General features: G+C 65.3%; 46 protein-coding genes and 2 pseudogenes (1 of these 48 running past the window's edge). 12 read left to right on the top strand and 36 right to left on the bottom strand.

Annotation, left to right across the window (positions count from 1 at the left end; genetic code table 11):
- On the bottom strand, positions 1 to 620 hold the 5' portion of the coding sequence (locus ACLBXX_RS16365) for an alpha/beta fold hydrolase (protein WP_447658906.1). It extends 235 nt beyond the left edge of the window; the window shows 620 of its 855 coding nt (coding positions 1–620); the start codon lies at positions 618 to 620; the stop codon falls past the left edge of the window.
- 180 nt (positions 621 to 800) lie between these two features.
- Between ACLBXX_RS16365 and ACLBXX_RS16360 the strand changes: the two genes are divergently transcribed.
- Positions 801 to 1,649 carry an IclR family transcriptional regulator gene (locus ACLBXX_RS16360; protein ID WP_447658905.1) on the top strand — a complete coding sequence of 283 codons (849 nt, stop codon included), beginning with the start codon at positions 801 to 803 and terminating at the stop codon, positions 1,647 to 1,649.
- 362 nt (positions 1,650 to 2,011) lie between these two features.
- Here ACLBXX_RS16360 and ACLBXX_RS16355 read toward each other — a convergent pair whose 3' ends face one another.
- From ACLBXX_RS16355 to ACLBXX_RS16335, 5 genes are all read right to left on the bottom strand, one after another.
- Complete coding sequence (locus tag ACLBXX_RS16355) at positions 2,012 to 3,835, bottom strand: endo-1,4-beta-xylanase (RefSeq protein ID WP_447658904.1); 1,824 nt, start codon at positions 3,833 to 3,835, stop codon at positions 2,012 to 2,014.
- Positions 3,836 to 3,943: 108 nt separating this feature from the next.
- Positions 3,944 to 8,107, bottom strand: coding sequence for a beta-L-arabinofuranosidase domain-containing protein (locus tag ACLBXX_RS16350; RefSeq protein ID WP_447658903.1), 4,164 nt, complete (start codon positions 8,105 to 8,107; stop codon positions 3,944 to 3,946).
- Between the two features lie 93 nt (positions 8,108 to 8,200).
- Complete coding sequence (locus tag ACLBXX_RS16345; protein ID WP_447658902.1) at positions 8,201 to 11,137, bottom strand: beta-xylosidase family glycoside hydrolase; 2,937 nt, start codon at positions 11,135 to 11,137, stop codon at positions 8,201 to 8,203.
- A 129-nt stretch (positions 11,138 to 11,266) separates the two neighbouring features.
- Positions 11,267 to 13,660, bottom strand: a complete 2,394-nt coding sequence (locus ACLBXX_RS16340; protein ID WP_447658901.1) for a family 43 glycosylhydrolase — start codon at positions 13,658 to 13,660, stop codon at positions 11,267 to 11,269.
- A gap of 182 nt (positions 13,661 to 13,842) precedes the next feature.
- Positions 13,843 to 14,838, bottom strand: coding sequence for a LacI family DNA-binding transcriptional regulator (locus ACLBXX_RS16335; RefSeq protein WP_447658917.1), 996 nt, complete (start codon positions 14,836 to 14,838; stop codon positions 13,843 to 13,845).
- A 23-nt stretch (positions 14,839 to 14,861) separates the two neighbouring features.
- Between ACLBXX_RS16335 and ACLBXX_RS16330 the strand changes: the two genes are divergently transcribed.
- Complete coding sequence (locus ACLBXX_RS16330; RefSeq protein ID WP_447658900.1) at positions 14,862 to 16,049, top strand: LacI family DNA-binding transcriptional regulator; 1,188 nt, start codon at positions 14,862 to 14,864, stop codon at positions 16,047 to 16,049.
- A 40-nt stretch (positions 16,050 to 16,089) separates the two neighbouring features.
- Here the strand turns inward: ACLBXX_RS16330 and ACLBXX_RS16325 are convergent, their stop codons facing one another.
- From ACLBXX_RS16325 to ACLBXX_RS16295, 7 genes are all read right to left on the bottom strand, one after another.
- Positions 16,090 to 16,908, bottom strand: coding sequence for a carbohydrate ABC transporter permease (locus ACLBXX_RS16325; protein ID WP_447658899.1), 819 nt, complete (start codon positions 16,906 to 16,908; stop codon positions 16,090 to 16,092).
- Positions 16,905 to 17,825, bottom strand: coding sequence for a carbohydrate ABC transporter permease (locus ACLBXX_RS16320; protein WP_447658898.1), 921 nt, complete (start codon positions 17,823 to 17,825; stop codon positions 16,905 to 16,907). Before ACLBXX_RS16320 ends, ACLBXX_RS16325 begins: the two co-directional genes overlap by 4 nt.
- Positions 17,822 to 19,066, bottom strand: a complete 1,245-nt coding sequence (locus tag ACLBXX_RS16315; RefSeq protein ID WP_447658897.1) for an ABC transporter substrate-binding protein — start codon at positions 19,064 to 19,066, stop codon at positions 17,822 to 17,824. Before ACLBXX_RS16315 ends, ACLBXX_RS16320 begins: the two co-directional genes overlap by 4 nt.
- A 337-nt stretch (positions 19,067 to 19,403) precedes the next feature.
- On the bottom strand, positions 19,404 to 20,093 hold the full coding sequence (locus tag ACLBXX_RS16310) for an alpha/beta hydrolase fold domain-containing protein (protein ID WP_447658896.1): 690 nt from the start codon (positions 20,091 to 20,093) through the stop codon (positions 19,404 to 19,406).
- 501 nt (positions 20,094 to 20,594) lie between these two features.
- Positions 20,595 to 21,077, bottom strand: a complete 483-nt coding sequence (locus ACLBXX_RS16305) for a PaaI family thioesterase (protein ID WP_447658895.1) — start codon at positions 21,075 to 21,077, stop codon at positions 20,595 to 20,597.
- A gap of 27 nt (positions 21,078 to 21,104) precedes the next feature.
- Positions 21,105 to 21,941, bottom strand: coding sequence for an SDR family NAD(P)-dependent oxidoreductase (locus tag ACLBXX_RS16300; RefSeq protein WP_447658894.1), 837 nt, complete (start codon positions 21,939 to 21,941; stop codon positions 21,105 to 21,107).
- Positions 21,942 to 21,944: 3 nt separating this feature from the next.
- Positions 21,945 to 22,883, bottom strand: a complete 939-nt coding sequence (locus tag ACLBXX_RS16295; protein WP_447658893.1) for an alpha/beta hydrolase — start codon at positions 22,881 to 22,883, stop codon at positions 21,945 to 21,947.
- Positions 22,884 to 22,959: 76 nt separating this feature from the next.
- Here ACLBXX_RS16295 and ACLBXX_RS16290 point away from each other — a divergent pair, with 76 nt between their 5' ends.
- Positions 22,960 to 23,574, top strand: a complete 615-nt coding sequence (locus ACLBXX_RS16290; RefSeq protein ID WP_447658892.1) for a TetR/AcrR family transcriptional regulator — start codon at positions 22,960 to 22,962, stop codon at positions 23,572 to 23,574.
- Between the two features lie 299 nt (positions 23,575 to 23,873).
- Here ACLBXX_RS16290 and ACLBXX_RS16285 read toward each other — a convergent pair whose 3' ends face one another.
- From ACLBXX_RS16285 to ACLBXX_RS16270, 4 genes are read right to left on the bottom strand one after another with little or no spacing between them, the layout of a single operon-like run.
- Entirely contained in the window at positions 23,874 to 24,584 is a 711-nt protein-coding gene (locus ACLBXX_RS16285; protein WP_447658891.1) for a TetR/AcrR family transcriptional regulator, read from the bottom strand.
- Between the two features lie 15 nt (positions 24,585 to 24,599).
- Positions 24,600 to 25,613 (bottom strand): alcohol dehydrogenase catalytic domain-containing protein, encoded by a 1,014-nt coding sequence (locus tag ACLBXX_RS16280; RefSeq protein ID WP_447658890.1) that lies wholly within the window; start codon positions 25,611 to 25,613, stop codon positions 24,600 to 24,602.
- A gap of 44 nt (positions 25,614 to 25,657) precedes the next feature.
- Positions 25,658 to 26,293: an isochorismatase family cysteine hydrolase gene (locus ACLBXX_RS16275; RefSeq protein ID WP_447658889.1), complete on the bottom strand. Its 636-nt coding sequence runs from the start codon at positions 26,291 to 26,293 to the stop codon at positions 25,658 to 25,660.
- The gene (locus ACLBXX_RS16270) at positions 26,290 to 26,916 is read right to left on the bottom strand and encodes a TetR/AcrR family transcriptional regulator (RefSeq protein ID WP_447658888.1); all 627 of its coding nucleotides are present in this window, start codon (positions 26,914 to 26,916) and stop codon (positions 26,290 to 26,292) included. The genes ACLBXX_RS16275 and ACLBXX_RS16270 overlap by 4 nt, the downstream gene beginning before the upstream one ends.
- Before the next feature lie 122 nt (positions 26,917 to 27,038).
- Between ACLBXX_RS16270 and ACLBXX_RS16265 the strand changes: the two genes are divergently transcribed.
- Positions 27,039 to 28,019 (top strand): MDR family oxidoreductase, encoded by a 981-nt coding sequence (locus ACLBXX_RS16265; RefSeq protein ID WP_447658887.1) that lies wholly within the window; start codon positions 27,039 to 27,041, stop codon positions 28,017 to 28,019.
- A gap of 255 nt (positions 28,020 to 28,274) precedes the next feature.
- Here the strand turns inward: ACLBXX_RS16265 and ACLBXX_RS16260 are convergent, their stop codons facing one another.
- From ACLBXX_RS16260 to ACLBXX_RS16220, 9 genes and pseudogenes are all read right to left on the bottom strand, one after another.
- A complete protein-coding gene (locus tag ACLBXX_RS16260; protein ID WP_447658886.1) occupies positions 28,275 to 29,306 on the bottom strand; it encodes a LacI family DNA-binding transcriptional regulator in 1,032 nt (343 codons plus the stop codon).
- Positions 29,307 to 29,317: 11 nt separating this feature from the next.
- A complete protein-coding gene (locus ACLBXX_RS16255) occupies positions 29,318 to 30,517 on the bottom strand; it encodes a hypothetical protein (protein ID WP_447658885.1) in 1,200 nt (399 codons plus the stop codon).
- 30 nt (positions 30,518 to 30,547) lie between these two features.
- Positions 30,548 to 31,414, bottom strand: a complete 867-nt coding sequence (locus tag ACLBXX_RS16250) for a carbohydrate ABC transporter permease (protein WP_447658884.1) — start codon at positions 31,412 to 31,414, stop codon at positions 30,548 to 30,550.
- Complete coding sequence (locus ACLBXX_RS16245) at positions 31,411 to 32,412, bottom strand: carbohydrate ABC transporter permease (RefSeq protein ID WP_447658883.1); 1,002 nt, start codon at positions 32,410 to 32,412, stop codon at positions 31,411 to 31,413. Before ACLBXX_RS16245 ends, ACLBXX_RS16250 begins: the two co-directional genes overlap by 4 nt.
- Positions 32,393 to 33,649 (bottom strand): ABC transporter substrate-binding protein, encoded by a 1,257-nt coding sequence (locus ACLBXX_RS16240; RefSeq protein ID WP_447658882.1) that lies wholly within the window; start codon positions 33,647 to 33,649, stop codon positions 32,393 to 32,395. The genes ACLBXX_RS16245 and ACLBXX_RS16240 overlap by 20 nt, the downstream gene beginning before the upstream one ends.
- Before the next feature lie 569 nt (positions 33,650 to 34,218).
- Positions 34,219 to 34,646 (bottom strand): annotated as a pseudogene (locus ACLBXX_RS16235) (hypothetical protein); the annotation flags it as partial.
- Positions 34,647 to 35,626: 980 nt separating this feature from the next.
- Entirely contained in the window at positions 35,627 to 37,093 is a 1,467-nt protein-coding gene (locus ACLBXX_RS16230) for a mannitol dehydrogenase family protein (RefSeq protein WP_447658881.1), read from the bottom strand.
- A gap of 27 nt (positions 37,094 to 37,120) precedes the next feature.
- Positions 37,121 to 38,155, bottom strand: a complete 1,035-nt coding sequence (locus ACLBXX_RS16225) for a zinc-dependent alcohol dehydrogenase (protein WP_447658880.1) — start codon at positions 38,153 to 38,155, stop codon at positions 37,121 to 37,123.
- A 105-nt stretch (positions 38,156 to 38,260) separates the two neighbouring features.
- Entirely contained in the window at positions 38,261 to 39,262 is a 1,002-nt protein-coding gene (locus ACLBXX_RS16220; RefSeq protein ID WP_447658879.1) for an ABC transporter substrate-binding protein, read from the bottom strand.
- A 319-nt stretch (positions 39,263 to 39,581) separates the two neighbouring features.
- Here ACLBXX_RS16220 and ACLBXX_RS16215 point away from each other — a divergent pair, with 319 nt between their 5' ends.
- The gene (locus ACLBXX_RS16215; protein WP_447658916.1) at positions 39,582 to 40,571 is read left to right on the top strand and encodes a LacI family DNA-binding transcriptional regulator; all 990 of its coding nucleotides are present in this window, start codon (positions 39,582 to 39,584) and stop codon (positions 40,569 to 40,571) included.
- 20 nt (positions 40,572 to 40,591) lie between these two features.
- Here the strand turns inward: ACLBXX_RS16215 and ACLBXX_RS16210 are convergent, their stop codons facing one another.
- The 4 genes from ACLBXX_RS16210 to ACLBXX_RS16195 form a co-directional block, all read right to left on the bottom strand.
- Positions 40,592 to 41,470 (bottom strand): carbohydrate ABC transporter permease, encoded by an 879-nt coding sequence (locus ACLBXX_RS16210; RefSeq protein ID WP_447658878.1) that lies wholly within the window; start codon positions 41,468 to 41,470, stop codon positions 40,592 to 40,594.
- A complete protein-coding gene (locus ACLBXX_RS16205; RefSeq protein WP_447658877.1) occupies positions 41,467 to 42,411 on the bottom strand; it encodes a carbohydrate ABC transporter permease in 945 nt (314 codons plus the stop codon). The genes ACLBXX_RS16210 and ACLBXX_RS16205 overlap by 4 nt, the downstream gene beginning before the upstream one ends.
- Positions 42,412 to 42,472: 61 nt before the next feature.
- Entirely contained in the window at positions 42,473 to 43,825 is a 1,353-nt protein-coding gene (locus tag ACLBXX_RS16200) for an ABC transporter substrate-binding protein (RefSeq protein ID WP_447658876.1), read from the bottom strand.
- Positions 43,826 to 43,937: 112 nt separating this feature from the next.
- Complete coding sequence (locus tag ACLBXX_RS16195) at positions 43,938 to 45,128, bottom strand: HAD-IA family hydrolase (RefSeq protein WP_447658875.1); 1,191 nt, start codon at positions 45,126 to 45,128, stop codon at positions 43,938 to 43,940.
- Positions 45,129 to 45,247: 119 nt separating this feature from the next.
- Between ACLBXX_RS16195 and ACLBXX_RS16190 the strand changes: the two genes are divergently transcribed.
- From ACLBXX_RS16190 to ACLBXX_RS16175, 4 genes are all read left to right on the top strand, one after another.
- Entirely contained in the window at positions 45,248 to 46,642 is a 1,395-nt protein-coding gene (locus ACLBXX_RS16190) for an FGGY-family carbohydrate kinase (RefSeq protein ID WP_447658874.1), read from the top strand.
- Positions 46,643 to 46,661: 19 nt separating this feature from the next.
- The gene (locus tag ACLBXX_RS16185) at positions 46,662 to 47,549 is read left to right on the top strand and encodes a hypothetical protein (protein WP_447658873.1); all 888 of its coding nucleotides are present in this window, start codon (positions 46,662 to 46,664) and stop codon (positions 47,547 to 47,549) included.
- Between the two features lie 65 nt (positions 47,550 to 47,614).
- Positions 47,615 to 48,598, top strand: coding sequence for a LacI family DNA-binding transcriptional regulator (locus tag ACLBXX_RS16180; protein ID WP_447658872.1), 984 nt, complete (start codon positions 47,615 to 47,617; stop codon positions 48,596 to 48,598).
- Entirely contained in the window at positions 48,595 to 49,659 is a 1,065-nt protein-coding gene (locus ACLBXX_RS16175) for a class I mannose-6-phosphate isomerase (RefSeq protein ID WP_447658871.1), read from the top strand. Before ACLBXX_RS16180 ends, ACLBXX_RS16175 begins: the two co-directional genes overlap by 4 nt.
- Here the strand turns inward: ACLBXX_RS16175 and ACLBXX_RS16170 are convergent.
- From ACLBXX_RS16170 to ACLBXX_RS16145, 6 genes are all read right to left on the bottom strand, one after another.
- A complete protein-coding gene (locus ACLBXX_RS16170; protein WP_447658870.1) occupies positions 49,656 to 50,192 on the bottom strand; it encodes a LacI family DNA-binding transcriptional regulator in 537 nt (178 codons plus the stop codon). The genes ACLBXX_RS16175 and ACLBXX_RS16170 overlap by 4 nt on opposite strands.
- A gap of 11 nt (positions 50,193 to 50,203) precedes the next feature.
- Positions 50,204 to 51,679 (bottom strand): mannitol dehydrogenase family protein, encoded by a 1,476-nt coding sequence (locus ACLBXX_RS16165; protein ID WP_447658869.1) that lies wholly within the window; start codon positions 51,677 to 51,679, stop codon positions 50,204 to 50,206.
- Positions 51,680 to 51,742: 63 nt separating this feature from the next.
- The gene (locus tag ACLBXX_RS16160) at positions 51,743 to 52,741 is read right to left on the bottom strand and encodes an ABC transporter substrate-binding protein (protein ID WP_447658868.1); all 999 of its coding nucleotides are present in this window, start codon (positions 52,739 to 52,741) and stop codon (positions 51,743 to 51,745) included.
- Between the two features lie 43 nt (positions 52,742 to 52,784).
- Positions 52,785 to 53,834: an ABC transporter permease gene (locus ACLBXX_RS16155; RefSeq protein ID WP_447658867.1), complete on the bottom strand. Its 1,050-nt coding sequence runs from the start codon at positions 53,832 to 53,834 to the stop codon at positions 52,785 to 52,787.
- 26 nt (positions 53,835 to 53,860) lie between these two features.
- Positions 53,861 to 54,634: an ATP-binding cassette domain-containing protein gene (locus tag ACLBXX_RS16150; protein ID WP_447658866.1), complete on the bottom strand. Its 774-nt coding sequence runs from the start codon at positions 54,632 to 54,634 to the stop codon at positions 53,861 to 53,863.
- 31 nt (positions 54,635 to 54,665) lie between these two features.
- Complete coding sequence (locus ACLBXX_RS16145) at positions 54,666 to 55,346, bottom strand: nucleoside/nucleotide kinase family protein (RefSeq protein ID WP_447658865.1); 681 nt, start codon at positions 55,344 to 55,346, stop codon at positions 54,666 to 54,668.
- A gap of 259 nt (positions 55,347 to 55,605) precedes the next feature.
- Here ACLBXX_RS16145 and ACLBXX_RS16140 point away from each other — a divergent pair, with 259 nt between their 5' ends.
- From ACLBXX_RS16140 to ACLBXX_RS16130, 3 genes and pseudogenes are all read left to right on the top strand, one after another.
- On the top strand, positions 55,606 to 56,334 hold the full coding sequence (locus ACLBXX_RS16140; RefSeq protein WP_447658864.1) for an SDR family oxidoreductase: 729 nt from the start codon (positions 55,606 to 55,608) through the stop codon (positions 56,332 to 56,334).
- Between the two features lie 51 nt (positions 56,335 to 56,385).
- Positions 56,386 to 56,601: a hypothetical protein gene (locus tag ACLBXX_RS16135; RefSeq protein WP_447658863.1), complete on the top strand. Its 216-nt coding sequence runs from the start codon at positions 56,386 to 56,388 to the stop codon at positions 56,599 to 56,601.
- 192 nt (positions 56,602 to 56,793) lie between these two features.
- Positions 56,794 to 57,671 (top strand): annotated as a pseudogene (locus ACLBXX_RS16130) (transketolase); the annotation flags it as partial.

The following is a 57,671-nucleotide window of genomic DNA, read 5'->3' as shown; positions in this document are numbered from 1 at the left end:
AGCTGGTCTCGAATGTCGATGCGTCGATTCAGATCCATCTGCATGTCGAAGAACTCGTCGAGGTGGATGGACGCAGCCAGCTCGTCGATCTGGGATGCGGAGAGCTTGTTCACATGTCCCGGACCGTAGGCGGTGAAGACCGTGAAGCGCCGCGCAGACTCCTCGTCTCGGCCGCGCAGTTCGCGCCAGAGATCGTTACGCAGTCTCTGCTGCGCGTCCGTCCTCGCCCAGCCGGAAATGAGGACCAGCCGTGACACTGCGCCTGGGTGCGTCGCAGCAACGTGGGCCGCGATGACAGCACCCAGGGAATAACCCACCAGTGTCACATCATCGAGACCGAGTTCGTCGATGACGCTTGACACCTGCGAGCCGAGCTGCGCGACGTCGATGCGCTGAGCTCCTTCAGAAGCTGCGAACTCGACCGCCACCACCCGCTGATCGCGGGCAAGCATCGGGTACAGGAACGGAAAGTGCGCATCCGTGCTTCCACCCGTTCCGTGAATCAGCACAATCGTGGACCGTTCGCTCGGATTGGCCTCCGAGTCGAAGTAGCACACTCGTGCCCCGTTCACCACCAGGCTTAGCGCCCGATCCGCTGCACTGTGGACGATGGGGCTCATTTCGCTCCTCTGCGAGTTAGTCTGCTGTACGGACTATCGCGAACAACCTCAAATTGGTGAGATCAGACCTCTAGTTCGTTGATATTTAGGAGTGAATCATGAGAGATAGGGACTGTCAAGCGCAGGACGGGATCAACAAGCACCTGTCAGCCGCATCGGAAAGTCCGTATATTGGACTACATGATCAAGACGATACCTCGAGGGCTGACGAGTGGAGTACCGTCATCGGAGGAACTAGAGGGGAGGGCGATGAGTACGGACTCGTCGACGGTGGTCGCCAAAGTCGCGACGGTGCTGCGGTGCGTCGCCGACTACGGACACGTGGGCGCGCGGCTTGTCGACATCGCCAGAGAGAGCGAAATAGCTCGCCCGACGGTTCACCGACTTCTCCAGGACCTCGTGGCGGAAGGACTCGTGACTCAGAGGTCGGACCGGGCCTATCAGCTCGGACCGGCGGCGTTCAGCCTTGGTTTGAGCGCGCCTCTGCCAATCGGTGATGTCGAGCGCATTAATGCCGTGACCCGGGACCTCGCCGACTTCACCACGGTGACGTGCTACGTCGGTGTCCTGCTCCGGCGGCGCGTGCTGTACGTATCTCGCGCGCAGGGGTCATCGCCCATCCACATCTATTCCGTAGAGGTGGGCGAGACACGTCCGCTGACGACGACGCACGCCGGGATCGCACTACTCTCGACGCTCAGCGCTCCCGAGCAGGATGCAGTCCTGAGCGCCTCCGCGCTCGAGGTGACACGAAAGCAGTACTCGATTCCACTCGCCCTGGACTCGGCAAGCATCCGCCAGATGATGACGGAGGTGAACGACCGCGGGTACCTCTACGGACGCAACCTCACTTCTCCCGGCGTTGCCGGCATGGCCGCCCTAGTGCCGATGGCGACCGGCAAGCCATTCGTCGCGGTGACAATCGCGGCTGTCAATGACCACCTCGACCCGAAGACTGCGAGGCGCTTCGCGCCGCGGCTGCTCGCGGCTGCCGCTAGTCTCTCGGAGATCATCGGAACTGCGCCTTAGCCCCCTTCTCCTGTTCGCTCATGCGTTGGAGAGTTGCTGTGCTTCTCGCGCTCAAGTGCCGCCAAGTCACTCGGCTCCAGACACCCGGCTGCATACTCGTGACTCAGCAGTTCACGAGATTGGGTGGGAAAGTCGGCGTTTCGCGCCGCCGCAACGCCGCGGATGGAGCCGGACGTCGCGAGCCATGAAGATCTCGTGAAGCGGGAGTTCCGCGCCGACGCGCGGACCGCTTCTGGTCCTGCGACATCATCCAGCACGGACCCCGAGGTGTACTGCGCCGCCGTGATCGACTCGTAGTCTCGACGGATCGTGGGTTGGTGGATCAGCGACCGGATCTACGACGCCAAGTCAGGTCGACGCTCCTACCCGCAGGTTGCTCTATCGAATGATGTCGCGGTCATCGATGGGGATGGCCTTGTCAACGCTACGGCTGATGCGGCAACGGAGGCGGAGCCTGCCGGCACACTGGCCCGGCGTGTGGAGAACAAGTACGCCACGCGGGTACGACCCTTGAGGATGATGTCGTTCCGCGTGCCGTAAGGAGTCGACACGGTTACCAGCGCATCGACAGGTTCCCGGCTTGTCAGACTCACAATCAGGACGACGCGCTTGTTGACGCATCGAGTGCTTGCCGTGACATCCACTCCGTGTGCCACCACGCTCGTCCCGCCCGCGAGCACGCCACGATACGCAGGCTTCGGCTCCCCCGCGGCGTCGAAGAGCAGCGGCGCCCCCTCGGCCATGCGCCAGCTGCGGTCATCGGTCAAGCCCCACACGCTCACCGAGAAGAGGGTGCTGGCGCGCGCCGCGAAGCCAGCGAGCGCTTGTTCGTAGTACTGCTCCTGAGCAGCGAGCCGAGCCTCATCGACGGGCACACCTGTCGCGACATCGAACTCCGTAACAGCCTGCACCACGGGCAGATTCGCGAAACGGTCGATCGCCGTCTCCAATTGAACCGCCGGCACCGAAAGGTCGACGTGGAATTGGTGACCGACCCCGCCGACGGGGACGTGACGTGCCAGCAGTCGCTCGACGAGGTCGCGGTATCTCGCTCCCTTGTCGCTCCACTCCGTGCCGTAGTCGTTCACGAACAGCGCGACGGGGCGGTCCGCACCGGCGGCGGCGTAGGTGTCATTGAACGCCTGGTCGGCGTATTGGAAGGCGAGGTCGATGAACTCCTCGCCGAGCACGTCGTACCACCGGCTTCTTCTCAGCCCGTCCGGGTGGGCGGCGCCGTCATCGATGACCTCGTTGACAACGTCGAAGGCGACGATCGGGTTTCCGGCACCGAACTGTCCGTATGCCGAAAGCTCGCGTGCCACGCCGAAGATGTGATCGCGCAGCCGGCCCTGGAGCAGCGCCCGGTCTGCGGGTTCGCTTGTCAGCGGTTCACCCTCCACGTCGGTGAAGAACCAATCCGGGGTCTGGTTGTGCCACACGAGGGTGTGTCCGTACACGCGGAGACCGTGCGATTTCGCGAACGACATGATCGATGCCGCCTGCGGATCGATCCGGAACCGCCGCTCCGCGTCGTACCAGGCGTCGGGCTTCATACTGTTCTCCGGCGTGACCTGGCTGAAATCCGCCCGCAGCCGGTCAGCCGCCGCGCCCGCGGTCTCGCGCTGGTCGATCGCCACTCCGACCGGGAACGGAAGAGCTTGCTTCAGCGAGGTCTTCACCGACACTTGCACGTCGTCGACGAAGTAGGAGTAGCTCTGCGCGGCGTCGGCCGTCCCGATGTAGACATCGGCGCCGGCGTCGCCCGCGTCTTTCGGCACCGTGTACGTCCCGTGCACCGTCGTCCACGAGGAAGCCGTTACCGCTGCATCCCCGACCCACGCATAGCCGGGACGGACGACGAATCGGGCTCGCGAGTCAGGTGCTCCCGATTCGAGCCGCACCCGCATCGACAGATCGTAGGTCTTGCCTGATTCGAGCGTTCCGGCCGGGCTCACGATGCCCGACCAATCGGCGTTTCGGTCGGAGACCCGCAGCGCAGGGTCTCCGTTCACGTGGATGACGTCGAGCGATTCCGCGTCGAGACCGAAGGGAACCCAGTCACCGAGCGTCCCGTCCGAGAAGTCCGTCGACAGAACCGGGATCGTCGCCGCATTCGCGGCCGGCGCGATCATGCCTGCCGCGAGCATCGCGAGGACGCCGAGGGCGCCGGTCGTCGTGCGAAGCAAGATGGACTCCTCAGGAATCCGGCACGCCTTCGGCGCGACGGTCAGATGGTGGGATGAGGGATGCATGGGCCCCGTCGAAGGAGACGGCCTCGGCGGGGCCCATGCGGACTACGGGCAGGCGTAGGCGGGGTAGGCGAGGTCGAGGGTTGCCGAGACCGGCTGGCCGTCCTTCGTCGCCGACACCACGACGCTTCCTGCGCCGGGCTCCGCCGACTTCAGCCGCGTCGTGAACGCCTGCGACTGCGACTTGCCCGCAGCCACCCTCGCGAACGACTTCGTGCCGAACGGCGTCGTGATGTCGGCCTTCACCGGCACCGCGTCGTCGTTTGTCACCGTCACCGTCAGCACGGCCTTGCTCGCCACACACCGCCACGTCGTCGTCACCGATGCCTCGAGGGCCGGCGAGGACGCTTCCCGGATCGTGATGGTGTACGTCTTGGACGTGGTGTGGTCCTGCGCGTAGGACGTGATCGCGAGCGTCGTCGGCGAACCCGGCGCGAGCGAGACCAGGCGCGGCTGGCTGTCGTCGATGAGGATATCCCCCAGCTTGACGAGCCCACTGGCCAGGTGCGGATCCGCGTCGAAGGCGACATCTGTCGTGCCCACCGGGACGGTGAGCGCATAGGAGGTCGTCGCCGCCGCGAATGGATGATCCAGTGTGCCCTTATCGAATGCGAGCGCCTTCAGCGAGGCATCCGTGTCGTAGACCGTGGGTCGGGTCGTCGCGATCCCGAACACGCCGCCCGCGAATCCGCCGGTGGACTGGAACTTGACCGTCACGACGGGAATCGGCTGACCCGTGGCATCGAGGACCGGGTTGCCGTTCGTGTCGACCTTGTGGCGCACGTTCGCCCCATCGAGATATGCGCGCGGAATCTCGTCCACGACGTCGTAGAACACGCCGTCGCCGGCCGCATTGGAGACCGTCTGCGTCTTCAGCTTCACATCGTTGATGTAGACGTCGAAGCTGCGCCCGTTGTCTCCCGTGAAGTACGTCGCCTGCAGGAAGTTCTTCGTGGCCGAAGGGTCGATCTGAAGATCCCAGCTGAACCATCCACCGCCGCCCGCGTCGCGGTACTGCCGGCCGTTGAAGGTGCCCACGGTGGAGTTCGCCGACGCCTTCTTGTTCTTCTCCGCCTCGAAGTTGTTGTTGTCGAAGTTGGTCAACGAATCGATGTACAGCTCCGTCTTTCGCTGAGCCAGTTTGGCGTCGAGGATGCGCTGCTGCGACGCGGCCGAGTCCGGGGACTCGATCGTGACGTACAGGGCGTAACGCTCGTCATGGCGCAGATAGTGCGGCGTGAAGATCGTGCCGTCGGCGTTGTCGGTGCCGCGGACCTCGAACTGCACCTGACCGTCCGACGAGTCCCCGATGCGCACCAGGTTGGTCGACAGCGCGGCGAGCCACGACGACGATGTCCCATCCGCTACCACCAGCGTGGACAGCGCATCGGAGTCGACCTTCGGGACGCGCACGCCGATCCCGACGCCGGTGTAGGCGGTGATGTTCTTCGTGCCCACCCCCGCGCTGAGGACCGTCGGGCCGTACTTGAAGGCGACGAAGTCCGGGTTGTCGGGCGCCTGGATGGCGGTGAGCTTCATCGGCATCTTGTAGGTGACCGTGTCCCCTGCCGCGAGGCCTGTGAGCACGATGTAGCCGGCGTCGATGGTCGGCGTGATCGCGGTGCCATTGATCTTCACGGTCGGGTCGCCCGAGATCCAGTCCGGAACCCGCAGGCGAAGCTCCGCGTCGGAGTCGACCGGACCACCGCTGCCGGCGCCGATCTCGAAGGTCACGGTGTCGTCGCTGGGCAGGTCGGCGGTCTGAGTGACGCGCATGTTCGTGCCGCGGTAGAGGAACGACGAGCTGAAGAACATGTTCACCCATACCGACTTGCGACCGGTGAAGTAGATCGAGTCGCCGAGCTTCGAGAAGTTCTCCATGCCGGAGCCGGTGCAGCACCAGAAGTCCGTGAAGGGCGTCGAGTACAGCTTGTAGTAGCCCGGTGCGATCGCCTGGAAGTAGGTGGTCATACCGGTGTCGGGATCCTGCGACGACAGGATGTCGTTGATGTACGCGGTCTCGTAGAAGTTCGCGTACTTGACGTCCTGGGTCAGCTTGAACAGCTCACGGGACAGCTTGAGCATGTTGTAGACGTTGCACGTCTCCGCGGTCTGCGGGTTCCCGCTCTCGCCCATCTGGGTCGCGTACTGGGCGAGCGTGTCCGCGGCGTGGAAGTGCTCCGACTGGCTGTTCGCCCCGGTCGCGTACGTGTGGTGCTCCGTGACGATCTGCCAGAAGTTCTGCGCAGCCGTCAGGTACATCCCGAGGTTCTGCTTCTCGGTCGACGTCAGCATCGCGTAGTAGTCGGGGTTCTGGGTGAACACCGTGTACCGCTTCAGCGCGCCGATGATCTTCGGGATCATCGTGTTCGCGTGCTTGCCGTTCAGCACGTCGTTGCCGGCGGCGAGACTCTGGAACAGGCTGGTCTCGTCGAAGGCCTCGGCCGCGGTCTTGATGTGCGGGTTGCCCGTCATACGGAACAGCTCGTACAGCGCCTCATTCATGCCGCCGTACTCGGTGCCCTGCATCTGCGCCTTGTTCGCCAGCGTCGACATGCGCGTGTAGATGTACTCGCCCCAGCCTTCCGCGATGTCCAGCGCCCGGTCGCCGAGGGCTCCGGGTGCACTGTGGGCGATGTCGATCAGACCCGCGAGCACCTTGTGCATGTTGTAATACGGAACGATGACCGGATCATCCGACGTGCCCCGTCCTTCGACCTGATCGAACGCGCTCGGACGGAAGGGGGCGATGTAGCCCGCCTGTGCGGTGCCCGCGTAGGAAGCCTGGACCTCGTCGAGCCCATCGACGGCGTCCGTCATCTGGGCGAGCAGCCCCGCCTTCGTGTCCGCGTCATCGGTCGCGGTGTACGACATCGCGATCGCCGACATGTAGTGACCGAACGCGTGCCCCCGGAAGTTCAGCCCGCTGTTGCCGTCCTCCCAGCCGTCGTATCCACTCGAGGTGGGGGCGGTGAGGTTGGCCGTGCGATAGAACCAGTAGAGGAACTTGTCGGAGCTTAGCGACAGCAGGTACTCCTGCTCCTTCTCCATGCCGTTCTTCAGGTAGTCGTCCGAGAGAAGGACATCGAGCCCGGAGTCAGCGAGGGTCTCGGTGGGGGCCGCGACGGTCACGGTGAACTGCCGAGTGGTCGCCGGACCTCCCGCGTACTTCACGGACGCGGTCAGCGTCACCTGGGCGTCGGCATCGCCCTCGCCGGGAAGATGCACCGTCCCGTCGTTCTCGATGACCGACTCGTCGGACGAGGTCCAGGCGATGTTCGACCCGCTGCTGCCGGTGGTCTGCAGCGGGAGTGAGACGAGCGTGGATGACGGCACCACGAGGGCTGCGGCATCCTGCGCCGCGATGGCCGCCTTGTCGATGACCCCGCCGCCCTCCTCGTACAGCTTCGCCACGTCGTTGACCGTCGCGACGCCCTGATACAGGCGGTACTCGTCGAGCGCCGTCTTGAGGAAGGCGCCGTTGTAGTTGGGGCCGTTGTAGCCGATGGTCTTCGGAACAGCGGCCTGCGAGTTGATGATCCCGGTGGAGGTGCCCCCGCTGGCATTGGCGACCGTCGCGGGAACGCGCACGCCATTGCGATAGAACGCGACGCTCTGCGAGGGGCCGTCATACGTGATGACGATGTTGGTCCACTGGCCTGCGGGGAAGAACGCGGCGCGGTTCGAGTCCTGAACACGGACCTTATACGGCTGTCCTGTGGACGGGCCGATGGAGATCGCGAGGGGGCTTCCGTCGCTCTCAGACGAGACGTAGAAGCCGTCGCTGTTGAACGCGGTCTTGTTCCAGGTGATGATCTCTTCCCCGGTCATCGCACTGTCGGGCTTGAGCCAGAACGAGAGCGAGAGACTGGTGGGGAGCAGTTCGGTGCTGCTGCCGAGGTCGATGTAGCTGTCACCACCGAGCTTGACGGCACTCGAACCGGCAGTCACCCCCGCAACGTAGGCTGCGGTCGGTGTGCCGCCGCCCGGCTTGCGAAGCTGCGTGGCGTGGGCGAGGCTGCTGGCGTCGACGACGCTGTTCTCGAACTTCAGATCGAGGACCGGTGCACCAACCGTGAGCTGGTCTGCGGCATGCGCGGGGGTCGCGCCCGCCACGATGACGATCGCTGCGGCCGCGACTGACGCGGCGAATGCGAGAGGCGCTCGCTTCACGACTGTGCCCGACGGACGGGCGTTCTTTGGTTTCATGGTTCCTTCTCCGTTGAAAGCAGGACTGTCAGGACATACAGGGCCGGATGTCCCGCCCCCGACGAGATGTGCCGAGGGCGGGACGCCGACCGGTTACGAGCAGGTGTTCGCCGCGTAGGCGGCGTCGAGGGTGGCCGAGACCGGCTGGTCCTCCTTCGTCGCCGACACGACCACGCTGCCCGTGCCGGCCTCGACCGACTTCAGGCGGGTCGTGAACGCCTGCGACTGCGACTTGCCGGCAGCCACGCTCGCGAACGACTTCGTGCCGAACGGCGTCGTGACGTCGGCCTTCACCGGCACCGCGTCGTCGTTGGTCACGGTCACCGTCAGCACGGCCTTGCCCGCCACGCACCGCCACGTCGTCGTCACCGACGCGTCGACGGTCGGAGCCGACGCCTCTTTCAGGACGGCGAGCTCGGCGATCTGTCGGGTGAGCGCCTTCGCGGGGGCATCGACCTGGTTCTGGGTCGAGAAGCCTGCGGCTTTGGCGGCCACCGCTTTGTCGTAGGCGGATTCGAACTGAGCCCAAGCCTGCGCCGGGTAGTCGCTCTCGTCGAGTGCCGCGCCCTGCGCGATCGCCGCGTCGAGCTTCGCGCCGGAGACCGCCCGGCCGTCGGCGGTCAACGCACTGCTCAGGTAGTAGTAGTCGAAGTCGACCGAACCGCCGGCGCTCTGCGTCGCGTAGTTGAACAGGCCCATGCGGTAGCCCATGAAGTGCGCCAGGCTCCAGTCCATCTCGAGCGGCCCGGTGCGCTGGCCGAGCTGCGACCACTGCTGTCCGTCGAAGCTGTAGTAGTAGCGCAGATAGAGCTGGCCGTTGTTCGAGGCGTAGTCGAGGTCGGCCTTCAGGGAGACCTGGCGGTTCGATCCGAGCGAGACCGTCGAGCCGGGAACGAACGATTCGGCAGCGGCCTGGTCGAAGGTCGCCGAGAACGGCTGCCCCCGGTAGACGACGCCGAGGGTGTACTCCCCGTCGACCTTCTTCACCGCCGCGTACGCGAAGCTGCGGATGTAGGTGGCGATGCCGGCGACGTCGCCGTCCTTCATCGCCGAGACGTCCAGCTTCGTCTCCACCGACTGCGTGGGCGAGAACGTGCGCTGCGACAGCGTGTTGCGGGCTTCCTCGAACCACGCGAGCTCGTCGCGGGCCGAGAGCTTGGCGTACGTGGATGCCCCGGTCACGGCCTTGCCGGCGGTCAGCCGGAGCCAGCCGTCGCGGTCGGTGAGCGACCAGTAGCGGTTGTCGGGGTTGTGGTTCCACTCCCACGCCGTGTCGAGCGTCGAGCCGTTGAAGGCGATCTCCGCCGCGTTCGGGAGCTCTGTCGTTGCGGGGCGCCCGACGAGCGACACGTCGTCGACGGCGAAGTCCATGAGGTGCGTGTTCGGGTCGGCGCTGGGGCTCGGCGTCCACGGTGTCTCGACGAAGATCTGCGCCGAGTCCAGCGGCTGCGTGTCGGGAACCGTGAACGTGCCGGTCAGCTTGCCCCACTGCCCCTTGGTGACGGTCCCGGTGCCGAGGTTGGTGAAGGTGCCGTTGCCGTACCGCGCGGTGAGGAAGAACTGCTTGGTGGCGGGGCTCGCCGCGTTGTCGTACTTCACCCAGCCCGAGATGTCGTAGGTCACCCCGTGCTGCAGCGTGCCGGTGACGTTCTGCACCGGCCCGGAGCCGGTAGTGGCGCGTGCCGTGACCTGGACGGCACCGCTGCCCGAATGCGCCGAGGTCGCCGCGGTCAGCGTGGCGGTGTCGTTGACGGCCCACCCGGTCGTCCCGCTCTCGAACCCGGGGTTCTGGAACAGCTCGACGCCGATCTTCGACTGGTCGATGTTCGGCCCCGCGGGGATCTCCCACTGCTCATCGAGGTACGCCTTGTGCGCAGCGTCGTTGTCGAAGTCGTCCGAGGCGACCACCGACTTCTGCCGCTCGAGGTTCTCCTGCGCCGGCGTGAGGCGGATCGGCTTGTCGAACGTGCCCCCGAACGGCACGACGCCGTTGGTGCCGAAGGTGGGCCAGCCGGCGGTCCACGTGGCGGGGATCAGCGCGGGGATGCGGCCGGTCGGGTACGTATCGCGGAAGAAGAAGCCGTACCAGTCGGATGCCGCGTCCTTGTGTGTGATCTCGACCAGGCCGCCCTGCGCGAATCCGTTCGAGTTCAGCGCGCTGCGCGCCTCATACGTGTTCGTGCCGCCGGGCGCCTGGTGCTTGCCGAGCAGGTACTTCGAGCGGAACACCACTTCCTGCCGGTCCTGACCACTCGGCCAGGTGACGATGAAGATGTAGTAGTACTCCCCGATCTTGTACACCTGTGCGCCCTCGAACAGGCCGCCGATGTAGGGCTGCCCGGCGTAGTCGTTCGCGGTGAAGATGTTCGGGTACTCGGCGACGACGGTCTTCAGGTCCGCACTCAGCTTGACCGCGCTGGTCCCCCCGGCGCCGTAGAAGATGTAGGGCGTGCCGTCGGTGTCGAAGAACAGCGACGGGTCGTGGAATCCGCGCCCCAGCGCGGTCTTCTCCCATGCGCCGTCGTCGACGTCGTCGGTGGTGAAGAGGTAGGCGCCGTTCACGTTGTTGGTGTTGAACAGGACGTAGAACCTGCCGTCGTGGTAGCGGATCGAGGATGCCCACTGCCCCTGTCCGTACGACTCTTTGCCGTTTCGCAGCGAGAGCGCGTCGCCGATGCTGAGCCGGTTGTAGACGTAGTTGACGGTCTCCCAGTTCACAAGGTCGTAGGACTTCATGATCGGCGCACCCGGGCTGAGGTGCATCGTGGTCGAGATCATGTAGTAGATGTCGCGGTGCTCGTCGTTCTCCGCTGCCGGCACCATCGTCACGCTGACGTCAGGCACGTCGGAGTTCAGCAGGGGCACCGTGTAGGTGCCGTCGCCGTTGTCGGTCGATGTGTACGACTTGTCGGGCAGCGGCGATTCGACGCCGCTCGCCGCGGTCGCGCCGGCGACCAGACCGGCGCCGAGGAGGGCGCCGACGGTCACGAGCGAGACGATCCGACGCCGGAGGTTTCGGGGGTTGCTCATCGCTGAGTCCTTACTCTCGGGTGATTGCATTTCGTTGCGTGCTGGCCCGCGGCATACCGGCGGGCCGGGGTGCGGGGGCCGGGGAGACGGGCGGAGGCTCGACGTGGAGTCTCCGCCCGTCTCGGGGTGCTATCCGCAGTGGGATGCGGGGTAGGCGACGTCGATCGGGGTGGTGACGGGCGTCCCGCCGACGGTGCCGGTGGCCTGCACGGTGAGCGTTCCTGCCGGGATGCTGGCTGCGCGGGTGGTGAAGGCCTGCGAGACCTTCTTCCCGGGCGCGACGGCGTCGAACGTCTTCGCCCCGTAGCCGGTGGTCACGGCCGCGGTGAAGGCGACGGTGTCATCGTTGGCGACGGTGACGGTGAGCACCGTCTTGCCGGCCACGCACCGTGCAGCCGTGGTCGCCGAGACGTCGAGCGCCGCCGGTGCGTTCGCGGTGAACGACCAGGAGTCGAGCTCGAAGAGGTCTCCGGTCGGGCCCTCGAACGTGAAGTACACGTCCTTGGTTCCGGTCGCGCCGGCGAGGGATGCCGTCACGTCGGTCCACTGGCCGGTCGAGCCGGTCACGGCGAGGGTTCCCAGCACGGTGCCGGTGGGGCCGCCGTCGCGGACCTTGATGACGCCGCCGGCCTGCAGCGGCTTGACCTTCGCGGACACCGTCGCGGCACCCTCGGCTCCGAACGCGACCTGCGACAGTGCGGTCCAGTCGCCGGTGTCGATGTCGGTGACCGACAGGCGCGGTGCCTGGGTCTTGTCGGTCAGCATCGACGTGGCGACACCCTTGCGGTACGCGAGCGTCTCGGCCTCGACCTGACCGGCGTACGCATCCAGCGTGCCGATCTGCGCGGCACCGGCGTAGTCGGCCTGGATGGGTTTGATCGTGCCGTCCGCGTTGAACGAGACCTCATTGACATGGGTGCTGCGGTAGCCCTTGATCTTCGACCCGTCGCCACCGGCCACGGCCTTGTTCAGCGTCTGCGCGTGGTACGCGACGTAGAACTTGCCGCCGAGTTCGAAGAAGGACTGGTGGTTGTTGCCGCCGACGCCGAAGAAGCCGTACATGTTCGCGAGGATCTCGCCCTTGTACTGCGCGGGCGTCCACGGGCCGAGCGGGCTGTCGGCCATCATGTAGGCGATCACGCCGTCCGCGGGGTACCCCGGCAGCCGGGGCGTGGTCCCGGAGCTGAAGTTCGACGAGTACGAGTAGTAGTACTTCCCGCCCCGCTCGAACACATGGGATGCCTCGAACACCGCGGGAGCGTCGATGACCTCCGCCGAACCGACCGTGCTGATCATGTCGGCACCCAGGCGGATCACTCGGGTCGACTTCGGGTTGTTCGGGTCACGCTCGACCGCGCCGCCGCCGAAGTACAGGTAGCCGTTGCCCTGGTCATCGACCACCACACCCGGATCGAACAGCCAGTTCTGACCGTCCGACGCGCCCGGCGTCGACCCGCTCACCAGCATGTGACCCAGCGGGTCCGTCCACGGGCCCACCGGCGAGTCGGCCGTCAGCACGCCCACGCCGCCGGCGCTGTTCGCGAAGTACAGGAAAAACTTGTCCTGCCCGTTGATCGTCTTCCACGCCGCCGCCGGCGCCCAGGAGTAGCCCGCATAGGTCGCGATCCCGTTGGGCCCGGCGACCATCGCATCGCCGTGATCCGTCCAGTTCACCAGGTCCGCCGACGACCAGACATTGAGCGTCTGGATGTTGTACGTGTTCTCCACGACGTTGCCCTGCGCATCGGGCGCCCACATCTGCGAGTCGTTCGTCGTGTAGATGTACACCCGGCCGTCATACGTCAGCGCGTACGGGTCCGCCCCGAACTCGTGCGACACGATCGGGTTGTGGTTACCCGGCTCCTTGCCGACCACCTCGATCGTCTTGCTCGGCGGCGGCGGCGGCGCGACCCCGGTGACCGACACGTCGTCCACCGTGAAGTCCATCAAGTGCGTGGTCGGGGCATCCCCCGGCGCCGGCGTCCACGGCGTCTCCACGAAGATCCGCGCCGTCGAGGTGCTCTGGGTGGCGGGGATCGTGAAGTTGCCCTGGATCAGCGCCCACTGCCCCCGTGTCGCGGTCACCGTCGCCAGATTCGTATAGGTGCCGCCGCCGTAGTGCATCGTCACGAAGAACTGCTTCGTCGCCGGACTGGCCGCGTTCTCATACTTCACCCGGGCACTGACCGCATACGTCTGCCCCGACTGCACCTTGCCCGACAGATCCTGCATCGGACCCGACCCCGTCGTGGTGCGGCCCGTGATCTGGACGGCGCTCGCACCCGAGTACGCGTCGGAGACGACAGCGAGCGCGCCCCCGTCCGTCCCGTTGCCGTTGTTCGCGAACCAACCCGTCAGGCCGCTCTCGAACCCGCCGTTCGTGATCAGCTCGGTATCAGCCGCCGACGCCGTCGTCATGCCGGCACCGCTCAACGTCAGGGCGGCGATGACGAGTGCGGACAGCACGTATCTCATCCGCGGTCGATACCCGCCCTCGATGGTGGGCTTCGTCTGGTGGGGCACAGTTTCCTCCTTGACCTGCGCGGCCGCTTCACGTCGACCTCCGGTGGTCGAACGCTGTCGGCAGAGGGGTTCTCGATTGATTGATCGATAAACCTTGCTCTGCCTCTGCAGATGTTAGCGGTCACAAGATGGCGAAGCAAGACCCATCCTGTGGATGCCGCCTCCAGGCTCCCGCGCCGCGTTCAGCGCCGGGTCGACTCGCGCGACACGAGCCGCACGGGCGCCACCACACGTCGAGGGGCGGCTGTTCGCGATTGCGAGAGCCTCGTCGACATGAGTTCGACGATCGCATCCGCCATCTCGTCGTTGCCCGGCTCGACCGAGGTGAGGGTGGGTGTCATGAACGCGCCGGCGCGCACGTTGTCGAATCCGACCACCTGCACCTCGTCGGGCACGGGGCGCCGCACCTCGTGGAGGGCGCGCAGCGCGCCGAACGCGCTGGAGTCCGTCAGGGCGAACACCGCGTCGAACTCCACGCCGCGCTCGACAAGCCCGCGGACGACCGCATACCCATCCGCCATGTCCAATCCGCTCTCCACGACCAGGGGCGGCAGGACCGCCAGACCGGCTTGCGCGTGGGCCTCGAGGTAGCCCTGAGTCCGAAGGGTGTGCACCGACTCCCCCTCCGCGAGGGACCCTCCGAGCGCCACGATCCGCCGGGCACCGCGTTCGATCAGGTGCTCGGTGGCGAGGCGTCCGCCCTCGACGTTGTTCATGAGGACGTGGTCGAATCGCGTCGAGAGCGCCCGCTCCCCGAGCAGCAGGATCGGCTTCGACGGCAGCAGACGGCTCAGATCGGTGGACTCGCTGGCCGCGATGGCGAGCACGAAACCGTCGTACGTCTCGAGGTGGGACGCGGCGAAAGTCTCGATCTCGGCGGTGATCTCGCCGCCGGTGTTCTCGGTGACGAGACGGATGCCGCGATCCGCGAATCGCGTCGCCAGGCGCTCCGCGAGCTCGCCGTAGTACTCGGAGGCGAACACCGGCAAACCCAGCCCGACGATCCCGTTGCGTCCTGTCCGCAGCGAGCGGGCGCTCTGGTTGAGCCGGTACCCCAGTTCGTCGATCGCGCGCGTCACGCGTTCCACCGTGTCGGGGCCGACTCTGCTGGATCGGCCGTTCACGACGTTCGAGACGGTCTGCGCCGAGACGCCCGCATGCGAGGCGACATCCTGCATCGTCACGGGAGTCGCGGACCGACGTGGCGCCGCGGAAGGCTCAGCCACGCGTACACGTCATTTCGAACTCCCACCGATGCCCTGCGAGTCGCGGCCGACAGCCCGCGCGCCAGGCGCGTTGTACGATCCGAATCGAATCGCGCCACTCGATTCATCCTCCCACCGCACCGAAAGAGAGGCCCGACGTGACGCGCAGACCTCCGCGTAGGAACCGCCCTCGACCCAACATCTACGATGTGGCCGCCGCGGCCGGCGTGTCCCACAGCACCGTCTCCCGGGCGATCAACGGTCAACCGGGCATGACGTCCGAGACGCGCGCGCGGGTGCTCGCGGTCGTCGAGTCGATGGGGTATCTCCCCAGCGGCGTCGCGCAGATACTCGCAGGCCGCCAGGTGCGTCGGATCGGGATCGCCGCCCAGGGCGCCGATCATCCGGTGATGACCGAGCGTGTTCGATCGATCGAGCTCGCCCTGCGGCGGGAGGGCTTCGCGCCGATCATGTCGGGCGTCGCGGCCGAACCGCACCGGCTGGCGGGAACTGTCGCGCATCTCGAGACACTGGAGGTCGAGGGCATCTGCGTCGTCCCCGGTCGCGGGGTGGACCTCCGCGACGTGGCCGGACTCGCACCGCGGCTGCCGACGGTGCTCATCGCCCCGACGCCCATCGACGACCTCGCGACGATCGTGACCGACGTCCCGCAAGGCGCCTCCACGGTCGTCGATCACCTGGCTGCATTGGGCCATCGCGACATCCAGTTCGTCGGCGGGCCGCCCGAGCACCTTCACGCCGGCGCGTGGCTGAGAGGCGGACTCGACGCGCTTCGCAGACTCGGCATCACAGCGCGTGCACCGGTAATCGGCGAGGCGACCGCCGACTTCGGCTTCAGCGTCGGCTCGGACTCCTGGCTGGCGGGCGGAGCCACCGCCATCGCGGCCTTCGACGATTCCGTCGCCCTGGGCGTCGTGCGCGGCCTCTGGTCGCGCGGCATCCGCGTCCCACATGACGTGAGCGTGATCGGGTTCGACGACCACCTCGACTCAAGGCACTTCCTGCCCCCGCTGACGACCACCCGGCAGAACGCCGACGCCCTCGCAGAACTCGCCGTGTCGCACCTCATCGCGATGATCGGCGGATCAACGCCCGCCCGGGCGCCACGAATGCCGTTCGAACTCGTGATCCGCTCTTCCACATCGATCAAGGTTGATCGATAAACCTTGCGCGGCCTCCGATTCGCGGGCCTGCGGCGCGGGGCTACCGGTCGACGCGCAGCCATGCGCGGCGCCCCGAGAGCACGACGGCGAAGACGAGCACCGGCACTGTCGCCAGCAGAGCGCCGGCGAACGCGAGCGAGTAGTCGACTCCGTAGTCCGTGCGAAGCGCCGCGAGTGCGACCTGCACGGTGCTGGTCCCGGGCGACCGCAGAACGATGAACGGCCACGTGAAGTCGGTCCAGGTCGACACGAAGACGATCGCACCCAGCACGACAGTTCCCGGCAGGACCATCGGAAGCCCCACATGCCAGAACGTCTTGGCGGGGCCGCACCCATCCAGGGCGGCCGCCGCGATCACGTCATCGGAGAGGGCGACGGAGATGTGCTGGCGCATCCAGAAGATCCCGAATGCGCTCGCCAGTCCCGGCACGATCAGCGCCTGCAGCGTGTCGCCCCAGCCGAGCCGGGAGATCAGCAGGAAGTTGGGGATCACGGCCAGCTGCACCGGGAGGACGAGCGCGACGAGGACGATCGCGAACAGAGTCCTGCGCCCCCGGAACCGCAGCTTGGCGAATGCGTAACCCGCCAGCGCGCACAGCAGCGCCTGAGCCGTCGCCACCGACGCGGAGACCAGGAAGGAGTTGACGAGAGCACGGCCCAGCGGGACGAGCTCCATCACCGCGCCGATGTTGGCGAGGAGCCGATCGCCCGGGAGGAGCGGCGGCGGAAAGGTGGTCGCGGCAGAGGACTCGCGCGACGCGACGACCAGCATGAAGCAAAGCGGCAGCCAGCAGACGACACAGGCCGGCGCGAGGATCAGCGCCACCGTCGCGAGCCGATGCCGCGTGCGCCTGCTCACGGCATCGCCCGAACCCGCCCGACGAGGGCGAGCAGGCCGACTGCGGCGACGGTCAACAGGAGCACCACGACGGTGATGGCGCTCGCATACCCGAACTGGAACTCGCGGAAGCCCACCTCGTATACCAGCAGGGCGAGCGTCTGGCACTGGCGCGCAGGCCCGCACGTGACTCCACCCGGGCGAACGAGCAACGGCTCAGCGAACAGCTGCACCGCCGCGACGATCGAGGTCACGCCGCTGAAAACGACCGCGGGTCTGAGGAGCGGCAGACTCAGGAAGCGCAGCTGAGACCACCACCCGGCACCGTCGACCTCCGCCGCAGCGTAGATCTCGCGCGGAACGGACTCCAGCACCGCCACCATCAGAAGCGTGGTGAACCCGAACCACCGCCACGTGATCATGCCCGCGATCGCCACCCACGAGCCGAGAGGGGTCGAGAGCAGATCCACCGCGGGCGCCCCCACCGCCCGCGCGAAGGCGCTGAGAAGCCCGAAGTCCCGGTCGACGAGCTGGGCCGCGACCAGCGCCACGGCGGCAGACGAGGTGACGTACGGCACCAGCAGCGACACCCGCGTGAAGGCCGCCCGCCGGGTGAAGCCGACGATCGTGTGCGCCAGGACGGTCGCGAGGACGACCTGAGGGACGACCGCGAGGACGAGGATCCCGAGCGTGTTTCGCGCCGCGAGCCAGAAACGAGGATCGTCGAGCAGGCGGGTGAAGTTGTCGATGCCGACCCAGTGCTGCTCACCGAAGACGTTCCCGTCGGACATCGCGAGCACGATCGTCGCGAGCATCGGCACGACACCGAACACGGCGAAGACGATCCCGAACGGGGCGATGAAGACGTAGGGCGCGACCGCCGTCCACCTCGCGGCGGTCGCGGAGCGAGCGGTGTGCGGGCGGATCGCCACGCTCACCGGGTCACCACGTCGACGGACCGCAACGCCTCCGCCCACGCTGCGTCCGGATCGACGGCCCCCTCTTCCATCGCCATCAACGCGCGGAGGAACGCCGTGCTGATCACGGTGGATTCCTCGCCCTGCGTCACAGCGGGCATGGAGGTGACGGAGTCGCCCAGCACCTTGCCGATCGCCGAGGTGCCGAAGAACGGGTCGGTGTAGGCGCCCATCTCCTCGCTCGCGAATGCGCTGCGCGCCGCGGGGAGCGGGCCACCCGCCAGGAAATGATCGAGCTGTGCGGTCGGCGACTGCATCTGGCGGATGTAGTCCCACGCACCTTCGGGGTTGCGCGCTCCGGCCGGGATGGCGAGGAAGCTGCCACCCCAGTTGCCCGCGACGCCCGGCGCGGGTGCGATGCGCCAGTCGCCGGCGGTGTCGGGCGCGGTGTTGCGGATGACCCGGAGCATCCAGGAGGGTGCGGCGACCACTGCGAAGCGCCCGGCCGCCATGCCCGCGGACCACCCCGCCGAGAACGACGCGAGCCCCGCGCTGATCCCGGCGTCGTGCGCATCGACGGCCACGTCGAACGCATCCCGCAGGTCGGGGTTGGTCGCGTAGACCAGGTCGCCGTCGTCGCCGTAGTACTTGACGGGGAGCTGGTTCGACGTGTTGGCGAAGATCGTGGTGCTCACGTTGTCGACGAACGGGATGCCGCTGGTCGCGGTGAAGCGCCGGCCGACGTCGATGAAGTCCTCCCACGAGGTCCACAGCGCCGCGACATCCTCGGGCTCGGTCGGAAGCCCCGCCGCCGCGAAGAGATCCGAACGATAGGCGATCGACAGCCCTCCCACGTCAGTCGGGATCCCGATGATCTCGCCGGAGCGGGCGGTCGCGGCTTTCCAGGTCCAATCCAGGTACTGATCGCCGAGGTCGGCGGCGCCGAAGTCGCGGAGGTCGCGGAATGCCCCGGGGACGGAGAGGAACCGCGGGAGGTCGTCGGCCTGGATGAGCACGAGGTCGGGCACGTCACCGCCGGCGAGCGCCGCCGTGAGCGCATCGGCCGTCTCCGCCGACGTGCCGATCTCACTCAACTCGATGCTCGCTGCAGGGTTCGCCGCGAGGAACTCGTCGACCTGATGGCCCTGACCGATCCCCGTGAACGACCAGAACGTCACGAGGTTCTCGGGCGCGGACGGGGTGCACGAAGCGACCGCTCCCGCGAGGGCGATCAGAGCGGCCGACACGCTGAGACGGATCACGGCTTTGCGCAGTTCCCGCCGGGTCCGGGCGTGCGTCGCAGCGCTCGTCGAGCGGGTTCGACGCGCGCTCGATGATCCCCCCATCGATACGCTCCTTCACGCTCCCCGAGGTGCCCGCATGATGCGGCCACTTCGGCACTCTAAACGAAGAATCTCCGCACTGATAGCGCGAACTATGTCGTGGAGAAACCACCCTTGCGCCGAACAGCAGTACCGTCCGAGCTGCATCGCGGCTTCTCCGGACGGCCGGGCACACCCAGAGCGCGAGACGTGCGTGAGCACTCCCGTGGAGAGCGCCCCCAGGGTGATACCGAGGCCCCGGGATGTCGCACGCGACCTAGACCGCGAAATCGGATTGTGCGGCTAGTGTTTCGAGAGCCCGGAAGATCCGCGTTCGCGCCCGCGCACCGGCAGGCGTGGGCAGCAGCGGATACACGTGGAACTCTCCCGCGCTGACTTCCAGGTTGATCATCGCCGGGTCGTTCAGCTTCTCGGCCAATCTGACAGCGTCGGGGTTTAGCAGGTCGGCCGTCCCTGTGAAGCACATCACGGGCGGTAGACCCTCGAGGTCTCCGTACAGGGGACTGACGAGCGGATCCGTGTGCTGCAACTCCCCGGCATAGGCCATTCCGGCGTCCCTCAGCCCCGGAATGGCGAGCATCGGATCGCGAGGCTCGATCTCGCGTGCACGAGCGTGGGACATTTCCACGTCGAGCCAGGGCGAGATGAGGATGAGTCGATCGGGGAGTCGAAAGTGTCGATCCCGCAACTGCTGCGCCACGGCGAGGGCAAGCCCGCCGCCAGCCGAGTCGCCCATGACTACGAGCCCGCGCGAACCACCCGCATCAGCGAGAAGTGCGAAGAGATCCACTAATCGAGGGACGGTACGCGCGGCCGTACTCAAGGGGGCAAGCGGATAGATCGGCACGATCACGCGCGCGCCCGTCCGGTGGACGAGCTGTTCGATGAACAGCCAATGCGTCGCGGTGATCTCCTCAACATACGCACCCCCGTGAAAGTAGAGCACGTCAACCCGCGAAGCCTGTCGATGCCTGGCTTGCACCGTGTAGACGGGCCAGTCGTGTACGGAGCGACGCACCGAGACAGAAGCCCGCCGCAGCACCCGCCGCGGCGGGCCGTATCGGCGTGGGCGGAGGCTTGCTCGCAATCGCGCGTCCGCGGATCTCTTTCGGCTACGGAAGACGCGCTTCGAACTCCTCAGCCGAAGGACGAGGTTCACGATCGCACGCGGGACCCGCGCGAGTCCGACTCGGACGAGGGTCGAGAGACGGGAGGCAGTCCGCTCCGCTCCATCCCGGCTCGAGGGTGCTGGTCGCACCGGAGGGCGGCCGGCGCTTTGCTGGTCTGCTCTGCGCCCACTCCGGGTCACGGTATTGTCAGCCGACGGTGTCCCGTTCATCTCAGAGTCCCTCAATTTCGATCGATCGACCGTCCACGCGGCGACGAGTGAACGCAGTCCGCTACCATCCGATTCGGTGCGCGTTCAGATGCGCCAGAAGACCGAACCTTACGGGGCGGTTGACTCCCTGCGCTCGCGGACGTAGAGCTGGCGTCGGACACTCGCAACCACTGAGTCTTCAGTGTCGCGCACGTCGATATCGAACCAGCGGAGCACTTTGGCACCGTCGCTCGCAGCGAGGCGGATCTCTTCGACGACCGACGGGTTCAGTTCGATCAGGGCTTCGACGGGCCCCACGCCCGGCGCAACGAACGTGATTTCGGCGGCCTTGTCCCAGACGACGTACGACGACCCGAGCTGATTCTTCGCCATCACAACGAGGAATGGATCGATCATGGAGAACAGTGACCCGCCGAAGGCTGTACCCATGTAGTTCGCGTTCTCCGACGTGAGATCGAGCCGCACCCTGACTCGGGTGAAGTCCGCCGCGTAGTCCACGATCCGGATGGATTGGGCGGACAGGGTGCCCCACCCATTGAGGGCGCGATACTGCTCGTCTGCGGGCAGGCCATCAAGATCTGTGATCACCATCTCGGCTCTTCCTGTCGCGCCGTTCGCTCACCGCCGCTGCGCGGCGGCTTCAACGGAGGTCCGGATGCCGTGATCGGTGAATCCGAGTCTCTCGACCAGAGCGCGGAATAGTCCGGGCGCGGCCGCCGGCAGTCGGTTGCTGGAGGGGACCACGATCGTCTCAGCGCGGCGTTCGATCCCACTCAGCGCAGCATCCACGACTTCGTCGATGCTCACCATCTTCCAGATGCCGCCAGAGTTGCCGCCCCAGAGTGATCTCCCGGCCGGGTCATCCAGCATGTTATCCATGAGAGAGGTGCGGAAGAACGTCGGGTGCAGGCTTCCGACTCCGACACCCAGGTACCGCATTTCCAGGCGCGTCGAGTCGCAAAGCGCCCAGACGCCCGCCTTCGACGCGGTGTACGCGCCCTGGAGCGGCGAGTGGATGAACGCCGCCATCGACGACACCGCTAGAAGGTATCCCCCGTGCTTCTGAACGTGCGGGATTGCGGCACGGAACGTGCGCATGACGCCGTTGAGATTGATGTCGATGACGCGCTCGAACGTGGCGGGGTTCGTCGTCGCGATCGGGCTGACGTCGGTGATACCCGCGTTGGCTATCACGACGTCGAGACGGCCAAAGTGGTCTGCCCCTGCGTCGATGGCGCGTTGCACCGATCCGGCGTCCCTGACGTCGACGGAATGCCCTGATGCCACGGTGTCGCCCCCCAAGGCCGACGCCTGAGCGGCCACCGCTTCGGCATCGATATCCAGGAGGACGAGATTCGCGCCCCGCCGACGGGCGCTCTCCGCCAGGCGACTGCCCAGCCCGCCCGTGGAGCCAGTGATCGCGACCGTGCGGCCGGCGAGTTCGTACTTGCGCATGTCTCAGCCTTTCCGTCGCGTGACTGCGACCGGTACGTGACGAGTTAGGAATTGCAGGTAGTCCGACACTGCCTGCTCGAACGGCTCGCCGACGTAGATGTCGAAGTGGCCGATGGGATATAGCCGCACTTCGCCGAACGGAGCTTGGGCGGCGTATCGTTGGGTCGCTTTTGCCGGGGCCACGGCGTCGAACTCGCAGATCGCGAAGAGGATCGGGCAGTTCACCTTCTTCGCCTCGCGTCCGGGAGCTTGACGGCCGATCTCAAGTGCGAGCCGGGCCGCCACTTCGTTTCGGAAGGCGGGAGCGTGAGTGGTGAGCGCGAGGTACCCGGGCTCTGAGTCCGGGGAGGTCATCAAGGCAGCCGAACCGGGCGGGCCGGCGGAGGCGACCGTCATAGGCCGCTTGTTCAGGGCAGCGCCTATCGCGTCCGCCACAGCGACGGGCGCCACTCGCAATGTGGTGAGTGGGTTTGTCGCACGAGCTGAGCTGAACCCATCCGTGAAGGGACATTGCGCGATCACGGCCGCGATCCTTCGATCGCGTGCCGCGACACGGATCACGTGACCGCCACCGAACGAGGTCCCCCAAAGCACCACCCGATCGCGGTCGATATCAGGCTGCTGCCGTGCCCAGGCAACGGCTGCTGCCCAGTCCTGAAGCTGGGACCTGACGTCGAGGAGCTGCCGCGGCTCTCCCTCACTTCCGCCGAAGTACCGGTAGTCGAATGCAAGGACTGCGTACCCCGCCGCTACGAACCGCTCAGCATACGCATCGAGCCGCATCTCTTTCACGCTGCCCAGTCCATGTGCCATGACGATCACCGGCGGCCGGAAATCCGAGGCGGCGCTAGCCTTCTTGGGCGTGGGAACGTAGTACCAGGCTGCGCAGCTATCGCCGGCAACGGAGATCTTGACGTCACGTCGTACCATTTGGATGCTCACTCCAATGTGAGAATGTCATTCTAAGTTTAGATACTAATCCCATCATGATCACCCCGCAATCGAGACCAGGATTCCCATGACCGACGACACCCAGCCATTGGAGCCGACTCGACGGGAACGCAAGCGTGAACGAGGACAGCTCGACATCGTCGACGCAGCCTTCGACATTCTGAGCCGCGGCGGCTCTGCTGCTCTGACGTTGCAGGCGATCGCCGACGAGGCGGATGTCGCCGTACAGACGATCTACAACCGAGTCGGGAACCGAGCGGCCATCCTGATGGCACTGGCGGACCGCGCGTTCGAGGTGAATCGCGCCTACATGGAACCGGCGTATGCGTCGTTGGGCGAGAGCATCGACGATTTGATCCGGGTGGCCGAGGCATACGCCCGATTCGCGGTCGAGCACCCCAACGAGTTCCGATTTCTCGCTGAACCGCCCGAGTCCGATGCGGTCGCGGCGGCGGTCACAGCAGCCGTCGCGGAGCAGAACACGCGACTCGAGTCCGCGCTGCGCTCCGCGTCCGACCGTGGAATCGCGACCGCCTTGGATCCGGCGGCCACTTCGGAAGTCCTATGGGCGGCGATGAACGGCGTGCTGCTGCTCGCGATCCGCCGTCGTCTAGACGACAGCGCACTTCAGAGACTCGTCTCGACCTTCGTAACGATCGTCCGCGACGGTCTCGCCCGCTGACAACTGTGCGGCCAAGCACAACTCCTTAGGGATGCTGCCAACCAGGTCGCGCGGTACTACCGTTCGGGGCACACCCGACGAGCGAAGCGGGGCTGACACGAACAGAAGCTAGACGCCTCCGCTTCGACGGGCCGGACGCTCCGCGGTTCGCGCCCGCTTCGTCGACCATGTGTCCCGGCGTTGGCCGGACTGGGATTGAATACTCTCGCTCGTGCCCGATTGACACCATGCTCCTAAAGGAATGTACGACACGGTCAATCAAGGCGACGTTACCGGCGGTCAAGAGGTTCAATCAAATGTCACGGTCCTGTCTCAACCTCGGCGACGGATGCGTCAGATGCCATCTCTAACGCCCGTGGAACTGGACGAGTAAGCGCGATCACGGCGCGTGCGACAATGAAAGCGATCTCGGAATGCGGCTGACTTCCGAGCGCGGAGCGCCGGACGGCGTCGACATAGGTGGCCCCAATGATCCGGGCCGCCCTAGTGGGATCCGTTGAGATTTCGAGTCGGAGCCGAGTCAGCCCACTCTGGAGGATGTTCGCTAATGCTTCATCAAAGCGTTGCTGTACGCGCGCGTACAACTCGGTGATGTGTCGCTGTCGGAACGCGAGCATCTCGAACTCTGCAATCAGGATCACCCACTTATGGTCGCCGAACTCACCGTCGAGGAAGTCCTGAGCAAAAGCGGCGAGCTCCAGGACGCCCATAGAAGAACTGCTGGTCTCTCGCGCGAGCCGGCCCACCAGGCTCGTGAGTCGTATCAGCCTGGATTCAGCCTGGCGCATCAACACGGCAAGAACGATCTCTTCTTTTGAAGAATAGTTGGAGTAGAACGCCCCACGAGTGAGGCCGGCATTGGCACTCAGTTGGTCTATGGATGCCGCGTCGATGCCGACAGTGATGAAAGTCTCGTACGCTGCGTCAAGCAGTTGCTCTCGTGCCCGTGCGCGCCCAGCAGATATCCCGGCACCCGGCAAAGGTTGCTTCCTGACGTCCAATTGACGCATCGCCTGGCCCCGACTTCAGGGGATAAGTACGAATCGGATTGGAGTGTCGCGCTTGTCGCGCAACCGTTCGACGGCCTCGGCGGCGTCAGAGAGCGCGAATGTACCGCTGATTGATCGGGAGAAGTCGAGACGGCCGAGCGTAAAGAGCCGGACGAGATCGCCGACGTGGCGGTCCTCCGAACCATAGTGGCCGAGGATCTGCTTGCGGGTGTACTGGTACGTCGCGTCGTTTTCCACCGTGAACGGCTTCCCGCTGATACCCACAAGTATTAGACGACCTCCGACCCGGAGGGCACCGAGCGCTTGGGCGCGCACCGGGGCGACACCCGCGAAATCGATCGCGACGTCCAGGCCTCGACCAGCAGTCACGGACCCTATCTGACCCGCGAACTCGGGGTCGGCGGGATCAAGGGCGAGGTCCGCGCCGAACTCGAGGGCCCGTGTACGTGCAGCCTCGAGAGGGTCGACGGCTACGATCGGGGCAGCGCCCGCGAAACGCAAGAGCTGCACGCCATGCGCACCCAGTCCGCCGACGCCCCATACCCCGACGGACTCTCCCTGCCTCACCTGCCCAGTCCACTCAATGGCACCCCAGGGGGTGGAAACGGCGTCGGGGATGATTGCAGCCTGCTCAAACGGAAGACTGTCGGGGATCGGGACGAGGAGATCAGCGGGAACCACGACGTACTCGGCCCAGCCGCCGTCGTAGTCCACGCCCATCGTCCAGTTGACCCCGTCAACTACCTTGCCGGCTCCCACGATGACACGGGTGCCGATCGCAACCCCGGTTACACCGTCACCGAGAGATTCGACCTCGCCTGCTACCTCATGGCCGAGGGTCACCTCATCGCCGGGTAACAGCAATGGGCTGAGAGTCCCGTCAATCAGATGAACGTCTGATAGGCACAGGCCGGCCGCCCGCACGCGAACTCGAACTTCCCCAGGACGAGGGAACGGAACGGTGATCTCGTTCACCGCGAAGGCCTTTGCAGCGAAGTTCATCCGCCCTGCCAGCATCGTCTTTGGCACGGTCGTGCTCCTTTCTTGCGTCGCGGTCTGCGGCGCACGTCTGTTCATGCCGCGGAAGGCACTGGGACGAGGGCACGGACGACTTCTACGGTCGTGAGGATCTCGTGCGCAAACGTCGGGGCGTTGATGGTGTGCGCAGCGTGCATCGCGTCAGCGCTGTATGCGGCGGTCGCGTCAGGGACGAGTGTGACGTGATGCCCCGCTTCCATGGCGAACCGACCGGTCGACTCCACGCAGGTGTTGGCCAAGAGCCCAACGATGATGACGTGGTCGATGCCGCGCTGACGCAACTGCTGGTCCAGATCGGTGTTTGCGAACCCGGACTGCGCCCAGTGCTCAGAAACCACTACATCTCCGTCGAGCACGGGGAATTCGTCATGGAACGTCCCACCCCAGGTGTCCTTTGCGAACAGTTCGAGACGCGCGGCACTGAGCTGCGAGGCGTTCGGGAACCGCCATTGATCGGTGTCGCCAGGCATCCACCGGCGGTGAGGCACGAAGAACACCCGCGCCCCGGCCAGCCGCGTCGCGGAGACGACGGCGCGCATGCGCTCGACGGTCCTCACTGCGGCGGCGACCTCGGCCACGGCAGGCCAGAGTTTGCCCGTTTCGGCGAGAAAGTCATTGTATGGATCCACGACGAGCAGCCCAGTCTGAGTCGGGTCGTATCGGGTTGTCATCCAGCTTTCCTGTCTCCCGGGTTCCAATTTCGAAAGTGCGCGGCGAGCAGCCGGTCGATTTCACCCAGCAGACCATCGGCGGTCGACTCCACTAACCGCGCGTCGGAGAGGGTCAGGAAGATGACCGCGAACACCACTCGTGCGCTCGCCTCCGCCGCAGGTCGTCCCACAGCACGTGTGTCGACGAGCACGTCCTCAAGCTGCTTCTGAAAGGTTTCTACAAGCTCTATCGCCTCACCTCGATAGCGCTCAGCCGCCGGACCGTAGACGATCTCGTGCAGATACGCCCGGCCATTCTCGGCATGCCGGCGATGGCAGACGAGTACGGGATGCAACAACGCCAGCACGCGATCCCGCAGCCCCTGCTCGTGCGATTGGGCTGACCAACCGTCCCGTAGCGATTCAGCGAAGTACCGGTTGTAGATCATCACCAGCAGTTCGGTCTTAGTCGCCACGTACTCAAAGAGCGTGCCCGTTCCGACATCGGCACGACTGGCGAGCTCTTGCGTCGTCACCGTGGACACCCCGCGTGCCTCGAACAACTCCGCGCCCGCCTGAAAGATCCGGGCGAGTTTCTCCTGTTTGTTTCGTTCCCGTCGTCCTATCGGGATCTCTTCGTCCACCAAGTACCCTCTGCCTTCGGAGTCTGCGTTCGCTCAGGTTTCGAGTATAGTCAATTTTGAGCGTGCTCGACTTTGTGCCGAACCGGAGACGTCGGTCTCCATTAGTTCCTAAGGAGGTGCTCGTGCGAGCAGTGGTGATCGAATCCCGGGACCAGCGGGCCCGTCTCACCGAGGTTGACGAGGAGACGCTCCTCGACGGAGCGGTCGAGTTGGACGTCCACTTCTCCTCGTACAACTACAAGGATGGCCTCGCCGTAGCAGGGCTGGGCGGCGTCGTGCGGTCCTGGCCGCTGATCGCCGGCATCGACCTCGTTGGCACCGTGACCGCCTCAAGCACCGAACACTGGCTCACTGGTGACGTTGTCGTGCTAAACGGCGACGGCCTCAGTGAGTACCGTCACGGTGGTTTCGCAACCCGAGCCAGAGTCAGCCCCAATGCCCTGGTGCGTCTTCCTACGGCGCTCACTCCGGCGCGGGCGGCCGCAATCGGCACCGCCGGGTTCACTGCCATGATCGCCGTTCTCAAGCTGGAAGACGCCGGTGTCTGGCCCGACTCGGGCGAGATCCTCGTCACAGGCGCCGCAGGAGGCGTCGGTAGTGTTGCGATCGCCCTCCTCGCGCATCGTGGGTATCAGGCCGTAGCCTCCACCGGGCGCGCCGCCGAGCAACGCAACTACCTTGAAAGCCTGGGCGCCGCAAGGGTTATTGATCGCCGCAGCCTCTCGGACCGGACTGGCGAGCCGCTGCAATCGCCACGCTGGGCGGGAGCCATCGACTCCGTGGGGAGCACGACACTCGCCAACGTTCTCGCACAGACCAGCTATGGCGGAACTGTGGTTGCCTGCGGTCTCGCTCAAGGCGGCGACCTGCCCGCCAGCGTGCTGCCTTTCATTCTGCGCGACGTGTCTCTCACGGGCGCGAACTCGGTCGACGCCCCCGTCGCTCTGCGGCAGCGCGCGTGGGGTGCGCTTGCTACAGAGCTCGACACCGATTTGCTCGACGCCATGACAACAACAATCCGGTTGGGCGACACGATTCCTTATGCCGCCGAGGTCCTTCGCGGGCGCACACGTGGTCGAACCGTAGTCGATGTTCACGAATAGGCCAGCGTCCGACCTGAGGTGCATGGACGCGACAGACTCTCACCGCTTCCTTACAACTTCGACAAACACGGAATCCCGCGGACGAGCATTGTGGCCGTTGACGTGAATGCCATCCCTAGGTCCATCAATCAGCTTTGAAGAGGGCCGCCGCGATGGGGGATCGCGTGATCACGGCGGTCACCGGGATGCGCGGATCCGAGCCGCCCGCCGCACTACTCTGAGCGGTGCACCAGATCGAGCCCTCGACCTCACGTCTCAGGGGCGAGCCGTCGTGCCGCGGACGACGAGCGACTGGGGAACGAGTCGATCGGTCGCAGGAGCGTCGTCCCGGCTGGACGGGTGATCGATCATGCTCATGAGCAGAGAGACACATCGATTAGATGTCTCTTCTAGATCCTGCCGGACCGTCGTCAACTGAACGGTCGCAAGCGACGCATAGAAGACGTCGTCGTAGCCCGCAACCGAAACGTCCTGCGGCACCGCGTATCCCAGGTCTTCGAGCTCACGTATCACGCCGAAAGCCATGTAGTCGTTGAGTGCCAAGATTCCGTCCGGGAGGTCGCGGTGCTGCAGGAGGTCGCGGACGATCGTGGCGCCCGATGCACTGCTGATCTCCCTGCAGGGAACGATCCAATCCGGGTCCAGCGGCACACCTTGTGCCTCGAAAGCCTGCTGATAGCCCCGAATGCGTTCAGAGGCCACAGGTACGGATACGTCTTCGGTAACGAGGTACCACAGTTCGCGGTGCCCGTTCTGGAGTAGCCAACTTGTGAGCTCGAACGCCCCCTGCGCGTAATCTCCGCGCACACATACATCCTCGAACCCGCTGTAGAAGGAAGTGCAGAACACGAGTGGGATTCCGGCATCCGCGAAGGCACCCAACTTCGCGTACGGATTGGATGCCGCATTCTGCGGCATGATGACCACACCGTCGACTTGCTTGTCGACGAAGTTCTTCAGGATCCGGGCTTCGCGCTCGAGACTGCCGCCGGAGAGGGACAGCATCAGCGAGTAGTTGAGTTGCTCGCAGCTGTCGGCGACGTGTCTGACCAGACTGCCGTAGTAGGGGTTCTCCGTGTCGGGACAGACGAGTCCGATCGTCATCGTCTTCTGCGTGGCGAGCCCGCGCGCCATCGGATTCGGGCTGTAACCCACCTCGGCGACGTAGTCGAGAACACGCTGCTTGGTGATGGCGTTGACAGTCGGTCTGTCATTGAGCGCAAGCGACACCGTGGATTCGGACACTCCCAGTGCTTGCGCTATGTCTTTCAGTCCCAGCCTCGGCACTCAGAACTCCCTCACAGGCCGTAGCCGAGTTGGGGAGCGTGCCCGTTAAGGTCGGGCCCGAAGAACTTGAAGACCACGAGCGGCACGCTACCAGTGTTCTTTACCGAGTAGCCGCGGACCGCGGCCTCGTGACAGACAAGCAGCTCATCTTCGCACCGGTGCAGTTCGGGCGCGCCGGCGACAACGCGATGCCGGCCGATCTGCCCCTCACCACGCCACACGAAGATGCTGTGGACTCCCTCCTCCACGCTCAGGAACTCGGCACCCGGATCGACGCGCAACCGCTTCCCGCTGAACTTCGTTGTGCCGTAGTAGATCCACTCCTCGAAAGTGTTCCCCTGGAGCATGCACTCGATCGGGATCGGTCGAAGGTGTCGATGCTCGAAGAAACGAGGGTCCGAGCTGGCGTCCCAGTCGACCTGATCCAGGACCGCGTCGACGCCGCGCGCGGCAACCTCGTCCGGCTCGACATCCTTGAACAGCATGGTCTTGTCGATGGCGTGCCCCTGTACCACCGGTTGCATGATCGCTCCCACGTCGGACGGCTCCTGAATTTCCAGCGTCAGCGCGGTCCCTGGAGCGTGGAGAATGCCCGAATCGATGAGAAAGCCCTCGCCCGGCACGTTGACGAAGCCCATCGAGTACTTTAGGACATCCGCTTCGCCAGCTGTCCACTCGTTCAGGATGTCGCGGAAGTAGTCGAGGTGGAGCCCCCGCTCCACGAGGAAGCGTTGCACGCCGAAGAAGGACTCCGGATGGTCTCCCATGGGTGCGTCGAGGAAGTGGTAGGCCTCGTCCTTCGGTACCTTGCCCTGCGACTGAAGATGTTCGGCCCGCTGGTGCATGTGGAAGAAGAGTCGCGTGCCGAAGTCGAAGATCTTCACGAGCCGTCCGAGCGTGTCATGCGTCGCGGCGTAGTTCTCGCCCATGATCAGCACGGGGTGCCGAGCGATCGCGTCGGCGACGGTGATGGATTCGCCCGGAATGTCGAGTTCGGAGAGCCCCTCCCCCGAGGCATCGTCCCCGGCAAGGGTTTCGGAGCACAGCCAGCGCTCCATGATGAGACCGCGCTCGCCCTGATCGTAGTCTTCGGGCGCAAGACCGAGCCTGAGGCCGGGCTCGAGGAAGTTATGGGCGATCCATGTCGGGCGCACAGGCAGGACGCCGTCGTTGTCATGGACAAACGCAGCGATCACATCTGTTGAAGTCATAGTCGTAGCTTTCTGGTGAGGGGAGCGAGTTCAGCCCTTGAGGCCGGTAGAGGTGACGGCCTCGACGAAACGGCGCTGAAGCGCGAGGAAGAGCGCGATCGTAGGAACAGCCGCAATGATGGAGATGGCCATGAGCAGCCCGTACTGACGCGCAGCAGATGACTCGCTATAGCTGGCCATGATCGTCGACAGTCCAACGGGCAGGGGCATCGACGCGTCCGTGAACGTGACCAGCAGCGGCCAGAAGAAGTTGTTCCAGGAGTTCACGAAGGCGAGAATGACCATCACCGCGATGGCCGGCCCGGCGAGCGGAACGAATATCCGCCACAGAATCGTCCAATGGTTCGCGCCGTCAAGGCGCGCCGCTTCGACGTACTCGTCAGGCATGTTCGAGAAGAACTGGATCAGCAGGAACACTGTGATCGCCTCGGCGATCTGCGGCAGGATCACTGCAGTCTGGGTGTCCATCAAGTTCCACGAGCGAACGTACCCATAGACGGGGATCGCTGTGAGCTCGCGAGGGATCATGATGGTCGCGAGCAGCACGATGATCAGTAGTGGCTTGAACCGAAACTGAATCTTCGCGATCGCGTAGGCCGCGGTGACGTGCGTGAGGAAGGTCAGACCTATCGTGGCTACGGCGATCACAACGCTGTTGAACATCCAGTTGCCGAGTGGGTACTGGGTGAGCGCCCGCTGGTAGTTCTCAAAAGTAGGTTCCCGGGGGATCCAGTTCACGTCACCGTTGAAGATCTCTCCGGTCGTCTTGAGGGATGTAGAGATCATCCAAACGATCGGTGCCAGAGCGAGCGCGGTGATCGCGATCATGCAGACGTAGAGGATGACGCGGAGGGCGATCCGCCCTGCGCGGGGCCGGTTGAGTACGGCAATGCTCATCGCGCGACCTTTCTAGTCAGGCGTCGCAGCGGGCGGCGGCTCGCGCGGTCCCGGAACAGGACAAACACGACCGCGGACAGGAGTCCGATCACCGCGAACAGCGCAGTGCCAATCGTCGCGGCGTAGCCGAGGTCGAACTCCTTGAACCCCTTGATGTACATGTACTGGACGAGCGAGAGCGTGCTATAGCTCGGGCCGCCGGAGGTCATCACGTACACCTGACCGAACACCTGCATCGAGTAGATGACGGTCGTGATGACCACATAGAAGGTCGTGTTCTTCATCAGCGGGATGGTGATACTCCATAGCCTGCGCCACGGCCCTGCCCCGTCGATCGACGCCGCGTCCATCAATTCGGCCGGGATGTCCTGCAACGCCGCGAGATAGATGATCACGTTGTAGCCGACCGTCCACCAGATCGAAGTGAGAGCAATGCCGATCATCGCCGTAGCTGGGTCCGTGAGGAAATAGATCGGACCGAGCCCAAGCATCTCGAGATAGTGATTCAAAAGCCCGTTAGTGCCATCGAGGATCCAGCGCCAGGTGATGCCGACGACGGTGACCATCAGGATGTACGGCAGGAACACCGCTCCCCTCGCCACAGTGCGCCCGCGAAGCTTGACGTTCAGCAGAAGTGCGATGACGAAACCGAGAACGACGTTAACCGGGCCGACGTACAGGAGGTACTGGAAGGTGTTGCGCAGCGCGGTGAAGAACAGCTCGTCGTTGGCGAGGTGCGTGTAGTTCGCCGCACCGATGAATTCACCGCCTCCCTGCAGGTCGACCTGCATGAAGCTGAACGCGATGTTGATGAAGATCGGCGCGATCTTGAAGACGACGAGGAACGCCATGAAGGGCGCCAGCAAGAGCGCAAGCCAGAACAGCTCGCTCCGCCGGCTAGCGCCCATGCCACGACGACGCGCGGTGGGAGAGGGGCGATCCCCCCGGGGACGCTGTGCGCCCCCGGGGGTGATTCGCTCAGCGAGCGAGGATGCCATCGGTGCTCTCCGCTGCCTGGTCCAGCGCGTCTTGAGGAGACTTATCGCCGCGAACGCCCTCGAGCACGGCTGTGAGCACCGGTGAGAGGGGGTTGTCTGCGCCGAGTTCGGCGGTCTTGGGGATCAAGGGCTCGTAGTGCACGTCATCGGCCTGCGCGATGAAGGCCGCGGCTTTGTCGTATGTCGGAAGTGACTGGTACTCCTCCGATTCGACGACCTTCTTCGACGCGGGAATCTGGCCGCTGCTCTCGCCCCACTTCAGCGAGTTCTCCGCGAGGTAGTTGACGAGCTTCTTCGCAGCCGCCTGCCGGTCCGGGTCGGAGTTGCCGGAGGGGATGGTGATGGTGTGCGATCCGGCCCACGTGCCGGCCTCGTCGAAGATCGTCGGGAACGGGGCGACCGTGTATTCCATGCCCGATTCGTCGGCGCTGGGGATGAACCACGGCCCTTCGATCACCATCGCGGTCGTGCCGGCAAGGAAGTCGCGATCGATGTCGCTCTGTTGAGGCGGCGCCACCTTGTCGACGTTGACCAGGTCGGAGAGGAATTGGAGGGCATCCGTGCCGGCCGCGTCGTTGAACGTCGCCTCGGTGTCGTCGCTGTTGAGAAAGCTTCCACCCGCCTGATAGAGAAGGCCGTACCAGTAGCGCATGGAGTGAGCGTGGTCGCTGCCGATGCCGATGCCGTACTGCTCACCCGTGGTGAGCTCATGCGCGATCTCGAGGAACTGCTCTTTGCTGGTGAACTCTATGTTCGGGTCGATACCGGCCGCCTCGAACGCCGCGACGTTCTTGAATACGCCCATCGGGTGGTAGTCGAGTGGGATCCCCCACTGAGTTCCGTCGTACGTGTTCCCTGCCCACACCGGCGCGGCGTAGTCGCTCTCGTCGATGCCGAGATCGGAGGTGATGTCATCGAGCGGCGTCAACATGTTGCGCGAGGCGAAGTTCGCGATGTCGGTGGCGTGCATGATCACGACGTCGGGCCCGGAGGGTGTGCCGTAAGCGGTTCCGAACTTGGTGAACATCTCGTTCCACGGCGCGGTGTAGAACGTCACGTCGATTCCTGGATTCGCAGTCTCGAAGTCTTCGACGATCGACTTCATGGCGTCGCCGTCAGCACCTTGGAAACCAGCCCAGAGGTTGATCTTGGTGACGTCGCCGTCGCCCCCGCTGGTGCTTGCGCAGCCCGCGAGAACCAGCGATGCGGCAGCGGTCAGTGCCGCCGCCTTGAGCAATTTTGACATGGGGTCTCCTTTGTCCCGATTCCTCTGGGCACGCGATCGCGACATCGACTACGAGGTCACCGCGGGGCGAGCGGTCGGCCGTTCGCCGGGTTAGGGCCGACGGGTCGGTCGCACTTGCCAGAGTGTGATGGCGCACTTGACATCACATCCCGCGATGCAATTTCAAGCGCTTGAATTCTGCTTCAGGTAAGCACCTTGTCATGTAAAGCGCTTGAAATCAAGAGTCACTTCGAACTGGGGTTCAAAGGATCTGGGACAGAACCCCTTCGGTGACGTCGCCGCCTCTCCACACTCACAGCGGTGGCGAGGTTGCTAGGTCTATCGATTCGAGGAACTTTGACTCGCCGGCAAGCACCCGACGCTTCCCGGGCTCTGAGCCAGGACTGATTGAGTTGGCGGCTAGATCAACCGGCGGCGAACCGCCCTCGTAGCGTTTTCGACCGTGCTCTGCAGGTCGGTGCTCGGAGGCCATGACATAGGTGGCGTGGGCGAAGTCGACAACGGCGCTGGGGACAGGCAAGATCCTTTCGTCCGCGGCGGCGAAGGTTCCGCTGAGCCGGCTAGCTGTGATGTCCAGGCAGGTTGTTGATTCTGCTGATGGGTGTGGCTCGGATTGCGGAGTGGCGCCTGTCGTGATTGTAGAAGTGCATCCAGCCGGGTAGGGCTTGAGGGCGTTTCGTTCTCGGATTGATAGAGGCGGGCGTATGCTCAGCCGTCCGCGAGAGTGTGGTGGAAGCTCGTAGCGGCGCAGGTGTTCTCCAGTGAGGCGGTCGATGTGAGTGGGCCGGTTGGTCCGGCATCGCACCAGCACGGCATGGACGGTCGACGCGACCCGCCCCAGCTCACCCGCGATCTGCACTCGACCCAGGCGGCGCCGCCACCGCAGCTGCACAATCCGCTTCACCGTCGCTGGTGGGGTCCTGGTCGGCATCGTCCCAGGGCGGCTCGAGCGAGCTGCCATCCCGGCCGTCCCCTCGGCCCGGTGGCGGCGTCTTCGCCCGTGAGCCGATCACGCGCGCGAAGCGACGTCCCTGGACATCACAGCTAGCCCCCGAAAGTCCCCGTGGCGCGGAAGCGAGACTGGGTCGATGTCGCTCCCAAGCCCACGTGCCGCGCGGTCAGGCTCATTGTCCTGCGACGACAGCTTGAAGTTGATCGCGATAAGGAGCTAGGCCAGTTCGCTGTGCGAGCTCTTGGATACGCAGCTGTGTCAACGCCGTGATGCGATGCCTCGACTCCATTGATCCGGGGGCAACCAACGACCTCACGGTCTCCTTACCCAGACCTGCATCACGAGCCACGGCCCGTAGAGAGTACCCCTGGGCCATGAGCATCCGGACGATCTCGCGGGCTGTCACCGCGTCAGTCAGTTCGGGTGGGGGGAGCACTCCTGTGCTGCGGGCCCGAGCGGTCTTGTATTGGCGGCGAGCGTCCACGCAGGTCAGCCCATCAGCCCCGGCTGGGCATTGGCGTCTTTCCCGGCATCCAGTGAGGTACCCCCGCGACGTTCCATGAAGGACCGCTGTGCCGTCGCCGTTCATGCGCCGGGCGCGGTAGGCGTCATAGTACTGCCGGCGAGCATCCGTGCAACTGACCTTGCCTTCGGACCAGTTCGGGCACTCCTCTCGGCGGTGACACCCCCTGCGATAGCCCCAGACCGTTCCATGAACCGGCTGGTTCAAAGAAGCGGCGGATGCGTCCTCGTCGCTCTGTTCCGCCGCCCCTGTCGCATGCCGCGGGATGGGCTGATCGCTGGGGAGCAACCGCAGGGAATAGTCGCCGCGCGCACGAGCGGCCGCCTCCACGCAGGTCAGAAAGTGCGCTGACCGGTGAAAGCGGCATGCACCGCTAGACCGGCATCCGGAGTCGAACCCGGCCGGACTGCCGTGAACCACTCCCGCCTGGGCCGACTCACCAGCGGTCGGCGGCCGGGTTGCGCCAGGAGGGAGGTCGGACCCGCTCATGGCATCACACGTCGACCCGGGTGCGGACCGCCACCTCCAGCGCCGACGCCACACTTTCGTTCATGCGGGCGCGCATTGCGAGGTACTCGTCGGTGAACGCGTAAGCGCTCGTGAGCACAAGCGGTCGGAATGTGGGGAACCGCAAGACGTTGAACGGATTCTCGCCCGCGAACGCGTCCCATTCCGTACGGGTCAGCGATGGCTCGGTGACCTCGATGGCCCCACCGTTGTCATCACTGCCTGCGAGGTACTGGGTATAGCAAGCGAACAGGAAAGCTTCCCGGCGAATGTCGGCGCGCTTCTCGATAAGTTCGCGGATGGTTGCGGTGTGGAACACCGGGATCTTCGCCGCGCCGTCCGTCGCGATCCGGATCAGCTGATCGCCGACGGCGGGATTGGCGAATCGGTCCAGGATGAGTTGCTTGTATTCCTGGAGGGAGACCCCTTCCGGTGCGGTGAGAAGTGGGATGACGTCTGTCTCCATGAACACGTCCAGCAGTTCCCGCAGCCGCTCGTCGCGCATCGCCTCGTCGACGTACCGGTATCCGAGCAGCAGGCCCGGGTAGGAGAGCAGCACATGCGAGGCGTTCAGCATGCGGCCCTTCACCGCCTCGAACGCGTGCACATCGGGACGCAGCTGCACCCCGACGCTCTCCAGTGCAGGGCGACCGGCTGGGAACTCATCCTCGATCACCCACTGGAGGTAGCTCTCGCTCATCACCGGAAGAAGATCGTCAATCCCGGTTTCCGCATTCAACCGCACGCGATCCTCGTCGGTAACGTATGGGGCAATCCGGTCGACCATCGAGTTCGGGAACGACACGTTCGCATCGATCCAGTCAGCCAGCTCTGCGTCGACGGCAGCCGCGTACCCTACGACCGCGCGCCGGGTAGTCGAGCCGTTCTGACGCAGGTTGTCGCAGGAGACGACTGTGAACGGGACGGTGTCTGCTTTGCGCCGTCGCCGCAACGCTTCCACCAGAAATCCGAACACCGTCGTCGGCGCGTCTGCTGCGAGACCTGCCTGAACCGCGGGGTGGTCCACCTGGAACACACCGGTGGTCTCGTTCAGCAGGTAGCCGCCCTCGGTGATCGTCAAAGTCACGATCCGCAGGTTCGGGTCAGTGAGCACCGACAACACGCGCTCTGGGTCCGATGGGGCATGCAGATAGTCGATCATCGACCCCACTATCTGAGACCGGCTGCTCCCGTCCGGGGCGTATTCGGTGAGCGAATACAGCCCGTTCTGGGCGTGGAACTTCTCCGCCTTGTCCCGCGCGGCCTCACCATCGCTGAGTCCGATGCCGACAATCCCCCAGGACAAGTCCTCCCCCTGACGGAGAATGCGATCGATGTAGAGGGCCTGGTGGACGCGGTGGAAGTTGCCGACCCCGAAGTGCGCGATGCCGGCGCGCACGTCGGAACGGTCGTACGGCAGTTCACGGGTGGCGGCTTCGGTGATGGATGTCACGGGCGTTCCTTAATTGATGCGGGCGAATCAGTCGGTGACAGTCCGGGTCAGGACGACTTTGACTTCCTCGCCGCCGGCGGACGCGGCGAACGCGGCTGCGGCCTCCTCGAGCGGGTACTGCGAGGTGATGAAGTCGGCCGGGGAGACGGCGCCGGACTGGATGATCTGGATCGCGCTCTCGTAGTCCTCCGGCATGTAGGTGGCGCTGCCCTGGATGCGCACCTGGAGGTCCTGCACCTCCGGAAGCGGGATGGTGACCGGGCGCGCGGGGACGCCGACGATCATGACGGTTCCGGCCTTCAATGCCAGCTTGATCGCTTGGTCGACGGTGGACTGAATGGAGACGCAGTCGAAGATGACGTCGGCACTTTCGCCCAACTCGGCACGGACGGCTTCCACCACGTCCGGGCGGGTGCCGTCGAACACGGCATCCGCGCCCAGGCGGAGAGCGCGATCCCGCTTGCTCTCCAGAACGTCGGTCATCACGATCTTCCGGGCGCCGCCGTAACGCGCGGCTGCGAGTACGAGCAGACCGATCGTTCCGGCGCCGATGATCACGACGGCCTTCCCCTCGACACCGCCGCTGAGGCGGACCGCGTGAACAGGGGTGGACAGCGGCTCAATCAGCGCGGCCTGCATGTCGCTCAGCCCGGCTGGGATCAGGTGGACGCGGTTCGCGGGGATCGTGAAGAAGTCCGCCATTCCGCCTTGGTCGTAGCCGCAGCCGAAGAACCGCAGGTTCTCGCACAGGTTGTGTCGGCCGGTGCGGCACATCTTGCATTCCCAGCAGGGCAGCGTGGGCTCGACGGTGATGTGGTCGCCGACTTGCACGTCGGTGACGTCAGCACCGACCTCTCGGACAATGCCGACCACCTCGTGACCGGGCAGGTACGGCAGTGGGACGAACGGGTGATGCCCCGCCGCTGCGTGGGTGTCCGATCCGCAGACCCCGCTGACCGTGGTCTCCACAAGGACCTCGTTGGGGAGGGGCTCGGGCTTGGTCGCGTCGATCAGGAGGACTCCCTCGTCGCGGACGACGACACGGCGCATGGTCTCGGTCATTGCTCTCTCGTTTCGTTCGAATTCTCCGGGGACGTGTCCCTGGAAATCGTTGGATGGGGTGTGGGGCGCGATCTGTCGTCAGCGCCCCACACCACCGCTAGTGGGTCAGCAGCTGGACTTGTAGACGTAGTCGGCACCCTCGGTGTCGACGTTGTCCTGCGTGATGACGGCGAAGTCGGTCTGGATCTCCTTGGTGACCTTCTCGCCCTTGATGGCGGCGACAGCCTGCTCGACGCCGTCGCGACCGATCTGCTCGGGCGACTGCGCGATGAGGGCCTGCACTGTGCCCTCCTTGAGCTGCTTGATCTGGGCGGGGCCGGCGTCGAACCCGACGATCTTCACCTGGCCTTCCTTGCCTGCCTGGCGGATGCCGGTCGCGGAACCCTCCGCAGACGCGGTGTTGCCGGCGAACACACCGACGATGTCGGGGTCCTTTGCCAGCGCGGCGGTGATCAGGCGGGCGGCCTCAGCGGGGTCGTTGTGGCTGTACTGCACGCCGACGTACTCGAAGGAAGAGTCCGCGTTGACCGCGCCCTCGAAGCCCTTGACGCGCTGGTCGAGCGTGGAGACTCCGGGGTCGGTGGACATCACGAGCACCTTGCCGCCGTCGGGGACGAGTTCCTTGAGGGCGGAGAACGCCTCCGCTCCCCCGCCGACGTTGTCGGAGGCGATCGACGACACGGCGATCGAGGGGTCGTCGATGGTCGTGTCGACCAGGACCAGCTTGATCCCGCTGTCGACCGCGGCCGTCAGCGGGGCCGTCAGTGCTGAAGTGTCCGTCGGCGAGGTGATCAGCGCATCCGGCTTGGAGGCGATGACCGTGTCAAGGATGGGACGCTGCAGCGTGGGGTCGAACTCGGTCGGGCCCTGCGTGTCGACAGAGACGCCGAGGTCGGCCGCGGCCGCCTCCACCCCACACTTCATGCTGATGTAGAACTCGTCGCCGATCAGGCCCGGCACGAACGCGAGCTTGATGTCCTCGTCCGCTGCTCCCGCTGTGTCCGAAGCCGCCGGCGCGCTGCTCGAGCAGCCGGCCAGGGCCAGAACCACCGCGGTCGTGGCGACCATTGCGCCGAGCGGCTTGGAGAACTTGAGGTTCGACTTCATTGTGGACACTCCTCTGTGAGCTGTGTGCTGTGATCACGTGCCGGCGGCACGATCTCGGGTATTGCACCTTGAGATTCACGGGCTCTCAAGGTGAAGGTCGACGCGCCTTTCGCTCACGACGCATCTTCGCGAAAGGCGTGGTGTCCGTTCCGTTGGAGCAGTCCCTGGAGCGGCTGGTGCGACGGCCTCGGAAGTAACCGTAGAACGGTGTGTCACCGGTGTCAAGCCTCAATATGTCACCGATGACAGATGCCGATGTCGGAAGGCTCGACTATCGTGCTTGCAGGCGCCCGACGAGGAGGAGACACCGGTGACAACGATGAAGGATGTTGCGCGGCTCGCAGGCGTCAGCTCGAAGACCGTGTCTCGTGTTTTCCGCGGTGACGATTACGTCTCGGCGGACGCACACAAGCGGGTCACGGAAGCGATGCGGGCACTGAACTACTTGCCAAACTCCGCAGCCACCGCTTTCCGCACCGGTCGTGCGCCGTTGCTGGCGATCGCAGTGCCCGACATCAGCGACCCGTTCTTCGCCGCGATCACCAAAGCGGTCGATCAGCTCGCTCGCCCCCGGGGATACACCCTGGTCGTCACTAGCTTGGGGGAAGATCCGGAGGCGGAACCCGACATTGTGGAGACCTTGCTGCGCCATCAGGTCAGCGGACTGATAATCGCCCCCACCAGCTCGAGTCAGGCGTATCTGAAGCGATGGGTGGAACAGCTACCGGTCATCTTCATCGACCGCGAGCCCCGTAACCTCGCGGCGGATCTGTTCATCGAGGACGATCGAGGTGGCGCGCAGGCCGCCGTGCGTCATCTGCTGGCGCAAGGGCATCGTCGGATCGCGTTCGTGGGCGATTCCGACGCCGTGATCACCAGCCATCGCCGGTGGGAGGGGTATCGGGACGCCCTCATCGCGGCCGGTGTACCCATCCCTGAGGATCTTGTGCTGTGGGACACGCCCTCCGCCGCGGGCGCGCGGATCGAACAGCTGCTCAACAATTCCGACGCACCCTCGAGCATCTTCTCGTCGAACTCGCGGACGTCGACCGAGATCGTGTCGATGTTGCACCGGCTCCACCGCACAGACATCGCCCTCGTCAGTTTCGGAGACTTTCCGATGGCGACGGCGCTCTCGCCGCAGGTCACTGTGGTCGACCAGGACCCGGAGGGTCTGGGAACGGCTGCAGCGCAGCGGCTGCTCGAGCGGCTGGATAACCCGCTGCGCCGCTACCGCCGCAAGAACGTCCTCGACGTCACGTTGATCGACCGTGACGCCGCCCAGCTCGCGACCTCCGGGGTCGGCTGAGCTGAGCGGCGCGCGGCCGACTACTTGATCGCGCCCATCGCAAGCCCGCGAACGAGTCGCTTCTGCGCAATCCACCCCGCGGCCACGACCGGCAGCACGGCGAGGGTCGCCGCCGCGCAGAGAACCGCGATGAACTGACCGCGCCCGTCGACGAAGCTTCCCAGGAAGGGGGGCAAGGTCCGCGCGTTGGAGGACGTGAGGATCGTTGCGAGGAAGTACTCGTTCCAGGAGAAGATGAAGCAGATCAGGGCGGCCGCGGCAAGTCCGGGCGTGACGATCGGGAGCACCACGCGGATGAGCTCCACGCGAAGGTTCGCGCCGTCCACACGCGCTGCCTCGATGATTTCCAGAGGGACCTCGGAGAAGAAGGACCTCATCATCCAGATCGCGATCGGCAAGTTGACGCCGACATACAGAATCGCCAAGACAGTGATGTTGTCCAGTCCCCCCACGGCCTTCAGTAGAAGGTAGAGAGGGATGATCGACGCCGCGATCGGCATGAACCGTGTCGAGATGAAGAAGAACAGCGCGTCCCGCCACGACTTGATGGGTCGCACCGACAGGCCGTACGCCGCGGGAACCGCCAGCAGAATGATGATGACCGTCGAGAGCACGCTGGCAGTCACCGAGTTGATGAAGTAGGGCGTGAAGCCCCGCAGGAAGACCTGCCCGAACTGATCGAACGTCGGTGCGGCGAAGAACACCGGCGGGCTCGCAGCGGCGTCCTTCTCCGACTTGAACGCGGTGAGCACCATCCACAGCACGGGGAAGAACATCAGGAACGTCACGATCCAGGTCAGGAGCGTGAGCATGTTCGATCGGATCCGCGGGCCGATTCGACGCGACCGGGGAACGGGGGGCTTCGCTCGCCCCGTGACGAGCGTGGTTGTGGCAGTCATCGTGCACCCTCCGCGGAGAAGATCTTGAAGAGCATTCGGAGGGCGAACGTGGCCACGATCATTGTGACGATCACGGTGATGACACCGTAGGCGGCCGCCTCGCCGATGTTCAGCCCAATGAATGCCCGCTCATACAGGAGATAGGGAAGTGTCTTCGTTCCACCGGTGCCCTTGGTCATGATGTGGACCGGATCGAAGACCTGGAGCATGAAGATCGAGCCCAGCAGTGCCGCAAGCTCGATGTAGGGACGCAGGTGGGGAAGGGTGATGGCCTGGAAGGTGCGGAACGCGCCGGCGCCGTCGACCTGTGCGGCCTCGAGGACCTCGCCGCTCTGGCTCTGCAGGCCCGCCAGGATGATGAGCATCATGAAGGGCGTGTACTGCCAGGTCAGCACGGTGATGATCGTGAAGACGGGGAAGTCGGTGTTCCATGCGACCGGCGGGATCCCGACCAGGCCGAGCGCCCAGTTGAGGATGCCCGCGTTCGCATCGAAGATCGTCCATTTCCAGATCAGCGCAGCTGCGGCGGGCATCATCAGGAACGGGGTGATTAGGAGTGTGCGTGCGAAACCGAGGCCGCGGAAGGTGCGGTTCAGGAGCAGTGCGATGAGCAGGCCGAGCACGACGGCCAGGAGAACCGAGGTTCCCGTGATCAGAACCGACGACCACAGCGAGGCCATGAAGTCCCCGGTCGTGAGCACAGTCACGTAGTTTTCGAAACCGGCGAACGCCTGCGTCTCCGGACGCAGCAGATCCCAGTGCTGGAACGAGTAGTAGACCGTCGCCAGGAACGGGACCTGAGTGAGGATGAACGCCGTGATGAACGCGGGAAGTACCAGCGCCTTGGGAATCCACCCACCGCGTGGCTTAGGTCGCGTTCCGGGCGCCACGATGTCGTCGGTGCCGGAGTCAACCAGTTGTTGCTTGGTGGAGATAGTCATGTGCTGCGCTTTTCTTTCGGCAGGGGTGCGGGCGATTGGTGCCCGCACCCCTGACAGTCATCTATTTCTGCGCGGCGCCCGCGGTCTCAGCGAGTTGCTGTACTTCCGCGAGGGCATCGTCGACCGACTTACGGCCGGCGTACACCTCTGCGAAGACCTGGGACGCCTGGGTGCCCAGGTCCTGCCACTCCGGGATGGTGATGTACTGGATGCCCACCCACGGCTGCGGTGCCACGCCCGGCTGCGCCGGGTTCACGCCAAGCATCGACTCCTTGGTGATGTCAGCGAACGCGGCCGCGGCTTCCTGATACTCGGGAATGTCGTAGGTCGACACGCGCGATCCCGGGGGAACACGGCTCCAACCGAGGTTCTCGCCCACAAGATTCGCGTAGTCCTTGCCCGTGGCCCACTTGATGAATTCCCACGCCTGCTCAGAGTGCTGGGAGGTCTTCGGGACCGCGAGGTTCCACGACCACAGCCAGCCGCTGTTCTGCGTCTCCATGGTCGGAGCCATCACATAGCCGACCTTCCCGGCCACGCTGCTGGCTTCCGGGTCCTCCAGGGTGCCGGCCGCGGAGGTCGCGTCGTACCACATCGCCGCCTTTCCCTGCGAGAACAGGTTCAGGCACTCCGTGAACCCGAAGGACACCGGGTCGGCTTCGGCGGAGGCGTTGATGGTGTCAGACCAGAACGTGAGCGCGTCCCGGAATCCCTGCTGGTCGACCTGAGCGTTCCAGTCCTCGTCGTACCAGGCGCCACCGTAGGTGTTCACGACCGTGTTCAGGCCCGCGATGCCCTCGCCCCACCCAGGCTTGCCACGAAGGCAGATTCCGGCGTGGTCGGCGGACTTCAGCTGCGCGGCCAAGTCCGCGATCTCCGGCCAGGTCGGGTTGTCCGGGACAGTCAGGCCGGCGGCCTCGACGATGTCCTTGTTGTACATCAGGAAGGACGACTCGCCGTAGAACGGGGCGGCGTACAGGTCGCCGTCCACCGAGACGGAGGTGCGCACCGGTGCGAACAGATCGTCGATGTCGTAGTCGGCGTCGGCGTCGGCCCACTGCGACAGGTCGACCAGCCAGTCGTTCTGCTGCCACAGCGGCACCTCGTACGCCCCGATGGTGACGATGTCATACTGACCACCCTGGGTGGCGATGTCCTTGGTGACGGCGTCGCGAAGGTCGTTCTCCTCCATCTGGATGAAGTTCACCTTGATATCGGGGTGCTCCGACTCGAACTCACCCTTGAGCTGCTCCATGTCCTTCATCTGAGGGTTGCTCACTGTCGCCAGGTTCAGCGTCACGGCGCCGCTCGAGTTGCCGCCACCGGCGCCGGAGCAGCCAGCCAGTGCAAGTCCGGCGATCGAGACGCCCGCGACGGCCCAGAGGGCCCGTCTGGTTCTGTGTGTGCTGTGCATCAGAAAACCTCTCTGTTCTCGGGGTGTGAGCTGGGCTAACTTGCTCGCCGAGAACCATACGGGCAATATGTCACCGGTGTCAATCAGTAGATTGTCACCGATGACAGTTCCCTCACTCGGCCAAGCGGAGGCTCAGCGCACCATCGGCCTGCGGCGCGACGGTCAGGCGATCGAAGCCGTCGACCACCAGATCCGCGGCCACGAGCTCCTCCAGGGGGACCGTCCCGGAGACGGCCACGACGGTGCACCCGGCGGCCTTCGCCGAGGCGATCCCTGCAGGAGCGTCCTCTGCCACAAGGCAACGGCGCGGATCGACACCGAGGCGAGCGGCGGCGAGCAAGTACGGCTCGGGGTGGGGTTTGCCCTGTCGAATGTCGTCGGCGGTGATGAACACCGCGGGGGTGTCGAAGCCGCCCGCGCGTACCCGGGCCGAGGCGATCGCGAGACTCCCCGAGGTGACGATTCCCCGCTGGTGCGCGGGAATCGAGTCGAAGAACTCGCGTGCTCCGAGCACCGGCGGCAAGCCGACCGCGTCCGCGACTTCGATCTGAGTGATGCGCTGTAGGCCCTCCGCGTGCAGCTCTGGAGGGAGCAGGCGAGAGATCAGTGCTCGAGCGGGCTGCCCGTGGTTCTCCGCAACCGCGTCCATCGACACGCCGTAGGAGGTGGCGAACCGACGCCACGACCGCAGCACCGACGCGGTCGAATCGATCAGCGTTCCGTCCAGATCGAACAGCACAGCATCGAACCGTGAAGAGAAGACGGGTGCGTTCGGGGTGATGGGTAGGCGGTCGAGCACGTGCGGAAGCACCCGAGCCAGTTGCTGCGCCGTCGTCAGTTCAGCGTCGACACTGACCACGTCGATCTGCGGAGCCGTAGGCGCCGGCGGCGCCGGCCGATGCTTGTCCCTATCTTCACCGCGTGCCGCCCGGCGTGCACTCAGCAACTCGGCGTCCCCGGAAAGGTGAACCACCGTCAGCTCCGCTTTACCCACCGCGTCGCCCAGCTGCCGCCACGCCGCGCCTCCGCTGAGCTCGGCCGTGAACGGCGCGACCAGGACCAACCGGGGTGTTGTCTCCAGGAGCTGTCGCGCCGTCGACCGTAACGCGGCATACCGTCCATCACGGATGCTCTCGGCATATGGCGACGACAGCCAATGGCCGCCCCACACACTCTCAGGAACGGCGTCCAGCAGTGGATTTGTCAGCGTGTCGAGATCCAGGACGGGCGCCCCTAGATGCGCGCCCAGAGCCCGCCCCAGCGTGCTCTTCCCACTCCCGGCATCTCCCGCGACGGCGATCACGAACGGACGGGGCATTTGACATTGAGATGACACGAGACCCACGATAGACGTGATAAGTCACCGGTGTCATACCGGGTTTGCGACTCTCGACTGTGGTGTCGAGACGAAAGGAAACCGTTGTGGTCGACGGCAGGATCGCGCAGGACGCAGCTGCTCTGAGCTCTCCAGGATGCATCGGAGAGCGGTCGCTGTTCGCGGGCATCGACTTGGGAAGCACCAACCTCAAGATGCTCGTTACTGATAGCGCCGGGAACGAGATCGTCAGCGACCAGGTGCCGACACCCTGGCGGCTGGGTGCCGGAGGGACCACCGAACTGGATGCGCATTCACTGGCTGCCGCGATCGATGTGCTGCTGCGGCGGGTGTGCTCAGCCCTGGCTGCCCTGACGGCAGCCCGCATCGAAGCGATCGGGGTAGCCGGAATGGGTGAGACCGGGATGGTGGTGGACCGAGCTGGTACCGCAGTCGCTCCGGCATTCGCCTGGTTCGACCCGCGCGGTGCCGCGCAGCTCGACTCGTTCTCTCCCGCGGTGCGCGACGAGTTTGCCGGCCGCACCGGACTCCCCTTCGGCGTGCAGGTCACCGCGGTGAAACTCGCCTACGTCCGGGACCAGGGCGTGATGCTGCGCGGACGACGGTGGCTGAATCTTCCGGAGTTCGTCGTCACTCTGCTCGGGGGCGAAACCGCGGTCGAGTACTCGCTGACGTCCCGAACCGGGCTGATCGATCAGGACACCGGCGAACCGTGGGGGAACATCCTGCACGACCTTGGCGTCGATGAGACATTCCTGCCGCCGCTGCGGGACGCCGGTGCTGGCTGGGGCCGCGTTTCGCCAAACCTCCCTGACAACATCGCCGGCGCGCACCTCACCGTGGCGGGGCACGACCATCTGGTGTCAGCGGAAGCGACAAGCACGCTGGACTCGGACACCTACCACGTGTCCCTTGGAACTGCGGAAGTCTTGTTGCGAGTCATCGACCGACCGCTGGGCTTCGAAGCGCGACGACGGTTGGCGGACGCGCTCATCAATGAGGTCCGTCATGTCGTTCCAGGCAAGCACGTGCTCGTCGCCGGAGTGAAGAGCGGACTGCTGCTGCGGCGCGTCCTTCAACTCTCCGGTATCACCGACAGGACGGGCCGGGACGCCTTGGATGATCAGGTGATGGCGTCCCCCTACGAGGGCGCACTGCCGGACGGTGCCCTTGAGGTCACGGGCGCCCGAAACGACGACGGCGTCCTGCGGATCACCTCTCGTACTGACGGAATCAGCCCCGCCGAGCTGTTTTCAGCGGTGCTGCGACACAGCAACGAGGAGATCCAGACGCTCATCGCCGCGATGGACCGAGAGGTCCCGCCTGCCACCAGCAGCACTCTCACTGGCGGTTGGACCGGAATGTCCTCCGTTCGGCGCGCCCGGAGTCGAGTCCTGCCTGACCTTGCCTTCTCCAGCCAGGAGCTGGAGACCGCGTTCGGAGCCGCCACAGTGGCGGCCCGAACAATCCGACCGAACTGACAACCCCTAAGGAGCACCCATGCCCACACTCACCACCCTCGAACGCCGGGGAATGCAGCGGATCTCGACCCCGGACGGCAACATGCTGATCGTCGCCGCCGATCAGCGCAACGGCATGAAGGCAGCCATCCCGGACGCCCCGAACGGATCGGACAAGATCACGACGGGTGAGCTCGCCGACGTCAAGGCCGACCTGGTCCGGCATCTCGCCAACCACGCGCCGGCGATCCTGCTCGACCCCGAGGTCGCCCTCCCCCAGATCGTCACCGACGGTGTCCTCTCCCGCGACACGGCGCTGGTGGTGGGGCTTGATGCCTCGGGATTCGAAACCGTCGAGGACCTGCGGTACACCCGCTATGTCCCGGGCGTCACGGCGCGCACGGTCCGAGAGCTGGGCGGCGATGTCGCCAAGATGCTGTTCTACACTCGGCCCGATCGCCAAGGCCCGGATTCCCGTGTCGCCGAGCAGATCCGCGAACTCGTCGGCCAGTGCGAGGCCGAAGGGGTCCTGCTGATCGTAGAGCTGCTCACGTACCAACTGCCCGATGAGTCCGACGAGGGTTACGCGGCCGCATTCCCCGGGCTGGTCGTCGATGGGGCCCGGCTGGCCGCAGAGTGCGGTGCGAAGGTGCTGAAGCTGCAGTACCCCGGCTCCGCAGAAGCGTGCGCGGCTGTCACCGAAGCTGCGGGCGACGTGCCCTGGGCGGTCCTTTCTGCCGGCGTCGACCACGTCACCTTCATCGACCAGGTCCGAATCGCGATGGCTAACGGGGCAGGCGGAGCGATGGCCGGCCGATCGCTATGGAAAGACAGCCTCGCCTTCGGTGCCGCCGACCGTCAGCAGCTGCTGACCGAGCGAGCACTCCCGCGACTGCAGGAGCTCGCCGACGCCGTCGACCGCCGCTGACGCGCAGCCCGGCGGGGCCAAGAGCATGAGCTGAGCTTTGTCGGACCACCACCTGAGAGGGTTCCATGACCACGATGCGAGACGTCGCCGCACACGCAGGCGTGAGTGCGAAGACGGTGTCGCGCGTGTTCAATGGGGACCCGCACGTGTTGCCGCAGACCCGCGCGCACGTGCAGCAGGTGATGGCGGATCTCGACTACGTGCCGAACGTGCTGGCGACCACCTTCCGCAACGGACGCTCATCGGTGATCGGTGTCGCGGTTCCCGACATCATCGACCCGTTCTTCGCGACGATCGCCCGCGCCGTGGACGACATTGCCCGCGCTCACGGCATGTCCACGCTCGTCGCCAGCCTGGGCGATCAGCCCCACAGCGAACGCCCCACCCTGGAATCCCTGCTCGGGCGGCAGCTGTCGGGGCTGATCGTCGCGCCCGTCGGTACCGATCACTCCTGGCTGCGGAAGTGGCAGCAGCACACACCGATCGTGTTCGTGGACCGCGCCCCCATCGGTCTGGCCACCGACACGTTCACCGAGAATGATGAGACCGGTGCTTACCACGCCACCCGCCACCTGCTTGAGCACGGGCACCGCCGGATCGCCTATCTCGGAGACATGATCCACCTGTCCACGGAGACGCGGCGGCTTGCCGGTTGGCGACGCGCACTCACCGAGTACGGCCTGGCGCCGGATGAGGAACTGATCGTGGCCCATGCCTCGGACGCCGCCATCACCCGTGACGCGATGAAGCGATTGCGGACGCTTCCCAGCCCCCCGACGGCAGTGTTCTCGGCAAATGCGCGCTGTTCAATGGCCCTAGTTCAAGCCACACGCAAGCATCCGATCGCGGTCGTCGGGTTCGGGGACTTCCCCATGGCCGACGTGCTATCGCCGACGCTTACGGTCATCGATCAGAACCCTGCGCGGATCGGAACGCTCGCTGCCGAACGAGTGCTGAGCCGCCTGGATCACCCCACTCGTCGGCAGAGACAGAAGAACATCCTCGACGTCGAACTCATCGAACGCGAATCCTGCAAGGTGCACCAATGACTCTCACACCCGTCCGACTGCCGTTCCAATACCTACAGCACAACTATCGAGGCGGCGCCCGAATCGCGGCACTGCGCGGTGCCGACGTGCGAAGCGACTACCAGCCGGAGGAATGGTTGGGGTCGACGGTGACACGCTTCGGTGACCCCACATCGGGGCTCGCTGTCACCGAGGAGGGCACTATGCTGCGGGACGTCATCAGCAGCGACGCGAACGCATGGATCGGTTCCAAAGACGGAGACACGCTCACCGATACCGGGATGCTGGTGAAGCTGCTCGACCCTGCGCAGCGTCTCCCAGTGCATGTGCACCCCGATCGGAGCTTCGCCGCGCAGCATCTGGATTGCCCTTATGGGAAGACGGAAGCGTGGTACATCCTTGACGCCGATCCGGGTTCCGCGGTCTATCTCGGGTGGAGGGAACCGGTAGACCCGGACGAACTCGCCAGGGCGAGGGATGCGCAAGACAGCGAATGGATGCTGCAGCGCTTGAACCGCATTCCCGTGGAGCCGGGGATGGGGATCTTCGTCCCGGCGGGTACGGCCCACGCCATCGACAGCGGAGTGTTCGTTCTCGAGGTGCAAGAGCCCACCGATTGGTCGATCTTGCTCGAGTGGTCCATCACAACCGCGACCAGGGACGACTCCCACATCGGCGTCGGATGGAACACCGTAATGGGCGCGGTCTCGACGTCCGCGCTGGGAGTCGACGAGCTCGCCCAGCTCATCCGCACCGGACCCGCTCCTCTGGACATTCCTGCGCGCGGTGCAGTGAGGTCAGTGTTGCCCTCAATGGCGGACCCGTTCTTCCGCATCCTGGACGTCACGTCCTCCGACGGCGGTCCGACAGATTCGGTGACGGAGAGTTTCGCGGTCGCCCTGATCGCTGCCGGTGACGGCGAGCTGTTCTCTGAGGCCGGCAGCCTTCCGGCGCGGCGCGGTGATGTGGTCGCAGTGCCCCATGGGTTCGGATCGTGGCAGTTCCGCGGCCACGGCCGGGCACTGGTCTGCCTACCCGGTGCGGGATGGCCCGCCACGCTCAAACCGCGGCCTGCAGACTAGGCCGACGCGACCCCACCCTCGGCAGCCGCACCGCCGTGTTCCGCACCTGTCAAGGAGCGGAACACGGCGGTGCGGCTGCTTGATGGGGCACCAGGACGCAGGTGATGCACGGGAATCCCCCTCGCCGCCAGCGCCCGCTCAATGCCGGGATCAGTGACGCCCAAGAGGATCACCGCGTCCAGCAGCATCCGGTCAACCGTCTCCAGGGTGTGGTCGGTGAACGGGATGACCGCACCCGACCAGCCCACCGCCGCGCAATCCGCGATGAGGCTTCTCACTTCGACCCATCCCGCAGCATCGAGGTGCTCCGGTAGCAGCATCGCGATGAGCTCGCTGCGCCGTCGGCGAAGGAATCGGGCGGACGGATCGGGGCGGGTGTAGGCCAGTCTTTGGCAGGCCTGCTGGACGCGTGCTCGGGTTTCCGGACGCACCGCGCCGCGACCGCTCAACGCGGCCGACGCGGTCGACGCCGCCACTCCGGCCTCTCGGGCGACGTCCCGCAAGGTTGGTCGTCGGACCGCGCGTTCGTGCATCCAGCTACGATCTACCGGCTCGTCAGCAGCGCACTGATCGCATTGCGCGCGCCGATTGCTTTTAGGGATCTTCTGGCCTGGATGAACGCAACGCGGAGGCGCTCGTTCTCCCCCAGGTCGCCGAAGACAGGGGTGTAGTCCAGGAAGCTGCCGGCGAGCACGGACTCTTCCGCGACAGCATCGCGCAGGTCCTGCTCCCGCCGATCCACGATCGGAGTGGGCGCGCCCGTCTCCGTGGCCCCTTCGAGGAAGACACTCCACGCTGCCAACACGAGGGCCGCGTGACTGATGTGTCCGTCCCGAGCGAGCTGATCGCGGACCACAGGCAGCAGGAACTTGGGGATCCGGTCGGAGCCGTCGACGACCTGACGGGCGAGCGTGTCCAGGATCGCTTCGCTGCCGAACCGCGAGATCAGCTGGTCGCAATAGGCGGGGAGGCTGATCCCGGGTACGGGCTGCAGGGTAGGGATCGCTTCTGCATCCATATAGCTGCGCAGGAACTCAACGAACAGCGGGTCGGTGCACACCTCGTGCACATAGGTGGCGCCGGAGAGGATTCCCAGATAGCTCATGGCCTGATGCGACGCGTTCAGCAGACGGAGTTTCATCAGCTCATACGGCACGACATCAGGCACCAGCTGCACGCCGACCGTTTCGAGCGGGGGCCGGCCGAGGGTGAAGTGGTCCTCGAGCACCCACTGGTCGAAGGACTCCGACCGCACCGGCCACAGGTCCTCCACGCCGAACCCTTCTGCGATGCTCGCACGAGTCTCGTCAGTGGTCGCCGGCGTGATGCGGTCCACCATGGAACTGGGAAACGCGACGTTTGCCGCGATCCATTCGGCGAGCTCCGGATCCTTCTGCTCGGCGAAGCCGAGCAGCGCGGTGCGAGCGATGACTCCGTTGCCCTGGATGTTGTCGCACGACATCACCGTGAACGGCGGGACGTGGGCGTCTCTGCGCAGCCGCAGTGCGGCCGTGAGGAATCCGAGCACACTTCGCGGGACGGCGTCGCCAGCCAGGTCGGCGAGTGTCGCGGGGTCGGTGGGTTCGAACCGTCCTGTGCTGTCGTCGACGTGATAGCCACCCTCTGTGATCGTGAGCGACACGATACGGGTTGCCGGGTCGGCGAGTTTGCGGAGCACCGCGTCGGGGTCGTCAGGGGCGAACAGGTACTGCGCGATCGATCCAATGACGCGCGCTTCGCTGCTGCCGTCTGGGGAGCGGGTGACGAGGGTGTAGAGGTGGTCCTGCTTGGTCAGAACATCGCGCATGGCTGCGTCGCCGGGAAGGACACCGACCCCGCAGATCCCCCACTCGCGGGCACCGGCGTTCAGGATCCGGTCGAGGTACATAGCCTCGTGCGCACGATGGAACGCACCCACTCCGAAGTGCACGATGCTCGGGGTCACCTCACCCGGGTGGTATGTCGGCACCGCAACGGTAGGCGGGAGCGACGAAACGGTATCGGACGACAGCTGAACCATGGTGATTTCCTTGCGTGTTTGGGGTGTCCCGCCGGACGGCGTCTTCCGGCGGGACACCCGGTCTCAGTTGCAGGACGACTTGTAGATCGCGTCCGCGCCGTCGGTGTCGATGTTGTCGGCGGTGAGGGTGGTGGACCCGGTCTGGATCTTCTCGTCGGTCGCCTCACCCTTGAGAGCGGCGATTGCCTGTGCGACACCGTCGCTGCCGATCGTGGCGGGATCCTGCGCGATCAACGCTTGGACGACGCCGTCCTTGAGGGCCTTCACCTGCGCGGGACCGGCATCGAACCCGACGATGGTGATCTCCCCTGCTTTCCCCGCTTGCTGAACTCCGGTCGTAGAGCCTTCTGCGGCGAAGAGGTTGGCGGCGAAGATGCCGACGATGTCCGGATCCTTTGCCAGTGCCGCAGTGACAAGCCGAGCAGCCTCGGCCGGATCGTTGTGGCTGTACTGGATGCCGACCGACTCGAAGTTGGGATCCTGCGCCGCGGCGGCCTCAAACCCCTCGGCGCGTTCGTCCGTGGTCGAGATGCCCGGCTCGTTGGAAACCACCAGCACCTTTCCCCCGCCGGGCTGGGCGGCCTTGATTGCTTCGAACGCCGCCTCACCGCCGCCGATGTTGTCGCTGGAGATCTGCGATACCGCCATTGACGGGTCGCTCAGCGTGGTGTCGACCAGGACAACCTTGATGCCCGCGGCAGCGGCCGCGGCAATCGGCGCCTCCATTGCGGTGAGGTCGTTGGGTGCGATCAGCAGCGCGTCGGGCTTCTTGGCCACGACCGCGTCAACGATCGGCTTCTGCAGCGTCGGATCCCACTCCGCGGGCCCCTGCACATCCACCGTCGCGCCGAGTTCCGCGGCGGCATCCTCAATTCCGCACTGCATCGAGATGTAGAACTCATCCCCCGCCACGCCCTGGATGAACGCGATCGAGTAGTCGTCGTCCCCGGCTCCGGGATCGGAGGTAGCGCTGGGGGCGCCGGAGCTGGAGCATCCGGCCAGCGCCAGGGTCGTCGCCGCACCCAGCGCGGCGATGCCCGACATGGTTCTGGTCCACTTCATCGTGATCTCCTCCTGTTCTTGGATGGTGGTCGTGAGACGAGAGCTACCCGCTGCGTCCGCCGCTGAGGAACTTCCGCCAGAGCGCTTGTGTGTTCCCTCGCATCGCCGCGGACCGGCGCACCTGGTCGACGTACACGGCAATGATCAGCACGGCACCGACGGCGACCTGCTGCCAGAACGGCTGCACCCCGATGATGACGAAGCCGTTCTGCAGCACGGCCGGGATGAAGAGGCCCACCACGGTGCCGACGACGGTTCCCACGCCACCGAACAGCGATGTTCCGCCGATGACCACGGCGGCGATGACGTTCAGGTTTGTTTGCGACTGTCCCGCGATGGCCGTGGTGGAGAACTGCGACAGCGACAGGATGCCAGCGAGGCCCGCCAGACCGCCCGACAGCGCGTAGATGCGGATCAACTGTGCGTCCACTTTCACGCCCACCCGACGAGCCGCGATCTCGCTGGATCCCACCGCGAAGGTGTACAGGCCGAACTTAGCGAAGTGCAGCACGATCGCGCCGATGACGATGACAACGAGGGCGATCACGGCAATCAGGGGAATCGTGCCGAGCACGTTTCCGTAGCCAACGGTCAGGGTCAGCTCGGTGGGGACGTCACGGATGTCGATGCCGCCTGTGAGGATCTGCGCCAGCCCGAGCGTGATGCCCAATGTGCCAAGAGTGACGATCAGTGGCGGGATCTTGGCCTTCGCGATCAGCACTCCATTGAAGAGGCCCCATGCGAGTCCGGAAGCGATGGACACCAGGATGCCGACCGTTGCCACGCCCCATCCCCCGCCGCCCATGGCGCGCATCGTGATTGCGGCGACGACACCGGAGAACACCAGAACGGACCCGATGGACAGGTCGATGCCGGCCGTGATGATCACATAGGTCATCCCGACGCCGAGCACGGCGAGGATGGACGCGTTCTGGATGATGAGCCGGAAGTTCGACCACTGTGCGAACGTATCCGGCGCCATGATCGTGAACACCATGATGATCACGAGCAGGACGAGGAACACTTGGAACGCCTGGGTGCGCAGCACCCGGCGCAGGAACCCTACCTGCGGCTCCTCGACGCCGATCGACATGGTCTCGGTCGGCGGATTCTTGACGCTCACGCGTTGCCCTCCTTGGTAACGGCGCCGGTCATCAGGCCGACGAGCTCCTCCATGTTTGTGTCCTTCGTCTGGATGTTCGCGACTCGCGTACCCAGCCGCAGCACCTGGATCCGGTCGGAAACTTCCATCACGTGCGGCATCGAGTGACTGATGAACACCACCGCGATCCCCTTGTCGCGGACGCGACGGATGGTGTCCAGCACGTTCTTGGTCTGCCGGACGCCGAGTGCGGCCGTGGGCTCGTCGAGGAACACGACACGGCTCGCCCAGTGCACAGCACGCGCAATCGCGATCGCCTGCCGCTGCCCGCCGGACATGTCCCCGACTGGTGCGGTGAGCGATCGGACGGTCGCGCCCAAGTCATCGAATGCGAGGCGGGATTCCTTCTGCATCTCCTTGGTCTTCATGAACCCGAAGAAGCCGCCGAGACCAGGGAGAGGAATCTCGCGGCCGAGGTACATGTTCTGCACGGGATTCAGATGCGGGGCCAGCGCGAGATCCTGATACACCGTCTCGATGCCGAGAGCGCTGGCGGTCGACGGGGTGCTCATGTCGATCGGCTCACCATCGAACTTGATGGTGCCGCTGTCGAGGGCCAGGTTCCCGGACAGCGCCTTGACGAGTGTGGACTTGCCGGCGCCGTTGTCTCCGATGAGTGCGGTCACCTCCCCCGGATATACCTCAAAGTCGGTGTCGCTGAGCGCGCGCACGTGACCGAACTGCCGGGACAAGGCGCGAGCCTCGAGAACCGGCACACCCTTGGTGGTCATAGTTCAACTCCTTCGTTGTGGGTAGGTCCCGTTACCGGGTTGGTTGCAGTTGGGTGGTCAAGCGGATCACGAAGTCGGCGTTGTGCCGGCTGGCCTCCACAACGGCGCCATTGACTTGGTCCACACCGTGCACCCATACGGTGGCGTCAGCCGTCGATTCGCCGAACGATCGCCGCCGACCGATCAGACGGTTCTCGCGATCGGAGGCCGGCACGTCGAGGTACCAGCTTTCGTCCAGCTGTGGTCCGACGTTCTCCCACCCACCCGCATCATGGAGCAGATAGTTGCCCTCGGTGATCACCAGTGGGACATCGGCGGAGACGGGGATCGCCGATCCGATAGATTCTTCGATCGCACGGTTGAAAGTGGGCGCGTAGATCACGCCGTCTCGCTGTTCGCGCAGCCGACGCAGCAACGACGCGTAGCCGTCGATGTCGAACGTGTCCGGCGCACCTTTCCGTGAGCGCCTCCCCAGGCGGACGAGTTCCTCGTTCGCGAGGTGAAATCCGTCCATCCCGACCAGCACGGCGCTGCCGTCCAGCTCGCGCAGGAGCGCAGCACACAGCGTCGACTTTCCGGCGCCGGGCGCACCGGTGATGCCGAGAAGGCGGCGGCCGGACTGAGACAGTGACCGCGCGCGATCGACGAGCTCGTCGATACTCGCGTCAAAGACTCGCCCGTCCAGGGGGTCAGTGAACTTGTTGGTGGTCACGACTTCGTGCTCCTCGTCAGTGTGCGCCGTCGCTCTCAAGTTGCAGCGTTCTCGCCTGCAAGACGATCCGCTGCTCGAGCGGGCGTCGTCATCGGGTCGTTGTGAACCTACGCGTACATGTCACCGGTGTCAAGCCGTGATGAGAAATATTGTGTCACCGGTGACAGACGGCATGTTTTGTGGTTACCATGACTTCGCGTCCCCGTTCGAACGGTGGACATACCCGCTACTCCTTCAGAGTCGAACAGAGAGAACACCCATGAGCGATTTCAACGGCCGCACGATCCTCGTCACCGGGGCCGGCGGAGGGATCGGAGGGGCCACGGTCCGCCAGCTCGTCGCCGCTGGAGCCGACGTCATCGCAGCTGGCCGAACCCCCGAGTCCCTTCAGAAGATCACGCAGGAGACCGGCGCGCGCACAGTCCAGTTCGACCTTGAGTCGGAAGACAGCATCCGTGAGGCAATCGAGGGTCTCGACCTGTACGGCGTCGTCAACTGCGGCGGGTGGGGCGGAGAGATCGCCACGCCGATGGACACCGACATCGCCGTCTTCGACAAGGTCATCAGCATCAATGCCCGCGGTGCGCTGCTTGTCACCAAGTACGCCTCTCGCGAGATGATCCGACAGGAGCGAGGTGGGGCGATCGTGAACGTGTCGAGCCAGGCCAGCCTCGTCGCGCTCAATGGTCACATCTCCTATGGTTCTTCCAAGGCCGCCCTGGACAACATCACCCGCGTCTCCGCGCTCGAGCTCGGCCAGTACGGCATCCGCGTGAACAGCGTCAACCCGACCGTCGTGATGACTCCTATGTCCGCCTGGTACTGGGGTCGTCCCGACATCGAGGGTCCGTTCCTCGACGCGATGCCGCTGCACAGGTGGGCCACCGAAGACGAGATCGCCGCTCCCATCGTGTTCCTCCTCAGCGACGGCGCCTCGATGATCAGCGGCGTCTCCCTCCCCATCGACGGCGGCTACACCAGCCGGTAACGATCACGCCGAGCACCTGATACCCGCAGGCATCGCAAGGGAGCGACCAACATGATCGAAAGCAAGACGCGCCTCACCAGCCAAGTGCTGACGCTGCTGATCACGTTGGGAGCGGTGGGGCTGGGGTCGAGTTGGATCTTGCCCGACATGACTCGGCCCCGTCCTCATGTGCCGCACACGGTCGGAGTGCTCGAATACCAGGTGCCCGCTGTTCCGTACTGTTCCGCATCGACGGGCTGTGTCTCCTACAGCCCGCCGGACGACTGAACTCAGACCACCGACGCCTGTAGCCCTTGGTGTGAGAGTTGGCCGACCTGAGCAACGAGCGCACCTACAAAAGCCCCTCAACGAGACCGCGTTCAGGGATCGGACGGGCACAGCCAAACGAAACGCAACCGCAAGACCATGGCACGGGTGAATAGTCACCAGCGCACCCGCAAGCAAACCTCAAGGAGCAGCATGAGCCCCCTGCGTTGGGATGAGATCGATCGGCGCGCGGTGGACACCGCCCGCGTCCTGGCAGCGGACGCGGTGGAGAAGGTCGGCAACGGCCACCCCGGCACGGCGATGAGCCTGGCGCCCGCGGCGTACCTGCTGTACCAGCGCGTGCTGCGCCACGATCCCACGGACACCCATTGGGTCGGACGCGACCGGTTCATCCTGTCGGCCGGCCACTCGTCGCTCACGCAGTACGTGCAGCTGTACCTGGGTGGATTCGGGCTCGAGCTCGACGACCTGAAGGCGCTGCGCACGTGGGGCTCGCTCACGCCGGGTCACCCGGAGTACGGCCACACCAAGGGCGTCGAGATCACCACCGGCCCGCTGGGTCAGGGTCTCGCCTCGGCGGTGGGCTTCGCGTACGCGGCCCGCTACGAGCGCGGCCTGTTCGATCCGGAGGCCGCCGCGGGTGAGTCGCCGTTCGACCACCACATCTACGTGATCGCCGGTGACGGCGACCTGCAGGAGGGCGTCACCTCCGAGGCGTCGTCGCTCGCGGGTCACCAGGAGCTCGGCAACCTCATCGCGATCTACGACTCGAACCAGATCTCCATCGAGGACGACACCAATGTGGCGTTCACGGAGGACGTCGCGAAGCGCTATGAGTCGTACGGCTGGCACGTGCAGGTCGTGGACTGGAAGAAGACCGGGCAGTACGTCGAGGACGTCGCGGAGCTCTACTCGGCGATCGAGGCGGCGAAGGGCGAGACGTCCAAGCCGTCGCTCATCGTGCTGCGCACCATCATCGGCTGGCCGTCGCCCGGCAAGCAGAACACCGGCAAGATCCACGGCTCCGCGCTCGGTGGCGACGAGCTCGCCGCGACGAAGAAGGTCCTCGG

This window comes from Microbacterium sp. C23T, assembly GCF_053345975.1.
The sequence above is the reverse complement of the archived record's forward strand: the minus strand, read 5'-3'. Positions and strand labels throughout refer to the sequence as shown.

Bases quoted from the DNA above. Each gene is read 5' to 3' on its own strand.
- ACLBXX_RS16360 (WP_447658905.1), top strand. From the start codon at position 801: ATGATCAAGACGATACCTCGAGGGCTGACGAGTGGAGTACCGTCATCG.
- ACLBXX_RS16350 (WP_447658903.1), bottom strand. From the start codon at position 8,107: ATGAAACCAAAGAACGCCCGTCCGTCGGGCACAGTCGTGAAGCGAGCG.
- ACLBXX_RS16345 (WP_447658902.1), bottom strand. From the start codon at position 11,137: ATGAGCAACCCCCGAAACCTCCGGCGTCGGATCGTCTCGCTCGTGACC.
- ACLBXX_RS16335 (WP_447658917.1), bottom strand. From the start codon at position 14,838: ATGCAGGATGTCGCCTCGCATGCGGGCGTCTCGGCGCAGACCGTCTCG.
- ACLBXX_RS16305 (WP_447658895.1), bottom strand. From the start codon at position 21,077: ATGGTGATCACAGATCTTGATGGCCTGCCCGCAGACGAGCAGTATCGC.
- ACLBXX_RS16300 (WP_447658894.1), bottom strand. From the start codon at position 21,941: ATGCGCAAGTACGAACTCGCCGGCCGCACGGTCGCGATCACTGGCTCC.
- ACLBXX_RS16290 (WP_447658892.1), top strand. From the start codon at position 22,960: ATGACCGACGACACCCAGCCATTGGAGCCGACTCGACGGGAACGCAAG.
- ACLBXX_RS16285 (WP_447658891.1), bottom strand. From the start codon at position 24,584: ATGCGTCAATTGGACGTCAGGAAGCAACCTTTGCCGGGTGCCGGGATA.
- ACLBXX_RS16275 (WP_447658889.1), bottom strand. From the start codon at position 26,293: ATGACAACCCGATACGACCCGACTCAGACTGGGCTGCTCGTCGTGGAT.
- ACLBXX_RS16255 (WP_447658885.1), bottom strand. From the start codon at position 30,517: ATGACTTCAACAGATGTGATCGCTGCGTTTGTCCATGACAACGACGGC.
- ACLBXX_RS16250 (WP_447658884.1), bottom strand. From the start codon at position 31,414: ATGAGCATTGCCGTACTCAACCGGCCCCGCGCAGGGCGGATCGCCCTC.
- ACLBXX_RS16245 (WP_447658883.1), bottom strand. From the start codon at position 32,412: ATGGCATCCTCGCTCGCTGAGCGAATCACCCCCGGGGGCGCACAGCGT.
- ACLBXX_RS16225 (WP_447658880.1), bottom strand. From the start codon at position 38,155: ATGACCGAGACCATGCGCCGTGTCGTCGTCCGCGACGAGGGAGTCCTC.
- ACLBXX_RS16220 (WP_447658879.1), bottom strand. From the start codon at position 39,262: ATGAAGTCGAACCTCAAGTTCTCCAAGCCGCTCGGCGCAATGGTCGCC.
- ACLBXX_RS16215 (WP_447658916.1), top strand. From the start codon at position 39,582: ATGAAGGATGTTGCGCGGCTCGCAGGCGTCAGCTCGAAGACCGTGTCT.
- ACLBXX_RS16210 (WP_447658878.1), bottom strand. From the start codon at position 41,470: ATGACTGCCACAACCACGCTCGTCACGGGGCGAGCGAAGCCCCCCGTT.
- ACLBXX_RS16205 (WP_447658877.1), bottom strand. From the start codon at position 42,411: ATGACTATCTCCACCAAGCAACAACTGGTTGACTCCGGCACCGACGAC.
- ACLBXX_RS16200 (WP_447658876.1), bottom strand. From the start codon at position 43,825: ATGCACAGCACACACAGAACCAGACGGGCCCTCTGGGCCGTCGCGGGC.
- ACLBXX_RS16185 (WP_447658873.1), top strand. From the start codon at position 46,662: ATGCCCACACTCACCACCCTCGAACGCCGGGGAATGCAGCGGATCTCG.
- ACLBXX_RS16180 (WP_447658872.1), top strand. From the start codon at position 47,615: ATGACCACGATGCGAGACGTCGCCGCACACGCAGGCGTGAGTGCGAAG.
- ACLBXX_RS16175 (WP_447658871.1), top strand. From the start codon at position 48,595: ATGACTCTCACACCCGTCCGACTGCCGTTCCAATACCTACAGCACAAC.
- ACLBXX_RS16170 (WP_447658870.1), bottom strand. From the start codon at position 50,192: ATGCACGAACGCGCGGTCCGACGACCAACCTTGCGGGACGTCGCCCGA.
- ACLBXX_RS16165 (WP_447658869.1), bottom strand. From the start codon at position 51,679: ATGGTTCAGCTGTCGTCCGATACCGTTTCGTCGCTCCCGCCTACCGTT.
- ACLBXX_RS16160 (WP_447658868.1), bottom strand. From the start codon at position 52,741: ATGAAGTGGACCAGAACCATGTCGGGCATCGCCGCGCTGGGTGCGGCG.
- ACLBXX_RS16155 (WP_447658867.1), bottom strand. From the start codon at position 53,834: ATGTCGATCGGCGTCGAGGAGCCGCAGGTAGGGTTCCTGCGCCGGGTG.
- ACLBXX_RS16150 (WP_447658866.1), bottom strand. From the start codon at position 54,634: ATGACCACCAAGGGTGTGCCGGTTCTCGAGGCTCGCGCCTTGTCCCGG.
- ACLBXX_RS16140 (WP_447658864.1), top strand. From the start codon at position 55,606: ATGAGCGATTTCAACGGCCGCACGATCCTCGTCACCGGGGCCGGCGGA.
- ACLBXX_RS16135 (WP_447658863.1), top strand. From the start codon at position 56,386: ATGATCGAAAGCAAGACGCGCCTCACCAGCCAAGTGCTGACGCTGCTG.